Source organism: Lentzea albidocapillata subsp. violacea (assembly GCF_900100275.1).
Lineage (GTDB): Bacteria > Actinomycetota > Actinomycetes > Mycobacteriales > Pseudonocardiaceae > Lentzea > Lentzea violacea.
The window spans coordinates 113072-170742 of sequence record NZ_FNET01000006.1 but is presented as its reverse complement, the minus strand read 5'-3'; the positions used below and the strand labels follow the sequence as shown (position 1 = coordinate 170742).

Genomic DNA, 57671 nt, shown 5'->3' with positions numbered 1-57671 from the left:
CACCGGTCGTCGGCTGCGACATCAGGAACGCGAGCGGCCGGTCCCCCAACCGGAACGTCGCGTCACGCAGCGAACGGTAGGTCGCCGGGCCCACGATGCCATCGATGATCAGCCCCCGCTGCTGCTGGAACGCGCGCACTGCGTGTTCGACCTGCTGGTCGAACATCGGCGGCGCCTGTGGGTCGGCCGGCGGAAGCAGTCCGAGCCTGGTCAGGGTCGACCGGATCTCGGCAACATCACTTCCGACGTCCCCGCGGCGGAGCAGCTGCATGCACCCTCGCTCGACTAGGGCGCCGAACCTGGTCGGCGCGTCAGTTGGGAAGTCCTCATTGTGCCCTGCTGCGCTCAGTGATCGATGCAGGGCTACTCACAGTCGTACCGAGATCACGTTCCCGGCAACAAAACGAACGTGACCCACCCGTCTTATCGATAGACGGGTGGGTCACGTTGCGCGTTGCAAAGGACTTCTCGTCCTGAGCAACTTTCTGGCTCAGGCCAGGACGTCCTGCAGGTCCTTCAGCAGCGCGGCCTTCGGCTTCGCGCCGACGATCTGCTTCACCGGACGGCCGCCCTGGAACAGGATCAGCGTCGGGACGGACATGATCTGGTAGTCGCGGGCGATCGACGGGTTGGCGTCGATGTCCACCTTGGCGATGGTGATCTTCTCGCCGTGCTCGGCCGCGATCTCCTCCAGCACCGGCGCAACCATCTTGCACGGGCCGCACCAGGTCGCCCAGAAGTCGACCAGTACGGGCTTCTCGCTGGTCAGCACGTCGTCCGCGAACGACTTGTCGGTCACCGTGACGGTGGCGCCTGCCATGTTGATCTCCCTAAAAAGACTCGCAGAAGGAACTTCAGTTGCTCTTGCCGTAGCCGCCACCGACGGCCTCGGCGGCCATCTCGGCCTGCTCGGTGCCGTGCTCGGCGAGCCACCGCTCCGCGTCGATCGCGGCGCTGCACCCGGAGCCGGCGGCGGTGATCGCCTGACGGTATTCGTGGTCGACCAGGTCACCGGCGGCGAACACGCCGTCCAGGTTCGTGTACGTGGAGCTGCCCTTGGTCAGGACGTAGCCCTCCGCGTCGAGGTCGACCTGGCCCTTGACCAGCGCCGAGCGCGGGTCGTGGCCGATCGCGAGGAAGAAACCGGTGACGGGCAGCTCGGACTCGGCGCCGGTCCTGGTGTCCTTCACCTTGATCGACGACACGGTGCCGTCACCCAGCACGTCGGTGACCTGCGTGTTCAGCTGCCACCTGATCTTTTCGTTGGCGCGGGCGCGCTCCAACATGACCTTCGAGGCACGGAACTCCTCGCGGCGGTGGATGACCGTCACGGACTTGGCGAAGCGGGTGAGGAACGTCGCCTCCTCCATCGCCGTGTCGCCGCCGCCGACCACCGCGATGTCGTGGTCGCGGAAGAAGAATCCGTCGCACGTCGCACAGGCGGACACACCGCGGCCGAGCAGCTCCTGCTCACCGGGGATGTTCAGGTAACGGGCCGCGGCACCCATCGCGAGGATGACGGCCTTGGCCTGGTACTCGACGCCGTTCGCGACGACCTTCTTGATCTCCCCGGTCAGCTCGACCGACTCGACGTCCTCGGCGCGCAGCTCGGCACCGAAGCGGGTGGCCTGCTCGCGCATCTGCTCCATGAGCTCGGGGCCCATGATGCCGTCGCGGAAGCCGGGATAGTTCTCCACCTCGGTGGTCGTCATCAGGGCGCCGCCGTACTGCGAACCCTCGAAGACCAGGGGTTCCAGCTGAGCACGGGCGGCATAGACCGCCGCGGTGTAGCCCGCGGGCCCCGACCCGATGATGATCACGTTGCGTACGCTCACGGCCCCAGCAACTCCTCGATCTCGTCGTCTGACTGGCTCAACGGATCGTAGGTGCAGCTAATTCCGTGACTTGAGCGACTACCTCTGGCCCACGGTCGTGTCCGCGAGAACGCCCTCTTGCCTGTCCGGCCCGCAGGTCGCCGGGTCCAGCACGACCAGCCGGTACTTGCCCAGTCCGGCGGGCAGGATCGCCATCACCGCGGACCTGCCCTCCAGGTCGATCGGGCTGATGCCGAGCGGGGTGCCCGAGCTGGTGATGCCGCCGCCCTTCAGACAGCCGGTCAACCGGTCGGGGGTCTCCAGCGGGCCATAGTTCTGCGCTCCAAGCACCTCACCGACCGCGGAGCCCAGTTCGTCGCGCTTGAGCGCGAGCGGAGGCGCCTCACTCTGCTTGCTGGTCGGCGCGGGCGCGGCGTCGTTCGCGGGCGGCTGCTGCGCACCCGGTGACACGGCCAGCACGATGCCGAACGCGGCCGCGGCGGCGACCAGCACGCCGCCACCCATGCCGAGCCGGCGGTTGCGGCGCCTGCGGGCGTCGCTCAGCGACACGACCGGCGCTATTCCGGGACGGGCCTCCGCGGCCAGTGCGGCGTCGATCCGCGCGGCCACGTGGTCGGGCATCGGGACGGGCGGCAGCGAGTGCAGGTCCTCCAGCGTGGCGTCGAGCGCCCGCAGGACCTCGCTGGCCTCAGCGTCCGCCTCGACCCTCGGACGCAGCTGTGCGGCGACCTCAGGGGGCAGCACGCCCGCGTGCAGGTCCGCGATGAGGTCAACAGACCACGGCGGACCCATCGGCACGCGCTCCATGCCGGTCATCGGCCCTCCCACTGACGTTGCTCTTGCACATTCACACCGTCAGCTGGGACGTTCGCATCTGCGATTCGGTTCCTGAGGTGCCCGAGAACTTTGGCCAGCTTGGCGCGACCCCGCGCACACCGGCTCTTGACCGTGCCCTCCGCGATGCCCAGGAGCTGCGCCGTTTCGGCGACCGAATACCCCTCGATGTCGACGAGCACGATGGGCGCCCGCTGCTCCTCCGGCAGCTCCATCAACGCCTGCTGCACCATCAGGCTGGTCTCGCGGTCGCTCATCGCGTCACGGGGAGCGACGGGCTCGCCCGGACCGGCCTCGGGCAACGGTACTGTCGGTCTTGTTTGTCGGCGTCTCATCCGGTCGAGACACGCGTTCACCACGATCCGGTGAAGCCAGGTGGTGACCTGTGACTCCGCGCGGAACGACGACGCCGCCCGGAATGCCGAGATGAACGCCTCCTGCAGCGCGTCCGCGGCCTCTTCCGGGTCACGCAGCGTGCGCAACGCCACCGCCCACATCCGGTCGCGGTGCCGTTTGACCAGCTCCGAGAACGCGTAGGGGTCACCTGCGGCGTGGGCCGAGATGAGATCGGCGTCCGAGCTGGCTGCGGCGGTCACGGGCCGAGGATAGCGAGGGTGATCACAGTGTCTTCGGCCGCTCCTCCGGAGACGGCGGCGAGGTCGTCGAGAAGTCGGCCGTCCGGCCGAATCGCTCGCACCGAAATGGGCTTCGCCGATTTCGGCACGAGCGGTTGACCGGACGACCGACACGACCTCGCGACACCCGGACAGGGCTACCCAGAGTGCGGCGGCCCTTCTACCTGGGGTTCTACTGCGCGCGGGTGTAGAGGATCTCGCGGACTTCGGACTGGTTCTTGCCGCCGCCGGAGCTCGTGAGCTGCGTGATCCAGATCAGGACGTGACCGGTCGGCTCGTGCTCGTTCAACTGGATCTGCGTCTGCCCGTCGGACAGGTCGGCGACCCCGATGACCTTGGTCTCCTCGAGTGGCGCGTCGAGCGCCGACGCGGACCTGATCTCGACGTGCGTGCCCTTGCTGGGCGAGGTGATGGTGACCGAGGCCAGCTTCACCGGCTCCGCGAACGAGGCCATCAACCCGATGCCCGGCTTCAGTGTCGGGAACGGCTGGAAGTAGTTGTCGGTCCGCCAGAACGTGCCCGCGTTGTTGTCGGCCGCCCGGCTCGCCTGGTTGGGGTTGTCGGGCTGGTTCGTCACGTCGTAGACGCCGATGGCCGCCGGCTGCACCGGTCCGGCGGGGGCGGGCGGAGGCGCGCTCTGGCCGTTCGACCCCGGCTGGTTGATCACCACGGTCGGGCCGCCGCCCTTGGTCGGCTCGTCGCTGAAGAACCCGACGATCTGCACGCTCAGCCACACGATCACGGTCAGCGTGGCCACGGCGAGCACCCCGACGCTGATCCACAGCTTCTTCTTCTGCTGCTTGTCCTGCCGTGGGCGCTGGGTCGTCCACACGACCTGGTCGTCGTCATCGCGTGACGCCGCCACGGCCGGGATGAGCGAGGTCTGGGCTTCCTCGGCCGCGATCTGGTCGAGGACCTGCAGGATCGCCGCGGACGTGCGGATGCCGCCCACCGAGGTGTCTTCGAGTGACCGCACCGCGACGGACGACAGGTCGTGCGGCAGGTACGGGTGCAACGCGCTCGGGGCGACCACGGACCCGTCCGGCCCGGTCGGTGCGACCGGCACGCCCTGAGGACCGCCAGGCAACGCCCAACGGCCGGTGAGCAGCAGGTACAGGATCGCGCCGAGGCCCTTGACGTCGTCGCGCGCGATCGCGTCCGGCCGCGGGCCGGGGAACGCGAGGCGCAGGCGGCCGTCCGAGGTGACGCGGATGCGCTGCGGGTGGTCGGCGCCCAGCACGAGACCGGCGTGGTGCGCGCCCTCGATGGCGGCGCCCAGCGGTTCGAGCAGGCGGGTCGCGGCGCCCGCGGGCAGCGGGCCCTCCGCGATGAGGTCCATCAGGTCGGTGCCCTGGGTCCACTCGGCGATGACGATGCCGAGGATGCCCTCGTCGGGGCGGATGCCGGTGCCGGGCGTGAGCACGTCGATCACCCTGGACACACCGGGGTGCGTGAACGACGCCGCGTGCATCGCCCGTTCGACCGTTCGGCGGGCACGGGCGGCTGCGTCGTTGTCCGCGAGATCGCCCAGCAGCACCGTCAGCGCCACGTCCCGGTTGAGCTGCCCGTCTCGCGCGCGCCACAGTTCCGCATTGGACCGCGCGTCCGCTCCGGACCTCGCGAGCAGCCGGTAGCGGCCGTTGCCGATGACGCCCCCGGGATTCAGGGCGGCGTGAACTCCGCTACTCACGGACACGAGGGTACGGGACGGCGCTTACGGACTGGAGTCACCTTCGCCGCACCAAACGGTTGATCTTGGCGATCGCCGGCTTCATCTCGGGTACCCGGAATGCCGCCAAAAGGCCGAACGCGAGCGGCAGGCCGATCGCCGTCACCAGAATGACCTCGGCCCAAGCGGCTACGACCGGGTTCGAGAACCCGATCGCGCCCAGGACCAGCGAGTTCGCGCCCTTGGCCACCGCGAATGCCAGCGAGGACGCCACCACCGTGAGGCAGACGGTCCAGACGGTGAAGCCGGTGCGCAGACGGCCGAGCCGGATCCGCAGCCACACCTGACCGACGACAGCGCCGAAGACGAAGCTCAGCGACATGGCGATCGACACGCCGACACCGAGCTGCTCCGGCTCGGCCACGGCGACGAAGAAGTAGATCAACCCGATCCGTACCGCCACGATCAGCGCCTGGATCAAGGTCGGCGTACGAGCGTCCTTCATCGCGTAGAAGACGCGTAGCTGAAGCAGCGTGATCGCGTACGGGACGAGGCCGAACGCCGACATGGCGAGCGCGATTCCGATGCCGGTGCCGCCATCGACACCCGACCTGCCGAACCCGAAGGCGGCGAGACCGATCGCGACGCCTGAAACGGTCATCAGGGCGCTGAACGGCATCAGCAGGATCGTCGACATCCGGTTGCCGAACAGCAGGTCACGGACGATCTGTTCGTTGTCGCCGTGCGCGGCCGCCCGGCTCATCCTCGGCATCAGCGCGGTGAGCAGCGAAACGCCGAGTACGCCGTAGGGAACCTGGGCGATGAGCCACTGGAAGTTGAACGCGGTGAGCGCTCCACCGGCCTCGGTCGCGGCGTTCGTCAGCACGGTCATGCTGGCGAAACCGAGCGCGACGTAGAGCAGCACCCAGAACGCGAGACCGCCGAACTCGGACAGCCGCGAGTCCCAGCCGAACCGCCACTTGAACCGGAAACCGGTCTTGCGCAACGCCGGGATCAGCACGGACGCCTGCACGGCCACGCCGAGCGCCGTGCCGAGGCCGAGGATCAGCAGGTGCGTGTCGGTCATCCGCACGGGGTTGATCGTGAGGTCGCCGGGCAGAAGCGCGTAGATGACGAGCACGCCGATGACGACGACGTTGTTCAGCACCGGTGCCCAGGTGGGCAGGCCGAACACGTGCCGCGCGTTCAGCACCGCGCTGATCAGCGCGGTCAGGCCGTAGAACACGATGCCGGGCAGGATCAGGTACGCGAACGCGGTGACGACCTCGGGCTTCGCGTCGCCGCCGTCGGCGATGAACAGGTCCGTCAGCAGCGGCGCGCACGCCACCGCGATGATCGTGCCGACGCCCAGGATCGCCGTGCCCATGCTGATCAGCCACTGGGCGTACGACTCGCCGCCGTCACCGTCCTCCTTCTCGGCGCGGACCAGCAGCGGGATCGCCACGCTGGTCAGAATGCCGCCGAGAAGCAGCTCGTTGATCATCGTCGGCAGCGTCGAGGCCGCCTGGTAGGAGTCGCTGAGCCAGCCGGCTCCGAGTACGGCGACCAGCAACACCTTCGACAGCAGGCCGGTGACGCGGCTGACGATCGTCGCGATCGCCATCGAGCCGCTGGCCCTGGCTACCGACGGCTCCTGCATGGACTGGCCTGGCTGGGTGGTCGTGGCTGTCTCGCTCACGCGCTCGACTTCTCCGGTGTGACGTTCTCGATGGACGGTGCGCCGCCGTTCTCACCGTTGCGGGCGCGGACCCGTTTGTAGATCCGGCGCCCGGAAAGCAGGACGAGCGCGATGCCGGCGATCACGGTGATGATCACCGTGATGGTGCCGTAGGCGGACGACGACACCTCCAGCTTGACAGTGTCACCGAGCGGGACGCCCTCGGGAGTGGTCAGCCGGACGTTGACCGGGAACCGGCCGGACCGCAGCACCTCGACGGGCACCCGCACGACGCGCTCGCCGCGGGCGGGAAGCACCTGGTCGGCGAGGTCGAGCTTGCGGATGCCGGGGGTGTCGGCGAGGTTGATCCGGACCGTCACGCGGACGTCGAGCTTGTTCGTGATCGTGACCGGGATCGGGCTGTCGCCGGAGCCGAGCAGGATCGGGCTGTTCGGCTGCGTCACGCCGACCATGCCGGTCAGCGCGTCCAGCTCGCTCTGGCTGACCTCGGCCGCGGACCGGGCGCCCTGCTCGTTGCCCCGCCACGCGCCGGACATCGCCCGCAGCAGCCCGAGCCACAGCGGGTCGGCCAGGTCGGCGGGTGCCGCGTGTGCGCTGTCTTCCTGCTGCATGGCCGCGACGAGGCCGTTGAGCTCGACGCTCTGGCTCGTCACGGAGTCCGAGATGATCGCCGAGATCTCCCGTGCACCGGCCTCCGGCGGGTAGGAGACCTTGGCGTTCGTCACCGCGGGCGTGGCGCCGGTGAGCTCGGCGAGCCCGGTCTGGGTCGCGTAGCCGCCGATCACCAGCTTCTGCGCGGTGGCGAGGAACTCGGTCATCTCCGAGAGCGGCGCGTGCCAGCGACGTGGCGGCGCGACCAGCACGTTGCGGCCCTCGCCCTGCCAGCCGGCGCGGAACACCAGCACCGCCAGCGCGTTCTGCACGGACACCGGCTGGCTCTCGACCGGCGTGGTCACACCGGACAACGTGCGCGGCCGCGACTCACTGCCCTGCAGCGCGTCCGAGACCATCGAGTCGATCTTCACCGCGGTCACCGGGTTCTTGCCGCCGATGACGACGGGCGCGGTGCCCGGCGCGTCGGCGAGGCCCGCCGGGTCGAGCAGCAGCGACTTCACCCCGGGGTAGCCCCTGTCCGGCTGCGGGGTGACCAGCTCGTCGAACGTCGACTGGTCGAGCACGCCGTCCTCCGGCCACACCAGGTCGGGCAGCGGCTGCACGGACAGGACGTCCTGGATGAGCTTGGGGCCGTCCGTCACCGCGAGCGTGCGCATGGTCGCGAGCTTCGCCCTGTTCAGCGCCACGAGGTCGGCGTCGGCGTACGGCAGCGCGACGACGCAACGGCCCGTGACGGCGAGCTTGAGGCGGTCGAGCCACAGCTTCGCCTCGATCCTGCCCTTGCCCTCGGCGCCGCCACGCAGCCGGTAGCCGGTGCTCATGGCCTGCACGGTGCGCAGCAGGTCCGGGTCGATGGCCAGGCACATGGCCGTGCTCATCGACGGAACCGCCTCCTCATAGGCCTGCAGCAGGCCGTACAGCCGGCCGTTGACCGAGAGCGACGCCGCGAGCTCGTCGTCGATCAGCTCCGACTGGCCCTCGCCGCCGAGCCGGACCAGCTTCGGGCGGTCCGCGATCGGCCACAGCACCGTCAGCTTCGAGCCCGCGCCCGGCTTGCCCTTGGTCTCGCCACCGGGCACGCCCAGCACGGGCAGCAGCGTCGACAGCGCCGCGAGACGGGCCTGGCCGCCGTAGTCCGGCCTGCCGTTGACGTTCGCGAGGATCGGGTAGATGCCCGGCCGGTCGACCTGCAGCGAGGTCGGCTCGGTACCGCGCAGCGGCACCTCCAGCGTGAAGTCCTTCTGCTGGCCGGCTTCGAGCTCGCCGGTGACAGGGGTGAACTTGGGCTGCACGGCCTCGGCCGCCGCCGGCTCCCGCAACGCCTTGCCCAGGTCGTCCTCGGAGTCGAGCGGCTCGCCGCGCTCCAGGCGCAGCACGATGTCGGACACCTTGCGGTCGCCGATGTTGACGATCTTGCCGGTGATCCTGACGGTCGCCGGGGAGTCGCTCGTGACGAACCGGGGGGTGAGCTGGTCGATGTCGAGTCGCAGGAACTGCGGCTGCGCCTGGCCCGGCTGGGCGGAGAGCGATCTGGTCGCCCACACCTGGGTGGCGGGAGCGGGCATGAACGGCAACGCGTCGATCTCGTCCGGCTGCGCCTGCTGGGCGCCGGCGGCCGGCGCTGTGATCACCACGAACGCGGCGACAGCGGCTGTGCAGACGAGCTTCTTCAGGCTCACGCCGACTCCGCCCCGTTGCGGCAGCGGCCGGAGAGCAGTTCGGCTGCTCGGCGGACCAGGCGGCGCTCGTCGGCATACGCGAGTCGCTCGTCCAGTTCGCCGAGTGGCACCCACGCCACCTCGGTGACCTCCACGTCTTCGTCGGAAAGCTCTCCCCCCGTCGCTTCGAGGAGGAAGTGGTGAACCGTCTTGTGTACCCGGCGGTCGTCAGCGACGAACCAGTAGTCGATCGACCCCAACGGGCGCAGCACCCTGCTATGAATACCGGTCTCCTCGGCGACCTCGCGCACCGCGGTCTGCTCCGCGGTCTCGCCTGCCTCGATGTGACCCTTGGGCAAAGACCACAGCAACCGGCCTCGCCGGTCAAGTCTGCCGATCACCGCGGCCCGCTGTTCTCCGTCGAGCACCAGGCCACCGGCCGACGTCTCGTCGACGGTCTCGAGCCTCCGGCCCCGGCGCCGCTTCCGGCGCCCCGGCTTGGGACTCCCGGAACGCGCGGCTGACGGGGGCATACGGCCGATCGTACTTATGAACCTTGAGTACGCTGGTTTCCCGTGTCTCGATCGCTCCAGCAGAATGCGGTGGTGGAACCACCCGCCATCACACCTGTCGTCGCCGAACTCGCCGCTCGGTTCGCAGCCGGCGGCAAACGCCTCTACCTCGTCGGTGGAAGTGTGCGCGACGCCGTGCTGGGGCGCCCGACGAACGACTTCGACTTCACCACGGACGCGCGACCTGCGGAGATCCAGAAGCTGCTGAGCGGCTGGTCCGACGCGCAGTGGGACACCGGCATCGCCTTCGGGACGGTCGGCGCGTCGAAGCAGGGCGAGATCATCGAGATCACGACCTTCCGCGCGGACGTCTACGACGGCGTGACCCGCAACCCCGAGGTGACCTTCGGCGACTCCATCGACGGCGACCTGGTCCGGCGTGACTTCACGGTCAACGCGATGGCGTTCGACATCGCCGCCGGCGAGTTCGTCGACCCGACCGGCGGCCTGCAGGCGGCGCGCGACGGCGTGCTGGACACCCCGGCGACCCCGCAGGAGTCGTTCGGCGACGACCCGCTGCGCATGCTGCGTGCCGCCCGGTTCGTCTCCCAGCTCGGCTTCACGGCCGCGCCGCGGGTGATCGAGGCGATGCGGTCGATGGCAGGCCAACTCACCCGCATCACGCCGGAGCGCGTGCAGGTGGAGCTCTCGAAGCTCCTGTGTGGCGCGCACCCGCGCCGCGGCATCGAGCTCATGGTGGAGACCGGGCTGGCCGACATCGTGCTGCCCGAGCTCACGGCCATGAAGCTGGAGATCGACGAACATCATCAGCACAAGGACGTCTTCGACCACTCGCTGGTTGTGCTGGAGCAGGCAATCGATCTTGAAGAAGTTGATCAATCACCCGATCTGGTGCTGAGGATCGCCGCGCTCCTGCACGACATCGGCAAACCGGCGACGCGGAAGTTCGAGTCCGGCGGCGGTGTCTCGTTCCACCACCACGAGGTCGTGGGCGCGAAGATGGTCCGCAAGCGCTTGCGGGCGTTGCGGTACTCGAAGGAGATCACCGAGGACGTCGCGAAGCTCGTCTACCTGCACCTCCGCTTCCACGGGTACGGCGACGGCGAGTGGACCGACTCGGCCGTGCGCCGGTATGTGACGGACGCCGGTGATCTGCTGACGCGGTTGCACAAGCTCGTCCGTGCCGACTGCACGACCCGTAACAGGCGCAAGGCGAACCTGCTGCGCAAGACCTACGACTCTCTTGAGGAACGCATCGCGCGCATCGCGGCCGAGGAAGACCTTGCGCGCGTGCGTCCAGACCTCGACGGCAACGAGATCATGAAGCTCCTCGGCCTGCCGCCGGGCCGCGAGGTCGGCGCCGCGTGGAAGTTCCTCAAGGAGCTCAGGCTCGACCGCGGGCCGCTGGACCGCGACGAAGCCGAGGCGGCGTTGCTCGACTGGGCGCGCGAACAGGGGATCACGCCACCCGCCCCGTGACACATTGTGAGCGAATGCAATCCCCGCGTTAGCGAAGCGTCAGCGCGGGGAGGCACCATGGTGATGCGCCAGGGGGGCGCATGGGGGTGGTGCAGATGTTCGCTTGGGGGCTTTCCGCAGGTCCTGCCGTACGGGACCTCGACGTTCTGACCGACGACCAACGGGCTGTGCTGAGGTGTCTCGCGCGTGGCCACGCCGACCACGAGATCGCGCGCGTGCTCGGCATCGGGCAACAGCGGGTGGCCGACGAGGTGACCGAGATCCTGCGGCGCCTGGATCTAACCGATCGAGTGGCGGCTGTCGTCTTCGCGCACGAGGCCGGGATGCTGCACCTGCCGTTTCCGCGCTGACAGGATCAGGTAGGCGCCGAGCCCGACCAGGTAGAGGCTCGCGGCGACCAGGAGGAGGCCGGGCGAACGCCCGTCCAGGGGGACCACCATCGCCGTGATCGACACCGCGGTGACCTGCGCGATGTTGAAGAGGGTGTCGTAGAGGGCGAACACGCGCCCGCGCACCTCGTCGCCGACGTCGTGCTGCACCGCGGTGTCCACGCAGAGCTTGACGATCTGACCAGCGAAGATGATCACGAAGCTGGCCAGCAGGATGGACGGCAGCGTCATCGGCAGCCCGAGCCCGACCTGGGCCGCGGCCGTGAGCAGCAACGCGCCGCAGATCGTGCGCTTGACCCCGAACCTGTCGACGATGCGGTCCGTCAGAATCCCGGCGAGCAGCACACCCGCGCCGCCGGCGACCGCGACCTCGCCGAGCCCGCCGATGCCCGCCTTGAGGATGCCGACGTCCTCCAGGCTGTACCGCATCAGCAGCAGCGTGATCATCAGGCTCATGCCGAACGCGGCCCGGTGCGCGAGCAACGCGGCCAGCCCGGCCGTGACGCTCGGCGTGCGCCAGGTGGCCTTCGCTCCGTCCAGCAGACCGCGGGCGACGGCCGTCATGGCGTTGTGCGGCTCGTCGACCTCGTCCGGTCCGAGCACACCCGCCTTGAACCGGCTGGCGATGAACGCGCTGAGCAGCAGTCCGACCACGGCGATGCTGGTGGTCCACGCCGAGCCGCCGTCCCCGGCGCCGAGCAGCGTGCGGAACCCGATCGCACTGGCCGCGCCGATCACGGCCATGACCGCGCCGGCCGTCGTGGCCAGCGCGTTCGCCTCGACCAGGTGATCTTCGTCGACGACGTGCGGCAGTGACGCGCTCAGGCCGGACCCGACGAACCGGCCGATGCCCATCACGATGAGCGCGGAGACGTAGAGAGGCAGCCCGCTCAGCCCCGCACCCACGGCCAGTGCCGTGAGCAGGACGAACGCGGCCCGCGTGACGTTCGCGACGAGGATGACCTTCTTGCGGTCCCACCGGTCGAGCAACGCACCCGTGAACGGTCCGATCAGCGAGTACGGCAGCAGCAACACCGCGAACCCCGCCGCGATCGCCGCGGGATCGGCCTGGCGCTCGGGGTTGAACAACACGGCACCGGCGAGCCCGGCCTGGAAGAGCCCGTCACCCCACTGGGAGGCGAGGCGGGTGGCGAGAAGTCTGCGGTAGGCGGGGATGCCGAGGAACCGGCGTGATCCCCAGTGGTGTTTCTCCACCGCAAGCGTTGTCACCATTGCACTCTAGGCGCGTCGTGGTGAAAACCACGAAAGCCGGACCTCGCGGTCCGGCTCCCCTGGTGCCGGATGCCAGGTCGCCTCACGGCGCGGCGCACTACGCGGCTCCAGCCGAACGGTATTCCGCGAAGGCGGTTGTCTGTTGAGCCCGGGGGACACAAAGACATCCGACACCCCAGTCTAACGGGGTGCGGGCCTGAGTTGTTCCGGCGATCACGGGTGATTTCATGGTGACGTGCGTCCCGATGACGAAGTCGAAGTCGAGCCAGGCTCCCTGTTGGTTGCCGCTCCGAGCCTGAACGACCCGAACTTCATACGCACCGTCGTCTACATCATCGACCAACGTCCAGAGGGGACCCTCGGCGTCGTGCTGAACCGCCCCTCCGACGTGGCGGTGCACGACGTACTGCCACCGTGGGGTTCACAGGTCACGAAGCCGCAGTGCATCTACATAGGCGGCCCGGTCGAGCAGAAGACGGCGCTGTGCCTGGCGGCGTTGAAGGCGGGCACCGACCCCGATGCCGTGGAGGGCCTGGTCAGCGTGCAGGGCCCGGTCGCACTGGTCGACCTCGACGCCGAACCGGACGACCTGATGCCGCTCGTGCGCGGCCTGCGGGTGTTCGCGGGCTACGCGGGCTGGGGCGAGAGCCAGTTGCAGAGCGAGATCGACCGCGGCGACTGGATCGTCGTGACCGGACTGGCCGACGACGTGCTGGCCGGCGCGAAGGTCGACCTGTGGGGCAGGGTGCTGCGCCGGCAGGGCATGCCGCTGGCGTTGCTGTCGACCTACCCGAAGGACGTCCGCGACAACTGATTCACGTGAAACGTCGGGTTACAGCCCCGCAAGCGGAGAGCAACCGCCACCACCGCAGGCGCAGCCACCACAGCCCTTGGGCTTGACCGGCTCCGGCACCAGCGCCGCCGCCCGGCTGCCCATCACACCACCGGCGAGCGCGATCGTCAGCGCACCGATCAGTCCGATGATCCCAGCGGTCACCGCCAGGTCGGCCATCACGAACGCCATCGCGCCGGACACGACGGCGACGACACCGGCCGCGACGTTCGGCACGCCCGCGACCCGGTTGGCCAGCGCGAACGTCTCCTCGTCGCGCAGGGCGGCGGCCGTGCGCACGCCGACGAAGCGGTTGCGGCGCAGCCTGCCCTGCAGACCGAGCAGACCGACCGCGCCGAGAGCGACGCCGAGCACACCCAGGACGACCGACAGCACGATGTTCACCTCATGAGGGTAAGACGGGACCGCCGTTGACCTCGCAGTCACCCCGGCCAGATGTGCTCGGCGCCACCGCCCGGTTCATCGTGCTTGCGCTGCGCTGATACCGTTGAGGACATGAGCACGGCCCGCCTGCTCCTTATCTAGCCGCGACGACCTGTTCGAGAGACGGTCGGCGCGGCCACCCTCCATGCCCGTCTGGGCTGGGGGGTTTCGTCATGTCAGGGGCAGGAACAGACGTGAGAGGGACCTTGAAATGAGCACGGACGCGGCGGAGATTCCCGCCTACCGCTACACCGCCGAGCTGGCGAACCAGATCGAGGAGCGGTGGCAGCGGTACTGGGAGAACCACGGCACCTACCACGCGCCCAACCCCGTTGGCGCGCTCAAGGGTGACGTGCCCGCCGACAAGCTGTTCGTGCAGGACATGTTCCCGTACCCGAGCGGCGCCGGGCTGCATGTCGGTCACCCGCTGGGCTTCATCGGCACGGACGTCTTCGCGCGGTACCACCGCATGAACGGCCGCAACGTGCTGCACACCATGGGGTTCGACGCGTTCGGCCTGCCCGCGGAGCAGTACGCGGTGCAGACGGGTCAGCACCCCCGCAAGACCACCGAGGACAACATCAACACCTACCTGCGTCAGATCCGCAGGCTGGGGCTGGGCCACGACGAGCGTCGCCGCATCTCGACTATCGATCCCGAGTACTACAAGTGGACTCAGTGGATCTTCCTGCAGATCTTCAACTCCTGGTACGACCCGGACGCCCGCAAGGCTCGTCCGATCGCCGAGTTGATCTCGCAGTTCGAGTCTGGCGAGCGCGACGTCGAGGGTGGCCGCACGTGGTCTGAGCTGTCTTTTGCCGACCAGCAAAGGATCTTGGGCGAATTCCGCCTGGCCTACATGTCGGAGGCGCCCGTCAACTGGTGTCCCGGACTGGGTACTGTGCTGGCGAACGAAGAGGTCACCGCGGACGGTCGCAGTGAGCGTGGCAACTTCCCCGTGTTCAGGAAAAGCCTGCGCCAGTGGATGATGCGCATCACCGCGTACTCGGACCGGCTGATCGACGACTTGGACCGGCTGGACTGGCCGGACAAGGTCAAGGCCATGCAGCGCAACTGGATCGGGCGCTCGCATGGCGCCCGAGTCCGATTCGCGGTGGGAGACGAGTGCATTGAGGTCTTCACGACCCGTCCGGACACGTTGTTCGGCGCGACCTACATGGTCCTGGCACCGGAACACGAGCTGGTGGACCAGATTGCGACGCCCGATCGCGTGGCAGACATCGCCGCGTACCGGCGCGCCGCGTCCCTGAAGTCCGAACTGGACCGTCAGGAGAACAAGGAGAAGACCGGCGTCTTCATCGGGGCGTACGCCACGAACCCGGTGAACGGCAAGGACATCCCCGTCTACATCGCCGACTACGTGCTGATGGGCTACGGCACCGGCGCGATCATGGCCGTGCCCGGCCAGGACCAGCGTGACTGGGACTTCGCGAAGAAGTTCGAGCTGCCGATCATCCGCACGGTCCAGCCGTCGGAGGGCTTCGAGGGAGAGGCCTTCACCGGCGACGGTCCGGCGGTGAACTCGGGCTTCCTGGACGGCATGGCGATCGACGACGCCAAGAAGACGATGATCGGCTGGCTGGAGGAGAACGGCCACGGTCACGGCACCGTCCAGTTCAAGCTGCGCGACTGGCTGTTCAGCCGCCAGCGCTACTGGGGCGAGCCGTTCCCGGTCGTCTACGACGAGGCCGGCACCGCCATCGCGCTGCCCGAGTCGATGCTGCCGATCGAGCTGCCCGAGGTCGACGACTACTCGCCGCGCACCTTCGAGCCGGAGGACGCGGACACCGAGCCGTCGCCGCCGCTGTCGCGCGCGACCGAGTGGACGACGGTCGAGCTGGACCTGGGCGACGGCCTGAAGACGTACCGCCGCGACACGAACACCATGCCGAACTGGGCGGGTTCGTGCTGGTACCAGCTGCGCTACGTCGACCCGGTCGAGACCGAGCGGTTCGTCAACCCGGAGAACGAGCAGTACTGGCTGGGCCCGCGCACGGCCGAGCACGGCCCGACCGACCCCGGTGGCGTCGACCTGTACATCGGCGGCGTCGAGCACGCGGTGCTGCACCTGCTGTACTCGCGCTTCTGGCAGAAGGTCCTGTTCGACCTGGGCCACCTGTCCGGCGACGAGCCGTACCGCCGCCTGTTCAACCAGGGCTACATCCAGGCGTACGCCTACCGCGACCCGCGTGGCGTGCACGTGCCCGCGGACGAGGTCGTCGAGGCCGACGGCAAGTACCTGTACAACGGCGAGGAAGTCACTCGTGAGTACGGGAAGATGGGCAAGAGCCTGAAGAACGTCGTCACGCCGGACGAGATGTGCGAACGGTACGGCGCCGACACCTTCCGGTTCTACGAGATGTCCATGGGCCCGATGGACGTGTCACGGCCGTGGGCGACCAAGGACGTCGTGGGTGCGCAACGGTTCATGCAGCGTCTGTGGCGCAACCTGGTCGACGAGACCGACGGCTCGCTGCGCGTCACGGACGAAGAGCCGTCCGTCGAGGCGTTGCGCCTGCTGCACAAGACGATCGCCGGCGTCCACGACGACTACGCGAACCTGCGCTACAACACGGCGGGCGCGAAGCTGATCGAGCTGAACAACTACGTCACCAAGCACTACTCGTCCGGTACTCCCCGCCCGCTGGCCGAGGCCCTGGTGCTGATGCTGGCCCCGCAGGCGCCGCACGTGGCCGAGGAGCTGTGGGCGAAGCTGGGCAACGAGGGCTCGCTGGCGCACGGCCCGTTCCCGAAGGCCGACGAGCAGTACCTGGTCGAGGACACGGTCGAGTACCCGATCCAGGTCAACGGCAAGGTCCGCTCGCGCGTCGTGGTCTCCGCGTCCGCGGCGCAGGAGGAGATCAAGGCCGCCGCGCTGGCCGAGGAGAAGATCGCCGAGCTGGTCGCCGGTGGCGAACCGCGCAAGGTGATCGTCGTGCCCGGCCGTCTGGTGAACATCGTGCTGTAGTCATCGCTTGAACGTGAGGGGTGCCGCGCCTGAAGGTGCGGCACCCCTCATTCGTTTTCGGCGAACCCGATGTCCGTCAGCATCTGGTCGAGCATGCTGTCGAACATCGGCTCCGGGTTGCTCACCGCGAACGGGAACCGCCCGAACACCTCCAGCGCCACGTGCCCGTACAGCCGCACCCACGACTGGACGACGTGGTAGATCTTGCCCAGGTTCAGGACGTCGTCGCCGATCGTCACGCCGTGCTCCGACACCGCGTCCACCAGCACCTGCTGGAACCTCACCAGGTCCTCGTGCAGCACCTCGGGCACGTCGTCGTCCGCGTGCGTGGCGACCAGGTTCGACGCGATCAGCTGCCCGGCGAGCTGCAGGAACACCGACCCGAACTGGTCGGCGCCGATCGGGTCGCGCGGCGAGGCGAAGACCAGCGCGAACTCCTGCGGGTGGGCCAGGGCCCAGCGGCGGAAGGCGTGGCACACCGCTCTGACCTGGCATCCCACCTCGCCCGACGTGTCCGCGGCGAGGTCCGCGTAGAGCGCTGCCGCCATGTCCGCGCAGATGTCGTCGCAGAGCTGGCGCAGGAGCGCGTCGTGCGAGTCGTAGTAGCGGTAGAGGGCCGGCGCGGTGATGCCGAGTTTACGTGCAATAGCACGCAGGGTAACCGCGTCGCGGCCGTTTTCCACCAAGAGGGCGCGGGCCGCCTGCCGAATCTCACGCTCGGTCTCGGCGCGGAGTCGTTCTCGGCGAGTGGCCTCGGTCATATGTCACTCCATCGGGTTGTAGACCCCGTCCATGGCCCCGTACGGTTTCAGTGAACGGTGTTTACAAGAGTTCACGGTATTCACAGCACGGTAACCCAGGAGGCCGTCGTCGATGTTCGCGAAGTGGGGATCCATCGCTTATCGCCGCCGGTGGGGGGTGTTGATCGCGACCGTACTGCTCGCGGTCGTCGGCGGTGTGTGGGGCATCGGCGTGTTCGACAAGCTCAGCCAGGGTGGTTACGAGGCTCCCTCCAGTGAGGCGGCGCGGGCCGACAAAGTAGCCGAGGAGGCGTTCGGGCGGCAGAACGGTGACGTGATCGTCATTTATCGCGGCGATTTCGCGAACCCGCTCGAGCTGAAGAAGGTCGCCGACCACATCAGCGGCTTCCCCAAGGACGACGTGCTCAAGGCCGTCGGGCCGGTTCCGTCGGACGACAAGAAGCAAGCTCTCGTCGCGATCACGCTGAGCAGCGGCGACTCGAACGAGCAGATCAAGCAATTTCAGGACGTCCAGCCGCAGTTGAAGATCGACGGCTTCACCGAGCAGGTCGGTGGGCTCGTGCCCACCCAGAAGGCCATCAACGACATGTCCCAGGAGGACCTGACGCGCGCGGAGATGTTCTCGCTGCCGCTGGTCCTGCTGCTGCTCGTGATCATCTTCGGTGGCCTCGTCGCGGCGTCCCTGCCGGTCGTGGTCGGCGGTCTCGCGATCATGGGCTCGCTCGGCGTGCTGCACGGCGTCGCGCTCTTCACCGACGTCAACTCCTTCGCGGTCAACGTCGCCTCGCTGCTCGGCCTGGGCATGGCGATCGACTACGGCCTGTTCATGGTCGGCCGGTTCCGCGAGGAGCTCGCGCAAGGACGAACGGTCGAACAAGCCGTCGCACGCACCGTCGCGTCCGCGGGCCGGACCGTCGTATTCAGCGCGACGCTGCTGGTCATCGCGCTGGCCGGATTGCTGCTCTTCCCGCACGGCTTCCTGAAATCCCTCGCGTACGGCGGTGTGTCGTCGGTCGCGATCGCGGCGCTGGTCTCGGTCACGCTGCTGCCCGCGTTGCTCGGCGTGCTCGGCCACCGGGTCGACAAGCTCGCGATGCCGTGGCGCCGGAAGGAGCCCAGCGAACGCGGCTGGCGCAAGCTCAGCGGCAAGGTCATGAAGCGACCCGTGCTGATCGCCGTGCCGATCGTCGGCGTGCTGCTGGCTCTCGGCTCCCCGTTCCTCGGCGTGCAGTTCGGCCAGGTCACCGAGAAGGTCCTGCCCGAGGGCAACGCCGTGCGCGTGGCCACCGAGAACATCAACCAGAACTTCTCGGCGCTCTCCGACACCGGCTTCAAGATCGTCGTCAAGGGCGGTGACGAGGCCGCGGTCCAGGCCTACCTGGGCAAGGTCGAGGACGTCCCCGGTGTCGGCGAGGTCCAGCCGACGGGTGCGGCCAAGGGCGTCACGGCCGCGATGGCCGGACTTGAGAACGACGCGCTGAGCGAGGAGTCGAAGCAGGCGCTCAAGGACGTCCGTGCGTTGCAGCCCCCGGCAGGCGCCGAGGTGCTCGTCGGCGGCAACACCGCGGTGGTCGGCGACTCGCTCGACGCCATCGCGGACGGCCTGCCGTTGATGGTCACGCTGCTGGTCGGCGCGACGCTGATCCTGATGTTCCTGGCGTTCGGTTCGGTCGTGCTGCCGATCAAGGCCGTGGTCATGAGCGCGCTGTCGCTGTCCGCGACGTTCGGCGTGCTGGTGTGGATCTTCCAGGACGGCCACGGCGCCGGCCTGCTGGGCGTCACGCCAGGCCCGCTGGAGTCCGGCATCGTCGTGCTGATGGCGGCCATCGTGTTCGGCCTGTCGACGGACTACGAGGTCTTCCTGCTCTCCCGCATGGTCGAGGCCCGCGGCCAGGGCGCGACGACGGAGGAGGCGGTGACCACCGGTCTGGCCAAGACCGGCCGGGTGATCACCTCGGCCGCGCTGCTGCTGATCGTGGTGACCGGTGCGTTCGCGTTCTCGCAGGTCGCGATGATGAGGTTCGTCGGTGTCGGCATGATCCTCGCGCTGGCGCTCGATGCCACCGTGGTCCGCATGCTGCTCGTGCCGGCCGTGCTCAAGCTGCTCGGCAACGCCGCGTGGTGGTCACCCGGTCCGCTCAAGAAGATCCAGGAACGCCTCGCGCTTCACGACGAGCCGGTGGACGACCTGGAGGACGAGGTCCGCCGGCCGGTCGGGGTTGCTTGACCGCCGGGCGGGAAGGCGATCATGGCCGCGTCGAAGAGGCGCGGCCTCGCCTCCAGTTCGCCCACCTTCATCCCGAACGTGGTGAGCACCGCGTTCGTGCTGTCCAGGACCGTCGTCGTCGCGCCGGTGGCGAGGAAGACCCTCGTGTCACCCGGCGCGATGGCGACGTTCGGCGAGTCGATGCGCAAACGTTCGCGCACCGTCATCGTCGCCGCGTCGACGACCAGGACCGACCGTTCCTTCGGCAACGTCAGATAGACCGTGGCGCCGTCCGGGGTGACGGCGATGCTGCCCGCTCCCCTGCCGACGTCGACCGTGCCGGCGACCTGGTTCGTGGTCGTGTCGATCACCGACAACGTGCCGGGCGTGGAGCTCCCGAGGCGCATGCTGCTCACGTAGAGGCGCTTGCCGTCCGGTGAGATCGCCAGGTGCTGCGGCAGTCCGCCGACCTGCACCGTCGCCGTCTGGAACGCCGTCGCCGTGTCGACCAGCCCGACCGTGCCGTCCTGGGAGTTGGCGACGTAGAGGATCTTGTTGTCCGGGTGGACGGCGAGGCCCTGCGGCTGCCCACCGGCCTTGATCACCGCGACCATCTGGAAGGTCTCCGGGTTCACCACCGCGACGCCGCCGCTGGCCGAGACGTAGAGCCGCCGGCCGTCCGGGCGCATCACCGCGTGCGACAGCTGGACCTGGGTGAAGAGCCGGTCGAGGATCGCGCCGGTGCTCGGGTCGACCACGGTGATCGCGCCGGTCCACCCGTTGACCACGTAGAGCCGCCGCCCGTCCGGCGACACCGCGACGCCCGTCGCCCGGCCCCCGGTGTCGGCCCGCACGAGAACGGCACCGTTGCGGGTGTCCACGACCTGGACGAGACCGGTCTTGCCCACCACGTACGCAAGCGGTGCCGCTGATGCGGAAGAAGTGGTTGTGTACTCGTGCCCTTGGTGAACACCCGTCGCCGCGAAGGCCGCTGAGAGCGCTAGAACCGCGGCCACGAGGCGTGGCTTTGCCATACGCCCGATGGGAACACTTCCGGGTGCTTTCGATCCACTTCAGTCACTCCGCCGAGTGAAATCTTTGCCTGGAGGTAGTACGGCTGTCGTCCGCGACGGCGGTGCGGACGACAGCCGTCCCGTCAGTAAGAGGACGGAGCCACCGGTTTGGATTCATATGACTCGGGATTCCTGGCCGATGTCACCAGTTTGGCGTAACGAGTGCCCGCGGTGAGCAGGACCAGACCGGCACCGAGGAACGCCAGCACGCGGGCGACGCCGTCGAGCGCGGAAAGGTCGAACAGCACCAGCTTCACGACCGCGGCACCGACCAGGATCAGGCCGGAGATCCGCAGCGCCTTGTTGTTGATCCCCCTGACCAGCAGGAACAACGCGGCGACCGTCCACGACACCGTGACCATCGAGTGCCCGAAGAGGAACCCGGTCTCGTCCGGCGACACCAGCAGCGCCGCGCACAGCACCGCCCCCGCCGCGCCGTAGAGCAGCACGATGCCGGAGACGATCCACGGGAACGGGTGCCTGGCCGGCTCGCGCAGCACCTGCATCTTCAGCGCGGCCCACGGCAGGATCGCGGCGAACACGCCCAGCACGACCGCCGTCACCAGGCCGGCCGCGTAGTCAGCGGGCTCGACGTTGTTGAAGAAGCGCGGCTCCTCGACCAGCCACGTGATCGGCACGGCCTGCCCGATCGTCATGAAGAACCCGAGCACGCCGAACGCCACCGACCCGGCCAGCGCGCTCTTCTTGTTCAGTCGTGCCGCGAGGAACGCCAGCAGCACCGCCTCGGCCAGCACGATTGCCGTGCGGACGTTGCCGTCGAGCGCGATCACCGTGGTCTGGAACAACGCGAGCATGCCCGTCGCACCGGCCGCCGCGGCGAACCCGCGCGGCAGGTCGGGGACCATCCAGATCGCCAGCAGCACGGCGGCGACCACACCGGCGAGGATCGAGTTGGCCGGGTCCTCCAGCAGCGTCGTCGCGAACAGGGCGGGCAGCGCCGAACCCGCGATCAACGCGACGGCGACGATGTCGTCGGGCCGCTTGCGGATCGTCAGGAACGCGACCGCGATGCCGACGACGGTCGTGGCGGCCGCGACGCCGACCACGGTCCACTCGTAGGAGCGTGGGATGGCGTTCGCGGTGGCGAGCAGCGAGGCGAGGATCGGCGGGAAGCCACCGGCGATGGCGAGGCCCGGCCAGTTCCGCTTGATCTGGACCGGCGTGCTGGCCATCTTGAGCACCAGCAGGAAGCCGACGAGCAGGACCGTGAAGCCCTCGGTGATGATCGGCGAGCACAGCGCACAGGCTGCGACGACGGTGACCGCGAGCGCTTGCGACTCCCACTTCAGCGCGAGCACGACACCGGCCGCGGCGACGGCCAGCCCGACGACGAGACCCACGCTCTCCGGCAGGTACCGGTACAGGCTCGTGGCGGCGAGAACGTCGAGGTAGAGCCCGGCGAAACCGGTGAAGGCCAGCGCCATCGCCCCGGTGCGGCCGGCGGGGTTGCGGTACAGCCACATGCCGATGCCGACAAGCGCGCCGCTGAACACCGCGCCACCGATGACGCGCGGCATCGGGCCGAGCCAGCCGCGCTGGACGGCGAGGACCAGCAGCAGCACGAAGCCGAGCACGGTGATCGCGCCACCGACCCAGGCCAGCAGCTTCGCGCCGGCGCCGTCCTTGCCGAGCTTCTCGAACAGGGTCTCGCGCGGCTGCGGCGCGGGCCACTGCTGTTGCTGGGGGTGGGGCCACTGCGCCTGGGGAGGCGGCGGGAAGTGGTGGCCGGGCGGCGGAGGCTGCTGACCGGGGAACTGCGGGCCGGGAGGCGGCGGCTGGGTCGAGGCCTGCTGCGACCACGGGTTCTGCTGCTGCGGCACGCCGACGGGCGGTGACGGCACGCCGCTGGGCTGCTGCGGCACTCCGGCCGGCGGCTGCGGGACAGTCGTGGCCGGCGGCTGCGGCACCTCGCCGGGCCGCGCCACCTCGGGTGCCTCGATCACCGCCGTCGCGGTCGAGGCGGAGCGCTCGCGCATCTCCGTGCTGATCGTCGTCAGCCGCTGCCCGATGGCAGCGAGCTCCAGCGCGAGGCGCTGCTCGTCTCCGAGGCGATCCTGTCCGTCCATGTGATCAGGGTGAGGCAGAGCACGCCCAGTTACATCCGTACACCTACTCATCCGCTTGACTAGATACATGTGTAATCGATTAACTACTGCTCCGTGACGACCATGAAGGACGTCGCGCAGCACGCCGGCGTCTCCACGGCCACCGTGTCGCGCGTGCTCAACGGGCATGCCGCACCGACCCCGGAGACCCGTGAGCGCGTGCTCGCCGCGATCGAGGAACTCGGCTACCGGCCCAACGCCCTGGCGCGATCCCTCAGGACCACCAGCACCCAGACCCTCGGTCTGGTCATCAGCGATCTGCTGAACCCGTTCTTCGCCGAGATCGCCCGAGCGGTCGAGGACGAAGCCCGGTCACACGGCTACTGCGTCGTGATCGGGAACGCCGACGAGAGTGCCGAGCAGGAAGCGACCTACGTGCGCACCCTGCTCGACCGCCGGGTGGACGGCCTCCTGCTGTGCCCCGCGACCGACGACCCGAGTCTGGTTCGCGAAGTGAGTGCAGGCGGCGTACCGCTGGTCCTGCTCGATCGGACGGTCAGGGGCGCCACATGCCCCGTCGTCCGCGCTGACGGCAGTGAGGCGTTGACCGCGCTCGCCCGGCGGCTCGTCGGCGCCGGCCACACCCGCATCGGAGTGATCGCGGGTCCGCCGAACACCTCCACTGGAAGAGAACGAACCGACGTGCTCACCGGGGCGCTCGGCGGCCTCGCGCAGGTCGTGCACGGTGACTTCCGCCAGGAGAGCGGCAGTCAGGCCGCCGCGAGGCTCATCGACGACGGCGCCACGGCGCTCGTGGCGATGGACAACCTGATGGGCCTTGGCGCGCTGGGCGAGGTCAGGGCGCGCGGCCTGCAGATCCCGCACGACATCGCGTTCGCGGTGTTCGACGACCAGCCGTGGTTCCCGCTGCTCGACCCGCCGATCACGGTCATCGCGCAGCCGACCGTCGAGATGGGCAAGGCCGCCGCTCGCAGCCTGCTCGCCCTGATCGACGGCCGGCAGCCCGACGACGTCCGCCTCACCGCGAAGCTCGTGCTGCGCGGTTCGCTCGGGGAGGCCGAGCTGTGAAGACCCTCATCACCGCCCGTGGCATCACCAAGCACTTCGGTGCCACCAAGGCGTTGGACGGCGTCGACCTCGACATCAACGCGGGCGAGGTCCACGTCCTGCTCGGCGAGAACGGTGCCGGCAAGTCCACGCTGGTCAAGGTCCTCGCGGGCATCCACGGCCAGGACGCCGGCACGATCGAGGGCCACGCCAGCCTCGCCGTCATCCACCAGGAACTGGCGCTGGTCCCCGAGCTCAGCGTCGCCGAGAACCTGTTCCTCAACCGCCTCCCGCGCAGGTTCGGCTTCGTCGACCGGGCCGAGATGCGCCGCAGGGCACCGGAACTCCTGCAGCGCGTCGGCCTGGACGTCGACCCGCACGCCAAGGTCAAGGACCTCGGCATCGCCCAGCAGCAGATGATCGAGATCGCCCGTGCGCTCGACAAGAACGCCGGCGTGCTGATCCTCGACGAACCGACCGCGGTCCTCACCGAGACCGAGACCGACCGGTTGCTGCAGATCATGGCTCAGCTGCGCCAGAACGGCGTCGGCCTCGTCTTCATCACCCACCACCTCGACGAGATCCAGCGCATCGCCGACCGCATCACGATCCTGCGCGACGGCCGGAGCGTCGGCGTCCTCGGACCGCGCGCCACCACCCAGCACATGATCGAGCTGATGGTCGGCCGCCCGATCGACGAGCAGTACCCACGCGCGCAACAACGTCCTGGCCAGCCGCTGCTCAGCATCGAGGGCCTGACCAGGCGGGGTGCCTTCGAGGACATCACCATCGAGGTCCACGCGGGCGAGGTCGTCGGTATCGCCGGCCTGGTCGGCGCCGGCCGGACGGAGGTCGCGCGGGCCGCGTTCGGCGTCGACGGCTACGACCACGGCACGGTCAAGGTCGACGGGAAGCCGTTGCGCCGCAACGACGTGCAGGCCGCCATCAAGGCAGGTCTCGGCCTGGTGCCCGAGGACCGCAAGGGCCAGGGCCTCGTCCTCACCGCGACCGTCGGCCAGAACCTCGAACTCGTCACGCTCGGCGACCGCGACCAGAAGCGCCTGCACGACATCGCGGGCAAGCTCCGGATCAAGGGCCGCGTCGAGCAGCCGGTGAAGGAACTCTCCGGCGGCAACCAGCAGAAGGTCGTCATCGGCAAATGGCTGCTGGCGGACCCGAAGGTGCTGATCCTCGACGAACCGACCAGGGGCGTCGACGTCGGCGCCAAGGTCGAGATCTACGAGCTCATCAACCGCATGACCGCGCAGGGCCGGGCCGTGCTGCTCGTGTCCAGCGACCTGCCCGAGGTGATCGGGATGAGCGACCGCGTCGTCGTGATGGCACACGGCCGGGTGGCCGGTGAGCTGCCTGGGGGCGCGACCCAAGACCAGGTGATGGCACTCGCCGTGCAGGAGATCTCAGCGTGAGCACGATCAGCATTCGGAAGTACGCACCCAAGAAGTATTTGGCAGAAAACGGGGCTCTCGCAGGGCTTCTCGTCCTCGCCCTGGTCATCGCGATCATGCAGCCCGCGTTCCTCAACGCGCAGAACCTGCTCAACGTCGGCGTGCAGGCCGCGGTCATCGCGATCATGGCGTTCGGCATGACGTTCGTGGTGGTCGCGGGCGGCATCGACCTGTCGGTGGGCAGCATCGCCGCGCTGGCAGCGATGGTCGGCGCACTCACCGCCGGACCGATCGGGCTTCTGGTCGGCGCCCTGTGCGGTCTCGTGAACGGCGCGCTGGTCAGCTACGGCAAGCTGCCGCCGTTCATCGCGACGCTGGCCATGCTCAGCGTCGCCCGTGGTCTGACGCTGGTGTTCTCCGAGGGCCAGCCGCACGAGACCGACGCGCTGGTCACGTTCCTCGGCTCGAACCTCGCGCCGATGGTTCCGTTGCCGCTGCTGCTGATGCTGGCGTTCTTCGGCATCACCGGCCTGATCCTCACGCGCACCAACCTCGGCCGCCGCATGTACGCGATCGGCGGCAACGAGGAAGCAGCCAAGCTCAGCGGCATCGACGTCCGGAGGCAGAAGCTCTGGATCTACGCGCTGAGCGGCCTCTTCGCCGCCGCCGCGGGCCTCGTGCTCGCGGGACGGCTCGGCTCCGCCGGTCCGCAGGCAGCGGTCGGTTACGAGCTCGACGCCATCGCCGCGGTCGTCATCGGCGGTGCGTCGCTGTCCGGTGGCGTCGGCCGTGCCACCGGAACGCTGGTCGGCGCACTTGTGCTCGCCGTCCTGCGCAACGGCCTCAACCTGCTGCAGGTGCCGCCGTTCTGGCAGCAGGTCGTCATCGGCGCGGTGATCGCTCTCGCCGCACTGCTCGACTCACTTCGCCGTCGCTGAGAAAACCCGCAACAGGTAAGGAAGACACCAATGAAGGTGACCCGACGGATCGCGCTGACGCTCGGCGCCGCTGCTCTGCTGGCGACCGGATGCAGTGGTACAGGGGCGTCCGGGGGCCAGCTCACCATCGGCCTCGCGGTGTCCACTTTGAACAACCCGTTCTTCGTGGAACTGCAGCAGGGTGCACAGGAGATGGCGGACCGGCTCGGCGCCAAGCTGACCGTGGTCGACGCGCAGAACGACGCGACGAACCAGGTCAACCAGGTGCAGACGCTGGTGACGCAGGGCGTCAAGGCGATCATCCTCAACCCGGTCGACTCCAAGCAGTCCGCGCCCGCCGCGAAGGCCGCCGAGACCGCGAACATCCCGCTGATCTCGGTCGACCGCGCCGTCGAGGGCAAGGTCGCCGCCGAGGTCGCGTCGAACAACGTCTCGGGCGGCAGCCTCGCGGCCATCGAGCTCGGCCGCGCCACCTCCGGCGAGGTCGCGCACCTCAAGGGCATCCCGGGCGCCTCGGCGTCGCGCGACCGCGGCCAGGGCTTCGAACAGGGTCTGAACAGCGGCAACATCAAGGTCGTCGCCTCGGCCGTCGCCGACTTCGACCGCGCCAAGGGCCTCAACGAGACCACGAACCTGCTGCAGGGCCACCCCGGTCTCAAGGGCCTCTTCGCCGAGAACGACGAGATGGCGCTCGGCGCGATCAAGGCCCTCGGCGCCCGCGCGGGCAAGGACGTGCAGGTCGTCGGCTTCGACGGCACGCCGGACGGCCTGAAGGCGATCCAGGACGGCACGCTCGCCGCGACCATCGCGCAGCAGCCGAAGCTCCTGGGCTCCAAGGCCGTCGAGCAGGCCGTGCACGCCGCGAAGGGCGAGCCCGTTCAGCAGGTCGTGGACGTCGAGGTCAAGGTCATCACGGCGAAGAACGTGGCAGAGTTCGTCAAGTGACGCAGACTTTGCTCGTTCTCGGGTCCGCCAACGCCGACCTCGTGGTCGAGGTCGGCAGGCGGCCCGCCGGCGGTGAGACCGTGCTGGGCGGTGACACCGTCGTGCTGCCCGGCGGCAAAGGTGCGAACACCGCCGTTGCCGCCGCACGCGTCGGTGCCTCCGTCGCGTTGGTCGGTGCCGTCGGTGGCGACGGGTACGGCTCGCTGCTGCGCGAGTCGCTGGAGTCGTCCGGCGTCGACACCGCGCTGGTGAAGACTTCCTCCCGTCCCACCGGGATCGCGTACATCACCGTGACGCCGGACGGCGAGAACTCCATCGTGGTGTCACCCGGCGCCAATGCCGACGTGTCACTGTCCGATGTGGACGCTTTGTCGTTCGGCGGCGTTCAGGTGCTGACGTGCTCGCTGGAAGTGCCGCTGGAGACGGTGGTCCACGCGATCGGCGCCGCTTCCCGTGCCGGCGTCCGGACCGTGCTCAACCTGTCGCCGGTCGCGCAACTGCCCGCGGAGACGTTGCGGCAGCTCACCGTGCTGATCGTGAACGAGCACGAGGCCGCGCAGCTCGCCTCGGACTGGCGTTCCCTGCTCGAACTCGGCCCGAGCTCGGCCATCGTGACGCTGGGCTCGCGCGGAGCCGCCGTGGTGCAGGAGTCCGGCGTCGTCGAGGTGCCGGCGATCGAGGTCGACGAGGTGGTCGACACGACCGGCGCCGGTGACGCGTTCGCCGGCGCGCTGTCCGCGCGGCTGGCCGAGGGCGACGACCTGGTGCAGGCCGCCCGCTACGCCGCGAAGGTCGCCGCGCTGTCCGTCACGAAGGCGGGCGCACAGCCGTCCTACCCGACCGCCGCCGAGGTCGGCTAGGCCCGCACCGCCGCACGGTCGTCGAACAGGTCCTCGCTCGGCAGCGCGTACCTGTCGACGTCCGGTGCCCTGTCCGGCAACGGATCCGCAGGCATCTCCGGTTGCAGCGGCGGGGCGGCGACCTGGTTGAACGGGATTCCGCGCGGCGCCCTGACCTTCTTGCGCGGCGTGTCGGCGTCGTACCGCACGTCCTGGCCGTTGCCGACGATCACGTTGCTCCCCAGGTCCACCGGGTCCTGGCTGCGGCTCAGCGCCAGCCCGGTACCGGGGTTGCCGGTGATCAGGTTGCGGGACACCAGGTTCTTCGTGCTGGCCAGGAGGCTCATGCCGAGGCCGAACGCGCCGTCGGCGTGCGCGGGCGAGAGGGCCTCGTCGTTGCCGGAGACGAGGTTGCCGACGAGCACGACGTCCTCCTGGCGTTCGGCGGCCGAGGTCATGCCGACCCGGTTGCCGCTGAACCTGTTGCCCAGCACGAACATCCGGCCGGACGCGTTCACGCCCTGGTAGCCGACGGCGTTGCGTTCGGCGACGTTGCCGCGCACGACGACATCGCACGGCTTGCACCGGCCGACGGAGAACCCGGCGTCCGCGCTGCCGCTCGCGTAGCTCTGCTCGATCACGCCGTTCTGGGCGTTGGCGGCGTGGACGCCGAACCGCGCGTTGTTGCTGGCGGTCACGTAGGAGACGCGGAAGCCGCGCTGCTCGGAGATCAGCACACCGTCTGAGGTGTGGTTGCGGACCGTCAGGTTCTGCACGGACACGTCCGGTGCGGCGACCACGATCCCGTTGGCGCGCTCGGCCTCGCCGTCGATGATCACGCTGCCGCGCTTGGCTCCCCTGATCGTGAGGCCCTTGGTCCTGACCTGCACCGACTCCTCGTAGACGCCCGGCGACACGACGATGGTCGCACCCTCCTGCGCCATGTCGACGGCGCCCTGGATGGTGCTCAGCTGCGCGGGAACGTTGATCTCGGGGCCGAGGCCCGGTTGCGCCGACGAGCACCCGGCGACCAGGAGGACTGCGGCGAAACCGCACGGAAGGCGCACGGCTGGCACCGTACTGGGCCGAATGGCCTAGGGTCACATCGCGGTCGGCTGTGCGTGTTAAGCCATGATGACGAACTGTGCATCGCTGCGCGTTCCGCCGCTTGATTGGTCACACTGAGCTGTCCTGGGTTTCCGGTCGGAGGGTATGGTCTAGACCATGTCGAGCGCGCGGCTGAGCGGTGTCGGTGTCAGCAGCGGTCGGGCAACCGGCCCCGTGGTAAGGATCGCCGAGGCCCTGCCGGAACCTCCTGCGGGCCAGCGAACAGCGGATACGAAGATGGAAGCCTCCCTCATCCGTCCCGCGACGGAGGTCGTGGCGCAACGCCTGATGGAGCGCGCGAAGACGGTCGAGGGCGACGCCCGCGCCGTGCTGGAGACGACGGCGGCGATGGCCGGCGACCCGTCCCTGATCAAGGCCGCCGAGAACCTCGTCGTCGACCAGTCGCTGACCGCCGCCCGTGCCGTGCACGAGGCCGCCCAGAAGTTCATCTCCGCACTGCAGGCCGCCGGTGGCTACATGGCCGAACGGGCCCGCGACGTCCAGGACGTCCGCGACCGGGTGGTGGCCGAACTCCTCGGCCTGCCCGCGCCCGGAGTCCCCGACCTGGCCTCGCCGTCCGTGCTGGTGGCGCGCGACCTCGCGCCCGCCGACACCGCGGGCCTCGACCCGGCGAAGGTCCTCGCCCTGGTCACGGAAGAGGGCGGCCCGACCTCCCACACGGCGATCCTCGCCCGTTCGCTGGGCATCCCGGCAGTAGTCGCGTGCCGCGGCATCCTGGCGTTCGAGGGCACCTCTCTCGACGTCGACGGTGACACGGGCCAGGTCCGCGAGTCGGACGGCAAGGTCCGTGCGGCCGGCACGGGCAAGAAGGCCGAGTGGAACGGCGTCGGTGTGCTCAAGGACGGCCTCCGCGTGAAGGTCCTGGGCAACGTCGGCTCACCCGCCGACGCCCTGGCCGCTGCTCAGGCCGGCGCGGAGGGCGTGGGACTCTTCCGCACGGAGTTCTGCTTCCTGGACGCAGCAGAGGAACCGACCATTGCTGAGCAGACTGCTGCTTATGAGGCTGTGCTGGCGCCGTTCAAGGGCAAACCGGTTGTGGTGCGCACCCTCGACGCGGGCGCGGACAAGCCGCTGGCGTTTCTGAACCCGGACCCCGAGCCCAACCCGGCCATGGGCGTCCGCGGCCTGCGCGTCGCCTTCGACCGTCCCGAGATCCTCGACCGCCAGCTCGAAGCCATCGCTCTGGCCGCGGCGTCGTCCGGCGCCGAGGTCTCGGTCATGGCCCCGATGGTCGCCACCGCCGCCGAAGCCGCCTGGTTCGTCGAACGCGCCCGCAAGGCCGGCATCGCCCGCGCCGGCGTGATGGTCGAGGTCCCGTCCGCGGCACTGTCGGCCCGCGAGATCCTGCAGGTCGTCGACTTCATCTCCATCGGCACCAACGACCTGGCCCAGTACGTCTTCGCCGCCGACCGCCAACTCGGCGGCGTGGCAGCGCTGAACGACCCGTGGCAGCCCGCGCTGCTGCGCCTGATCGCCCTGGTCGGCGAGGCGGCGACCGCGACCGGCAAGCCCGTCGGCGTCTGCGGCGAGGCGGCGGCCGACCCGCTGCTCGCGTGCGTGCTGATCGGCCTCGGCGTGACGTCGCTGTCGATGAACCACACGGCGCTCGCCGGCGTCGGCGCGAAGCTCGCGACGTCCAGCATGGACATCTGCCAGCTCGCGGCCCGTGGCGCACTGGCCGCGGGCGACCCGGCCTCGGCCAAGCTGGCGGCGCGCGCCCCGCACTAGGGTCTCGCCCGTCAATCGCGCTCGACCACGAGTTTGCCCCCCGTCCTGCCGTTCTTGCTGTAATCCAGGGCAGCGATGACGATCGACATCGAAGGCGAACGAGCGGTCGATGTGGACCTGGACCTGTCCTGCTGCCACCATGCGGTCGACCCTGTCGAGGATGGCGTGGGATGCGTCCAGGAACACCGGGACGTAGGCGATCCTGCGGCCGAAGCGTGACCTGGTCTGACGCGTCAGAATCGTCACGGCCATCCTCAACCCGGATGCGACCGTGATTCGGTCGTCCTCGTCACGGGCGATGGTGACGAATCTGCCGTGTGGCTTGAGCACGTTTCGGGCCGCGTCCCACTTGTCCTGTCCGCCGACGTAGTCGATCACCACATCGGCCGAGTCCGGGCCGAGAAGATCGTCGAGAGGGCCGGCGGAGCCGAGGCGATCGGTTGCGCCTTCCGGCTCGTCAACCCGGTTCCTACTACGGTCAAGGGCTCGACGGGTCCCGCAGTTCGTCGAGCACTGCCTGAATCAGTGGGTGGTCCTCGGACCCACGGCGCACCGCCGCCACCACTCGCCGCAACGGCGCCACCCCGGCCACCGGCACCCCGCGCACGGCGTTGCGCGGCGCCAGCGCCACCCCTCCGCCAGCCGCGACCAGGGCTTGGATCGCGCGGAAGTCATCAGACGTGTGCCTGATACGCGGCGTGAACCCGGCCTGCGCGCACGCCATCTCCACGACGTCACGCAACGGGTTGCCGGGCAGCGTCACCACCCAGTCCTCGTCCGCGAGCGCCGCCAGGTCCACCGGCCCGGTGGCCGGATGCCCCGGCGGCAGCACCACGTCGAAAGGCTCGGTGTAGAGCGGAAACCGCGTGAAACGGTCCGTCGTGCGGTGTTCCTCGGTGATCGCCACGTCGATCTCGCCGTCCAGCAACAGCCGCACGCTTTCGTGCCCCTCGGCGTCGCGCACCGACAGTTCGATCGACCGTTCCTTCAACGCGGCCAGCGCGGGCGCCACCACCTGCGTGATCGCCGAAGCGAACGCCGCCACCCCCACCCGACCGGCCGAGCCGGAGGCCAGAGCGTCCAAAGTGGCCTGTGCGCGTTCCAGTTCGGCGGCGACGACGTGGGCGTGCGTGACGAGCAGGTCGCCCGCCGGTGTCAGCGACACCCGTCGTCCTTTGCGCAGCAGCAACGGATGTCCTGCCTCGGACTCCAGCGCCGCGAGCTGCTGCGACACCGCCGACGGCGTGAGGTGCAATGCGGCGGCTGCGGCCGTCACGGTGCCGTGGTCAGCGAGTGCGCGCAGCACGCGGAGCCGTCGTGGGTCGATCACCGCTCAATGATGGGGGATTCCACTTCGCCGTTCACGGGGACGTCCTGAGGCACGATCGGCTCGATTGCCACCTGCTCCAGCAGGAGGTACTCCACCTGCGAGATGGCCGTCTTCGCGGCCAGGCCGTGCTGAGGCGTGGTGATCACGTCCCGCTTGATGATCGGCAGGCCGGTCTCCGGGTTGATCACCAGCTGCGTCTCGACGTCGGTGAACTGGAACGTCGGCGGCGCGGCCATCGCCACACCGATCCCCCGCCGCTCGCTGAGCACGGTCAGCTCACCGAGGAACCGGGCCCCGTCGAGCGTCTTGATCAGTTCGAACGCCGCCCGCCGCTGGTCGTCCCGCACGTTCGAGCTGATCAGCTCCATCGCAAGTGACCCGATCCGGTAGGCGTCGTTCCCCACGATGGTCTCCAGCGCCTTCCTCAACTCCTGCGGCTCGGCGGGCAGCGACTCGAGCGAGTCGAGACGCGCCTGGCTGTGGAGGGACATCTGGAAACCGGACACCGCGGTCTTCTGCACGGCCGGCTTCATCGGACCGATGCGCACCAGGTGGTTCCCGCCGACCTGGGGCACCGTCTCCGGCTTGCCCGCGGCCTCCCACTCGTTGCCGCCGCGCTGGAGGGAGAAGGGCGTCACGTCGCCGTCCTTCTGGACGACCGTGACCTGCTGGTTCGCGGCCAGCCACCGGTCCGTCTTGGAGTCGAGGTACACGGCGTACGGGTCCGCCGGGTCGCCGACGATCATCAACGACGTCTGCCGCGTCAGCTCATGCCACCACTTCGGAGGCGCGGCGGGCTGCACGGACTGAGGAGGCGCGGGCAGCAGCACGACCGCAAGCACGATCACCGCGCCGATGACCAGCAAGGGAGCGAACCGCCGGACGAGCTGCTTCCGGACCGGCCTCTCCTGCGGCAACGTGACGATGCGCGCGAGATCGCGTTCCATCCGGTCGCGGTCGACCTCGGGCACGGGCGGCCTGGCCTGCGCCAGGTCCTTCATGAGGTCTTCCATGACTCCCTCGCACTGTCGAATTTCGGCGTCCAGAGAGCAGCCTGCAAACGACGTCGAGCCCGATGCAGCCGCACGAAGAACGTCGCCGTCGTGCACCCCAGCACCTGCGCGGCCTCGGCCGCGGCCAGCCCGTGCCACGCGATCAGCGTGAGAACTTCCTGGTCGGCCTCGGACAGACTCGACAACGCCGCCCGCAGCTCGATCACCGCGAAGTCGTCGTCGGCCGGGAAGTCGGTGAGCTCGTAGGTCGTCGTCTGGCGGTGGGCGGCGCGCACGAGGTTGCGCGCGATGCCGAGCAGCCACGGCAGCGCGTTCGACGGCATCTGGCCGGACTTGCGCCAGGCGATCGTGAAGGTCTCGCTGGTGATGTCCTCGGCGAGCCGGCTGCCCGCGTGGCTCGCCGCATAGGCGAGCACTCGCGGGTAGCACTCGCGGTAGACGACCGAGAATTCCTCCACGTGAGGTAGTGCGCTGACCTGGTCGATTCTTACTGCGGGGTGACGCGGGTCACATCACGGAGGAACGCGGACCACGCTTCGCCTGACACCGGCAGGTGCGTGGTCGGCGCCTTACTGTCGCGGATGCCGATGCCGCGGCCGATCTCGACGCAGTCGCTCGCATCGGGGCTGTAGGAGCTCTTGCGCCAGACCGGCATGCGGAACATCTCCTCAGGTCAGGATGCTTTTGATCAGCTCCTTCGATTCTTGCTCATCCAGCGCCTGGGCGTCGAGCAGCTTCAGCACGCTGGAGTAGATGTCCAGAGAGGACTTGTCTTCGAGGAAGAGGCAACAGGTCTTGCTCTCGATGAAGATCACCGGCTCGAACTTCTCGTAGCGTAGCTGGAGGAATGACCCGGAGGCGCCGGCATGTGCACCGAGGGCGCTTGGAATGATCCGCACAGTGACGTACGAACGATCCGCCACCCCCAGGAGGTGGATGAGCTGGTCCTTCATGACTGCCGGACCGCCCACTGGCAGGCGCAGTGCTGATTCAGCGATGTAGAAGACGAACTTGCGGCTGTGGTGAAAGAGTCGGCGGCGCTCGATTCTCGCCTTGATGACTTCCTCGTAGTCGACTGCGTCGTTCGTCGTACCCCCTTCGACGAGCGCTCGCATGTAGTCAACGGTTTGGAGGTGGCCCGGGATGAGGAGCGAGGCCCAGACCGTGATGGCGTTGGCGAGGACTTCCTGCTCGATCAAGATCCGCACCTGGTCAGGGATCCCGTCGTCGGGGATCTGCAGGTAGCCGTTCATGCGTGTCTCGCGGTACAACTCGATCATGCTGCTGAACTCGGCGGGCGTGACGCGGCAGTAGGCGAGCAGTTGCACAACTTCGAGCTCGGTCACGCCGCCCTTGCCACGAACCATGTCGGACATTTTGGATTGGTCCCAGCCCACTTTTTCAGCGAGCTTGCTGTGGGGCATGTTCATCTGATCGATGATGGCGCGGACGCGCTTGCCGAACTCGCGCCCCAACAGGGTGGACTTTCTTCTAGGCATGCCGACAAGCTAGAAGAAATGTTCGTACCGGCTCCAGTTTTTCCTCGAAAGAAGTAGTTTTATGGAGCCGGTACAAGTCCTACCTTTACATCTTTGCGCGTGCGGCGATAAACGCGTCCACGGCGCGGTTAACGTCCTCGGTGGTGTGTGAAGCAGACATCTGCGTACGGATGCGCGCCTTGCCGTGCGGCACGACCGGGTACGAGAAGCCGATGACGTAGACGCCCTGCTCCAGCAGCAGGTCCGCCAGCCTGCCCGCCTCGGCGGCGTCGCCGATCATCACCGGGATGATCGGGTGCTCGCCGGGCAGCAGGTCGAAGCCCGCCTCGGTCATCCGCCGGCGGAAGAGCTCGGTGTTCGACCTCAGCTGGGAGAGCAGCTCCGTGGAACTGGAAAGCATCTCCAGCGTGGCGATCGCGGCGGCGGTGATCGACGGCGCGAGGGAGTTCGAGAACAGGTACGGGCGCGAGCGCTGGCGCAGCAGTTCGACGATCTCCTTGCGGCCCGACGTGTAGCCGCCGGACGCGCCGCCCAGCGCCTTGCCGAGCGTTCCCGTGACGATGTCGACGCGGTCCTGCACGCCGAACAGTTCCGGGGTGCCGCGGCCGGTCGGACCGGTGAAGCCGACGGCGTGCGAGTCGTCGACCATGACCAGCGCGTTGTAGCGCTCGGCCAGGTCGCAGATCTCGTCCAGCGGCGCGAGGTAGCCGTCCATCGAGAACACGCCGTCGGTCGCGATCAGCCGGTAGCGGGCGTCGGCCGCGTCCTTGAGCTGGCGCTCGAGGTCGTCCATGTCGCGGTTCTTGTAGCGGAAGCGACGCGCCTTCGACAGGCGGACGCCGTCGATGATCGACGCGTGGTTCAGCTCGTCGGAGATGATCGCGTCCTCGGCGCCGAGCAGCGTCTCGAACAGGCCGCCGTTCGCGTCGAAGCACGAGCTGTAGAGGATCGTGTCCTCGGTGCCGAGGAACTCGCTGAGCTTGCGCTCCAGTTCCTTGTGCGGCTCCTGGGTGCCGCAGATGAACCGCACCGAGGCCATGCCGAAGCCCCAGTCGTCCAGCGCCTTCTTCGCGGCCTCGATCAGCTGCGGGTGGTCGGCGAGACCGAGGTAGTTGTTGGCGCAGAAGTTCAGGACCTCGTCACCGGAACCCACGCGCACGGTTGCGTTCTGCGGGGTGCCGATCACGCGTTCGGACTTGTAGAGACCGGCCTCCCTGATCTCCTCGATCGTCTTGAGGAGGTCGTTCTTCAGTTCGCCGTACATCAGGCTCCCGTCCAGTCGAGGATGACCTTGCCGCACTTGCCTTCGCGCGCGGTGGCGAACGCCTCCGCGTGCTGCGTGTGGTCGTACCGGTGCGTGATGACCGGCGTGAGGTCGAGGCCGCGCTGCAGCAGCACGGTCATCGAGTACCAGGTCTCGAACATCTCGCGGCCGTAGATCCCCTTGATGTGCAGCATCTTCAGCACGACGCTGCTCCAGTCGACGGAGAACTCGTCCGCGGGCAGCCCCAGCATCGCGATGCGACCGCCGTGCGCCATGTTCGCGATCATGTCCCGCATCGCCATCGGCTTGCCGGACATCTCCATGCCGACGTCGAAGCCCTCGGCCATGCCGAGTTCGGCCTGGGCGTCCGCGATCGTCTTCTCGGCGACGTTCACCGCGAGGTCGACGCCGACCTTGCGGGCGAGGTCGAGGCGGTGCTCGGAGATGTCGGTGATCACGACGTTGCGCGCGCCCGCGTGCTTGGCGACGGCGGCGGCCATGATGCCGATCGGGCCGGCACCGGTGATGATCACGTCCTCGCCGATGACGGGGAAGCTCAGCGCGGTGTGCACGGCATTGCCGAACGGGTCGAAGATCGCGGCCACGTCCAGGTCGACGGCCGTGCGGTGCACCCACGCGTTCTGCTCGGGCAGTACGACGTACTGCGCGAACGCGCCGTTGGAGTGCACGCCGAGACCGCGCGTGTTGGCGCAGAGGTGGCGGCGGCCGGCCTTGCAGTTGCGGCAGGTTCCGCAGACGAGGTGGCCCTCGCCGCTGACCAGGTCGCCGACCTTGACGCCGGTGACGCTGCCGCCGATCTCGACGACCTCGCCGACGAACTCGTGGCCGAGGACGAGCGGCGCCTTGATGTTCTGCGCGGCCCAGTCGTCCCACGAGTCGATGTGCAGATCGGTGCCGCAGATGCCGGTGCGCAACACTCTGACCAGCACGTCCGTCGGTCCGGGGGTGGGGTCCGGGACGTCGGTCAGTTCGAGGCCAGGCCCTGCGGCGACCTTGACGAGAGCCTTCATGCGGGAAGTTTCACCCTTGCTGCTTGTGTAGTCCATCAGGACTTTCTGAAGTTCTTGTGCAGCTCAGCTTCATTGGCGATGTTGCGCACCATGCCGCCGAACACGATGCCGTGAAACGGCCAGACGATCCCCCAGTAGAGGTGCCCGGCGAGCCCTTTGGGCACGAACACGGCGCGTTGGCGGTAAGTGGACCCGTGTCCCTCGTTGCCCGCCACTCGAAGCTCCAGCCACGCCTTCCCCGGCACCTTCATCTCGGCTCGCAGCCTCAGCAACTGCCCGCGTTCGATCTCCTCGACCCGCCAGAAGTCGAGCGCCTCGCCCGCGTACAGCCGCTGCGGATCACGCCGCCCGCGCCGCAGCCCGACGCCGCCCACCAGCCGGTCCAGCCAGCCCCTGATCGCCCAGGCCAGCGGGAACGAGTACCAGCCGCGTTCGCCGCCGATGCCTTCGACGACCTCCCACAACCGTTCGGGCGTGGCGGTTGTGCGTCGCTCGCGTTCGTCGGTGTAGACCGAACCGCCGGACCAGCCGGGGTCGGTCGGCAGCGGCTCGCTCGGCGAGCCCGGCAGCGTCGCCCCCGACCACCGGGTCTCCACGTCGGCGTCGCGGACCTTGGTCAGCGCCAGTTCGACGGCCTTGTCGTAGCCGGTGTTCTCGCCCGGCAGCACCTCGCGGATGTCGTTCTCGCGGCACACCACCTCGTGCACCAGCGACTCGATCAGCGGCTTCGCGATCGACCGCGGCACCGGCGTGACGGCGTTGACCCAGTGCGAGGACAGGCCCGGCGTCAGCAGCGGCACGGGCAGCACGCGGCGTTTGGGCAGCCCGGCGACCTCGGCGTACCGGAGCATCATCCGCAGGTACGTCAGCACGTCCGGCCCGCCGATGTCGAACGTCCGGTTCTCGTTCTCGAGCGTCGTGGCCTCGACCAGGTAGCGCAGCACGTCCCGCACGGCGATCGGCTGGATCCGGTTGTGCACCCAGCGCGGTGTGATCATGACCGGCAGCCGTTCGGTCAGGTAGCGCAGCATCTCGAAGCTCGCCGACCCGGAGCCGATGATCACGGCGGCCTGCAGCACCACGGCCTGGACGTTCGAGCGCAGGAAGACCTCGCCGACCTCCCTGCGCGAAGCCAGGTGCGGCGACAGCTCGACACCGGCCGGGTGCAGCCCGCCCAGGTAGACGATCCTCCGCACACCGGCCTGTTCGGCGGCACTCGCCGTGTTCTCCGCGGCCTTGCGGTCGGCGTCGGCGAAGTCCTTCGAGTGCAGCGAGTGCACGAGGTAGTGGACGACCTCGACGTCCCGCATCGCCTCGTCGAGATCACCGAGCACGTCTCCGCGCACGATCTCGACGTCAGCGGCCCACGGAACGTCGCGCAACTTCTCCGGCGAACGCACCAGGCAGCGGACCTCGTGCCCTTCGGCCAGCAGCCTGGGCACGAGTCGTCCGCCGAGGTACCCGGTCGCGCCGGTCACGAGACACCGCATGCCTTGATCCTGCGGCTTCGCGCCGGCGACCGCCGAACAGGTGCTTGGCTGTGCGTGTGCTGTATCAGGAAGAGCTGATCGAGCGTGTTCGCGAAGTGTGCGCAGCCGACGACGGGCTGGACGCCGCGCTGATGTACGGCTCCTTCGCCGCAGGGGAGGCGGACGAGCACAGCGACATCGAGTTCTGGCTGTTCTTCACCACGCGGAGACGCGCCGAGATCGAGCCGCGGTCCTGGTGCGCCGGCATCGCGCCGACCAGCTACGGCCTGCTCAACGAGTTCGGCACCTATGTGGCGTTCTTCCCCGGCCTCGTGCGTGGCGAGTTCCATTTCGCGACCGTGGACGAGATCGCCACGGTGGCGGAGTGGCCGGCGCGCGGCGCCGAGGTCGAGCGGATGCTGATGGTGGATCGCCGTGGAGCGTTGGCTCCGATGCTGCGCGGCCTGCCCCAGCGGTACGTGCCGCCGGTCGACAGCCCCGAGGTCATCACCAAGTACTGCGACCCGTTCGTCAACTGGCTGGTGCTGGCGCACCATCTGGCGGCGCGCGGCGAGGATCTGCGTGCGTGGGACGCGCTCGGGCACGCCCAGCGGCATCTCCTGTGGATGGCACGCCTCGCCGAGGAGTCCACCGCGCACTGGTTGACTCCGTCGCGAGGTGCCGAGCGCGAGTTGTCCGCGGAGACGGCGGCGGAGCTGAGGGCAGCTACGTCCGCCGCGTCGCCGCAGGAGGCACTGCGTGCCGCCTTGGAGCTGGGTCGCCGGCTGTGGCCCGTGATCGCCACCCGCTACGGGCTAAGCGCTCCGACCGCGCTGTTCGCCGAACTTGACGCTGCCCTCAGGAACCCGCGCGTCTGACCAGGTCAGCGCTTGCTTCGCTTGATCACCACGGTCCCGCCGCGCACCGAGCCCTTGAGCTGGAAGTGCGGGTTGCCCATGGTGGTGTTCTGGACCTTGTCCTTCAGTTCGCCCGCGGTGATCTCGACGGCGTCGGCGTTGACCGACGACCCCGCCGGCAGCAGGAGCTTCACCGTGCCCAGCGACACGTCCAGGTCGACGTTGACGACCGGCGGCACCTCGGCGGCGGTGAAGTCGAGGTTCGTGGTGCCGAGGGTGTTGCGGATGACGAGCTCGTTCGGCACGACCCAGTGACCCTTGCGGGTCGTGGTGCTCATCGTGTTCTTCAGCTCGGTCCGTTCGCGGGCCAGTTCGTTGTTGACCATGCCGGGCAGGTCGAGCAGCACCACGTTCAGATCGGCCCTGGTCTTCGCGCCGAGTGCGGTGTCCGTGCGCACGGTGAACTCGTCGAGCGTGATCATGCCGCGGCCCACCGCCTTGTTCAGCAGGGTGACGACGTGCTCACGTTCCGCATCGGACACGCGTAACTCTCTGGGGTCTGTCATTTCTCTGCCTCCGGTTCGGCGTCGAGACCGTGCTCGATGGCATAACGCGCCAACTCCACCCGGTTGTGCAGTTGGAGTTTGCGCAATGTCGATTGAACGTGGTTTTCGACCGTGCGGTGGGAGATCACCAGGCGGTTCGCGATCTGTCGTGCGGTCAGGCCCTTGGCAACGAGCCGCAGCACCTCGGTCTCCCGATCGGTGAGCTGGGGCTTCTCCTCCGAGCCGTCGGGCGCGGCGGCCATCCGCCGGTACTCGCCCAGCACCAGGCCCGCGAGCCCGGCCGTGAACACGGCGTCGCCCGCGGCCGTCCGGGACACGGCCTCGACCAGTTCCTCGGAGGACGCGGACTTCACCAGGTAGCCGGACGCGCCCGCCTTCACGGCCTGCAGCACGTCGTCGTGCTCACCGGACGCGGACAGCACGAGCACGCGCGTGTCCGGCAGCTCACTGGTGATCATCGCGGTGGCGTCGACCCCGGAGAGTTCGCCGAGGTTGAGGTCCATCAGGACCACGTTGGGCCGCACGGCCTTCGCGATCCGCACGGCCGAGGGCGCGTCACCCGCGGTCGCCACGACCTCGAAGCCGCGTTCCTGGAGATCGCGCGCCACGCCTTCGCGCCACATCGGGTGGTCGTCCACGACCATCACCGAGACCGTCATCCTGCCGCCCCCTTCCTGAACACCCGAACCTCCCATTCCGTGCCCTCCCCCGGCCCGGTCTGGAGCTCCAGCGTTCCGCCGAGCGACTCCACCCGGCCTTTGATCGACTTCTCGATCCCCATCCTGCCTTCCGCGGCGGCCGACGCGATCCGGCCTTCTGGGATGCCAGGCCCATCGTCCCTGACGCTCAGCACGATCTCCTCCCCGAGATCTTCCAGCAACACCCAGGCCCGCGCGTCCTCGCCGCAGTGTTTGTCCACGTTGGACAGCGCCTCACGCACCAACGACGTGAGCTCGCCCGCCGCCGGGGCCTCGAACATCACCTGGGTCGCGGGTGTCGACACCTGGATCCTCGGCGTGGCGAGCATCTGCAGGCCGGGACGAAGGTCGATGTCTCCATCCACAGTGGAGTCCGTCGGCGCGGCGGCCACCAGGTTCCGCAGCGCCACCTCCTGCTCGCCCGCCATCCTGGCCAGCTCGGCGGCCTCGCCACCGACCTCCAGGCCGCGCTTGCGCACGCGGGCGAGGACCTGCAGCACGCTGTCGTGAATCGAACGGGCCAGACGTTCGCGTTCCGCCGTGGCCGCCTCGGCTCTCAGGGCCTGGGCGAGCAGCACCGCCGAACGCCGTGCCGTGGCCGACGCCATGCCGACGACCATGCCCGCACCGGACAGCAGCACGACGTCGCGTAGCAGGTCGAGGCTCGGCGAACGGTGGGACAGATAGGTGAACAGGCCAACGGTCAGCCCGCCGCCGAAGCCCGCGGCCGCCCCGCCGAGCGCGCCCAGCGCGACCGCCGGCACGCACGCCCAGATCGTCGTGATCAGCGGGACGTGCAGGACCAGCAACTGGTGGTCGGACATGATCAACGGTGACAGCGACATGAGACCGCAGGTCAGGGCCAGGTCGACCAAGACGAGCGGCCACCGCCTGCCCCACGTCGTGCTGTAGGCGCGGCTCGTGAAGACGGACCACAGCGCCATCACCCCGAGCGTGGTCCACGCAAGCCACGGCCGTACGTAACCGGATTGGTTCGCGATGACGTTGGCCGCCGCGAAGAGGAATGTGACTATGCGTAGCGCAATCGTCCCGCGCCACAGGGGCGTGGCCGGGTCGTCGATCACCTTTGTCACACGTTCGGCAGGCTCTTTGGGCACGCTGTGCTCCTTTCGGACACCATCCTGCCGCGTGAACGTGTGCTGGCTAACCCCCAGGTGGCCGTCTTCTGCCGAACGGAGGAATGTGCGACGCTCTCCGGGTTCGGGGGAGGGCGATGCAGGTGCGGGACTGGCCGGTGTGGACTTTGCGGCGGCCTGCGCTCTACTACTGGTTGTTCATCGACATGGCAGCCCTCGCCACCGTCACCTACGCGATCGTTTCCTCCGAAACACCATCACCCTCCGAAATCGCCAGATTCGCCGCGATCGCGGGCACAGCGGGTGCGGTGATCATCGGTACGACCATCTACAGCCACCGCCTCGGCGAGACGGAACGCAACCCGTGGGCCGCCCACCTCTGCTACCTGACGGCAGGCATCCTCGCCCTCCCGCCGAACCTCATGGTGCTGCTCCTCTTCGGCCCGGCCCTGCACTGCCTGCTGGCCCAGCGCCCGGAGACCCACCGCTGGCTCTTCACGCTGAGCGCCACCACACTGGCCGTCTTCGCCACCCGCTACGTCCTCGGCTGGGCCGACCCGCACACCAACCTCGTGATCCTCACCCTGGCCGCAGCGCTGCTGCTGGTCCTGCGAGCGGGCCTGATCGCGCTGGGCCTGAAGCTGCGCCGTCCGTCCGCCACCTTCGAGGAGAACGTCGGCGAACCCATCGACGCCATCCTCGGCATAGTCGCCGTGTCGATCGGCGGCCTCATGGGCTGCGTGGCGGAGTCGAACGCCGTCCACGTCCTCATCGCCGGCCCGTCCCTGGCCCTGCTGGAACGAGCGGCCCAACTCCCCCAATGGCGCCGCTCAGCCCAGCGTGACGCCAAAACCGGCCTGGCCAACGCGGTGCACTGGGACGCCCGAGCCCGCTACGAACTGAACAAGGGCGCGAGCCGCACCCGCCCGATGGCCGTCATGCTCCTCGACCTGGACCACTTCAAGAGGGTCAACGACGAGGTCGGCCACCTCGCGGGCGACGCCGCCCTGGCCGCGATCTCGTTGCTGCTGCGCGGCACCGTCCGCCGAGGAGACCTGGTCGGCCGGTTCGGCGGCGAGGAGTTCGTGGTGCTGCTGCCCGAGGCGACGTCCGACGAGGCCGAGTACGTCGCCGAACGCGTGCGCAAGGCCGTGGAGGCACTTCGCGTGCCCACGATGGCCACGGACGGCAAGCCGCACGAGCTGCACGGGCTGACTGTGTCCATAGGGGTGTCGACGACGACTCGGTTCGGGTACGAGCTGCCGGACCTCTTGGTGGCGGCCGACGCGGCGTTGCTGGCGGCCAAGGCTTATGGCCGAAACCTCGTGTCGATGGCCTAGAGCTCTTTGACCCGTTCGCTCGTGTCGTCCTTCGGCGCCGTGTCCTGAGGATTCAGCACGTCCACCTTCTCCGGCTTCTGCGCAGCGTCCGAATCGGACACCAGCGACCGGATCCCCGAGTTCAGCACCGCCAGCAGCGGCACCGCCAGCAACGCTCCGGCGATGCCGCCGGTCACCAACCCGCCGGCGATCGCGAGCACCACGGCCAACGGGTGCAACTTGACCGCACGGCCCAGCAGCAACGGCTGCAGAACGTGCGACTCCAGCTGCATCACACCGATGAGCACGGCCAGCACGATCAAAGCAGCGATAGGCCCGTTGGTGACCAGCGCGACCAACACCGCCACGGCACCGGTGAACACCGCACCGATGATGGGAATGAACGCGCCGAGGAACACCAACGCGGACAGCGGCACCACGAGCGGCACACCGATGATCGCCAGACCGACACCAACGCCAACGGCGTCCACGATCGCGACCACGGCCGTAGCGCGCACATAGGAAACGAGAGAGCTGAACCCGCGCCGTCCCGCCACGTCGACGCGCTGACGCACGTCCCGAGGCACCGCGCGAGTCACGAAACGCCAGATGCCGTCACCGTCGTGCAGGAAGAAGATCAGCGTGAACAGCGCCAGCAGCAGCCCGGTGAGCAACTCGCCGAGGGTCGCGGCGGTCGTCAGGGCACCGGACGTGATCTCCGCCTGGTTCTCCTTGATCGTCTTCACGATCTCGTCGAGGTAGGTCTGCAGTTGCTGGTCCGACAGGTGCGCTGGCCCGTCCTTCAGCCACTTCTGGATCGTGTCGAGCGACGCCGCCACCTGCGTCTGCAGCTCGGGCAGGCCCCGGGAGAACTCACTGATCACGAACGTCAGCACGCCGCCGAGGACCCCGACGCCGATGATCATCATCACGGTCACCGCCACGCCCCGCGGCACCCGCCACTCGACGAGCTTCGAGACGCCGGGCGACAGCAGTGCGGCGAGCAGCAGCGCGATAGCGACGGGGATCACTATCGACGCGAGGAAGCCGAACACGTAGGCCACCACGTACAACGCGGCCACCACGACCACGAACCGCCAGCTCAGCGCGGCACTCACGCGCAGCAGCGTCGGAACGCGGCCGCTGATCTCCGACTCCGGCGTGCTCATGGCCTCACGTTAACTGTTCATTCCCTCGCCAAGGTGCAACCTCAGCAGGGATGATCCGATTCGTCAGGGGAGGACGAACGTGATCAAGCCCGAAGACTTGACCGAGCTCGAACGCCAGGTCGCCGGGGCCTACGCGGGTGGCACCGAGATCGACCTGACCGGGCAGAGCGTGCGCGGCGAGGTGCTCACCGGTCTGCTGACCGGCCTGTACCGGGTGCCGCGCAAGGGACTACCCGCTCTGCGCCTGCGCAACGCGCGGATCACCGGCAGGTTCGCACTGGAGGGCACCCGCGTCACGCGGGTCATCGACCTCACCCACTGCACGTTCGAGGAGTCGGTCGACCTCCGCATGGCCCGCCTCATCGGCCTGCGGTTGCGCGGCACCCGCCTTCCCGGCCTCCAGGGCCGCAACCTGAGGATCTTCAGCGACCTGGTCCTCGAAGCCGGCTTCACCTGCACCGGCACCGTCGACCTCACCGACGCCGCGGTGGACGGAACGCTCCGCCTCGCCGGCGCGGTGCTGCGTTCGAACACCGACCACGCACTGCTCGGCGCCCGGCTCAGGGTCAGCGGCTCGATCCAGGCCATCGCGATGCGCGCGAACGGCGAGGTGCGGCTCCGCGGCGCGACGATCGGCGGCAGCGTCCACCTCGGCGGCGCGCGGCTGCTCAACACCGGCAAGGACGCGCTCGACGCGTCCGGGATCGTCGTCGCGGGCAACGTCTTCTGCAACGCCGAGGGCGGCCGCTTCACCGCCGACGGCCGTGTGCTGTTCGACGGTGCGCGCGTCCACGGGAACGTCGAGTTCACCGGCGCCCGCCTCAACTCCGCCCACCGCGTCGACAACCAGGTGCTGGTGCTGCCGCACGGATCGGCCGACGAGGCCGCGACGCTCGTGGCCGACCGCATCCGGGTCGAGGGCAACGTCGAACTCGACGACGGCTTCATCAGCGAGGGCACGGTCCGGCTGCCGAACGCGAGCATCGGCGGCTACCTCCGGCTGTCCGGCGCGGTGATCGGGCCGCGGGAGATCGCCGAGGAGCTCGCCGGGGACGTCACGAACCGCATCCCGGTCGCCTTGCACGCCGACGGCATGCAGGTCCGCGGCGACGTCGAGGCGCGCAGTGCCGTCAACGGCGCGGGCGTCCGGTCGAAGGCACTGCACACCTACGGCCAGGTCCGGCTGTCCAACGCGACCATCCACGGCAGCGCCAGCATGTCCGGCGTCTCGCTGCACGGGCCGGGCATCGACGTCCTGTTCGCCGACCGCCTCCAGGTCGGCGGCACGCTCTTCCTGCGCGAGCTGAAGGCCAGGGGCTCGGTTCGCCTGCAGAACGCGAACATCGGCTCCACACTCGACCTCTCCGGCGCCGAGCTCACCCTCCCGAGGCTCCGCGGGAACGGCACCCAGAAGCCGTCACTGGACGCCCGCGCCATCACGATCGGCAAGGACCTCCTGTGCAGCCGCGGGTTCACCGCGGTCGGCGGCGTGCGGATCCGGCTGGGCGAGGTCGGCAAGATGGCGACGTTCAGCGACTCGCACCTCGGTTCGACCGCCGCGGACATCGCGCTCAACGCCTACGGCCTCACCGTCCACCAGTTCCGCCTGCACATTCCCGAGGGCCAGCAGCCCAAGGGGAAAATAGTGCTGAGCCGCCTGAAAGCGGTGTCGGTGACCGACGGGCCGGGGCTGTGGGACGCCGAGGGCGGCGTCGCCGTGGACGACTTCGAGTTCGCCGGCATCACCGCCGATCCGGACGTGCCGGTGCAGACACGGCTGAAGTGGTTGCTCAAGGTGCAGCCGGACTTCGCGCCCGGACCGTACGAACAGCTCGCCGCCGTCTACCAGCAGGGCGGCGAGGAGGAACTCGCGCAGAAGGTCCAGCTGGAGAAGCAACGCCGCCGCTACTCCGAACTCGGCCGCGCCGGCCGGGTCTGGGGCGTCGTGCAGCGGTGGACGGTCGGCTACGGCTACCGGCCGTGGCTCGCGATCTGCTGGCTCGCCGTGTTCTGGCTGTTCGGCGCGCTGTGGTTCAACTGGCACCCGATGGTCAAGCTCAACTCCGACGAGGACCCGGTGTGGAACGCCGCGCTGCTCGCCCTCGACCTCCTGATCCCGATCATCGACTTCGGCCACGACGGCAAGTGGCAGTTCACCGGTGCGTCGCAATGGATATCTTCGCTGCTCGTGGCGGTGGGCTGGGTGCTCGCGTCGACCGCGGCCGCGGGTGCGGCCCGCGTGCTGAAACGGGTGTGAGCCAAGGGAAGCCGTTCACACGATGTAGTTAACCGAGTGCTCAGAGCGTGCATTTGGGGTGGATGGACTGGCAGAGTCGCCGACGTCGACTTGATCACGTTGATCGTCGGCGATTCCCTTGAGTGCCACCGAGTAGCGAGGTTTCCTGCGTTGTTCTCCACTGAGCTGCGAGCGAAGACGGGAGCGAACGGCATCCGCCGGTTCGCCACCCGAGCGCTGCTCGCCGTCGGTGGAGCGATCGCGGGAACGGCCGTTGCCTGGGCACTCGCCACGACGTCGGCCAACGCGGCCGACACCGTGCCCGCTGCCGACGCGCACCAGTTCGACGCCATCAGCAAGCTCGTCTCCAACACGGACGAGAAGCTGCCGGTCGTCGTTCCCGCTGCCAAGGCAGTGCACAAGATCGACGAGACCTTGCGCGCCGAGCAGGAGAAGGCTCGCGCCGCTCTGCCGGACGTGCAGGTCTCCCAGGCGGTCGAGCAGATCTCCGCTCGATTCCTGCCGCAGGCCACCAGGATCGGTCAGTCCAGCAGCCCCGCCAGTGAGCGGGCGATGGACGTGACGTTCCCGGAGATCCCGGCACCCACCACCGATGCCGGACAGTCGCCGGCACCGGTGGTCTCGCAGTTCACCGGCCCGTCCGGTGGCAGCTGGACGGATCTGTTGGAGCACAACGACTTCGTCGTGCCTTCCGAGCAGCATCCGTCCCTGCCCAGCACCCCGCTCCCGAAGCTGCCCGTCCCGGCCCCCGCGCCGGTGCAGTGCGCTTCGTGCAACGACGGTTCTGGTTCTGCCAAGGGCAGCATGATGGCTGCTCTCGCTGCACCCGGTGACGCTCACGGCATCTCGTCGACGCGCGCTCTCGCGCCGTCCACCGACGAGGTCACCGTGACGCCGGGCAAGCAGCCCGGTATCAACCCCGACTGATTCCAGCGCGCGGTCCGCGGCAGCCCACTCCCCTGGCTGTCCGGAAGTCGACCGTCGCGCTTTTTTCTTGCGCTCACACAGGTCGATCACCGCGTGCGACTCCCCCGGTGATGACGCGCCTTCCCCTGCGCGTTCGGCCCCACCCCCTTGAGCCCCCGTCGCTTTCTCGACGGGAACCCGATGAAGGAGATCCAATGCAGACCTGGGCAAAGCGCGGACTTCAGACCGCGTTTGTCACTGGTGGTTTGCTGATGCTCGGTACGGGCATCGCTTCTGCCCAGGAGAACGTCGACCCGGACGCTGCGCCTCCGGCTGTCGACGTTGCGGCCTCGGTTCCGATCAAGGCCGACCAGAACAAGCTGGCCACGCCGCTCCGGGAAGTCACGGTCCCCAAGGTCGACCGGACCATCAGCACGGACCGCGTCACCAGCGTGGTGCCGACCCGCACGGCAGCGCCCGTCGCGAACCCGCTGGTCCGTCAGACCGGCGAGCGCCTGCAGGGCACCCCGCTCCAGAACGTGGTGCGCGGTAACACGATCCAGGGACACCTCGACGTCCCGATCAACATCTGCGGCAACGCGATCGCCGTCCTCGCGAACACCGAGGCGTCCGGCGACTGCGTGCAGCACACCCACCGCGACGGCACGATCGTCACGGATGGCGAGGGCCAGGCTCTCGCCGGCAACGTCGTCGCCGTCAACCACATCCTCCCGGTCCAGATCACGGGCAACGCGATCGCGGCCGGCGGCAACGCCGAGACCAACACCTCCGCCGAGCAGGTCTCCACGACCGGTGGCCCCATCACCACCAGTGGTGACAAGGGCTCCATCTCCGGCAACGTCGTCTCCGAGCAGGGTGCGACCCCGGTTCAGATCACCGGCAACGGTGTGGGCGCGGCGGGTATCGCCAACGCCAACTCCACCGCTGACACGTTCGCCTCCTCCGAGGGCGACATCGTCACCAGCGGCAAGAACAGCTCGATCTCCGGCAACGCCGTGCCGATCCCGCTGTCCCCGCTGTTCGAGGTCAACGGCAACTCGGCCGCCGGTGCGGGCAACTCCGCCACCGACTCGACCCAGACCGGTGCCGCGTACACCGGTGGCGAGGTCTTCACCAACGGTGACCCGGCCACGCTCGCCGGCAACATCGTGGAGCCCGCTCTCGCCGGCCCGGTCACGGTCGACGACAACGCCGCCGCCGTCGGTGGCAACGCCGCCGCGGTCAGCGACACGGTCAACGACTCGCGCGCCGGAGACTCGAAGCACACCACCGGCCACGGCTCGACGGCGTCCGGCAACGTCGCCGGCGCACCCATCTCGCTGCCCGCAGCGGTGGGTGGCAACGGTGCGTCCCTGGTCGGCAACGCGCTGACCGACCACTCGAACGAGGCGAACTCCACCGCCGGTGGCAACGTCTTCACCGTCGGCGACAAGTCCGTGCTCTCCGGCAACATCGCGGACGTTCCCCCGGCCACGGCCGTGGACGCGTGCGGCAACGGTGCCACGCTCGCCGGTCAGGCCACTGGTACCTGCGAGAACGACGTCAAGTCGGTCACCTCGGGCTACCAGGGCACGACGGGCAACGACTCGGTCGGCTCGGGCAACATCGCCTCGACCCCGCTCGCCGCGCCCGCCGAGGTCTACGGTCTCGCCGCCGCTCTCGGTGGCCAGGCCGCAGGCTCGGCCGACGAGGTCAAGCTGGTCCAGTCCGGTGGCACCCCGAACACCGAGGACGACCGCGGCACGGTCTCCAGCAACATCGTGACCGCGCCGACCGCGGTGGCCCCGCAGGTCTTCGCCGTCACCGCCGGCCTCGTGGGCAACACCACGTCGGACTCGGCGAACGACACCACGGTCACCGCGGGCGACGCGCCCCACGCGACCGGCAAGAAGAGCTCGGCGTCCGGCAACATCGTCCAGGTCCCGACCTCGACGCCGGCCCAGGTCTTCGCTGACGGCGTCACGCTGGTGGGCAACAACGACACCACGGGTGTCAACGCCACCGACATGACGGCCGGCGGCGACGCCATCACCACCGGCGAGGCCGGCTCCATCGCGGGCAACGTCGTCTCGGCTCCGGTCGCGACCGGCACCCAGGTGCTCGGCTGGTCGGTCGGCGGCGGCAGCAACGTCAACTCCACCGCCACCAACGACCTCAGCTCGGTCGCCGGCGGCGACGTCAACAGCAACGGTGACCGTGGCGCGGTCGCGGGCAACCTGATCGGCGCGCAGCCGGCAGTGCTCCCGGCGGTTCCGGGCAACACGGTCGCCGCGGCCGGCATCACCAACTCCGACGTGGTGTCCGCCACCAACGTCGTGTCCGGTGACGACAGCTACTCCTCGGCCGAGGACGCCTCGGTGTCCGGCAACCTGATCAACGTTCCCGCCAACGCCTTCGCCGGCGTGTACGCGAACGCAGTGGCCGCGGCCGGCAACGCGACGACGGTCACCGACAAGGCCTCGTACACCCAGGCCGGCGGCGAGACCCTCACCGAGGGCAGCGGCCCGCTGACCGCCCGCGACATGCACGTTCCGGTCGAGGCGGCTGCCAAGCTCGCGCGCATCCCCGTCGAGGTCGTCGGCCAGGCGACCACGCTGGGCACGAGCGACGACACGCAGCTCACCGGCGAGGACACCGACGGCACGCTGCGCGCCACGCAGCTCAAGGGCCTGGAGCTCCCCAAGGGCGTCGACAGCCTGATGAAGGCCAACGAGGTTCCGGCGTTCCACGGTCTCGACAGCAAGCTGCCGATCAACCAGCTGCCGAACCCGGCTGACCTGGCGTCCCTCACCGGCCAGCTGCCCACCCCGGCTCTGCCCGGTGTGGCGCAGGAGCGCTCCTCCCTGCCGCTGAACGGCGGCACCGGCAGCATCACGCCGAACGTCCAGGGCCTGCCCCTGGGCCAGCTGCTCGACGTCACGAAGGGCCTGGTTCCGGCCGGCGCCACCGGGCGTTCGCTGCCGTCCCTCCCGGTGACCGCTCCGGCCCTGCCGCTGCCCGTGCAGCTGCCCGCGCTGCCCACCGAGCGTTCGCTGCCCGCACTGCCCGTCGACGGCCCGGCCTCCCTCTCGGGTCTCAGCCTGAACCCGACCCAGGGCCTGGCCCCGAAGGCCGACGAGCGCGCGCTGCCGCAGCTGCCGTTCGACGCCCCGGCGCTCGCCATGATCGACCCGGCCAACCTGTTCCAGACGGTGACCGGCTCGCTGTAACACCCCGCACCACGTAACACCCTCCCTCCGGTAAGAAGCTGAGCCCCAGCGACACGACAGTGTCGCTGGGGCTCAGTGCCGTCCGGGGGGAATTCGTGCTGTGGCGAGCATTTCCTGCGGCGCGGCATCGCCGTCACTCGTCACCCAGTGGACCTGCGGACGCTCCCCGACCAGCCCCCTGATCAGCTCGGCGATCGGCGACCCGTCCCCGAAGTCGTGCTCCGCCAGCACCGCCAGCACCGCATCGCCATACCGCGCGACCGTGAAATCGGGCCGGAGGTTCCGCCGCAGGGTTCGCGCCGCGTCCAGCACATCGTCCGGTCCGGTGATCAGCACCAGCGTCACGAGCGTGCCGCGGGTGCGGGCGCGGATGAGCGACTGCTCCAGGCGGTCGAGCAGCAGCGCGTGTCCGGGCAGCCCCGTCAGCGGGTCGTGCAGCACCCTCCGGTTCTAGTCGAGCCCAGGCCCGTTGACCAGCACCGCGACCCGCATGGGTGAGTCATCCGAGCAGCGCGCTCGCCGCCCGTAGCTGATCAGGGCGCGGCACTGCCTTCTCCGCCCGCCGCCGTGCCGTTGCGAGGCCGTTGAGTCCAACGTGGCTTACGTCTGGGCCAGGTCGGTGAAGCGGCTGTAGTGCAGCTGGTGTGCCACGACGATGGTCGCGGTCGGCCCCGCGCGGTGCTTGGCGATGATCAGGTCGGCCTCACCGGCGCGCGGGTCGTCGCGTTCCCAGGCGTCCGGGCGGTTGACCAGGATGACCATGTCGGCGTCCTGCTCGAGGGAGCCCGACTCACGGAGGTCGGAGAGCATCGGGCGCTTGTCGGTTCGCTGTTCCGGGCCACGGTTCAGCTGGGAGATCGCGATGACCGGGACGTGGAGTTCCTTGGCGATCAGCTTGAGGTTTCGGGAGAACTCCGAGACTTCCTGCTGGCGCGACTCCGTCTTCTTGCCCGATGACATCAGCTGGAGGTAGTCGACGACCACGAGCCTGAGGTCGTGGCGTTGCTTGAGGCGGCGGGCCTTGGCCCTGATCTCCATCATCGTGAGGTTCGGGCTGTCGTCCACGAAGAGCGGCGCCTCGCTGATCTCGCTCATGCGGCGGGCCAGGCGGGTCCAGTCGTCGTCGCTCATCGTGCCGCCTCGCATGTCGCTGAGGCGGATGCGCGCCTCGGCGGAGAGCATGCGCATGACGATCTCGGTGCGGCTCATCTCCAGGCTGAAGATGGCGCTGGTCATGCCGTGCTTGACCGAGCACGACCTGGCGAAGTCGAGGCCCAGCGTCGAGTTGTGCGTCGGGATCATCGTCTCGCCCGCGAGGTACAGGTGGTCGTGGTTGTCGACCTCCACGCACCTCACCGGGACGGAGGCGACCGGGCGGACCGCGACGACCTCCACCTGGTCGTGCTTGCCGAGGCCTGCGAGCAGTTCGTCGGCGTCGCGGCGCAGGCGGGCGAAGCGGCCGTCGATCTGCAACGCGGCCAGCAGCTCCGCGCGCTGCTTGTGGGACGCGCGCAGGTACGCGGCGGGGATGTGCGGATCGTCGGCCAGGTCGAGTTCCTTGGCGACGCGCAGTTCGTCGTCGGTCAGTTCCAGGTCGCCCAGGCCGGACAGGAACAGGCCGAGCGCGCGCGGGGACAGCGGCAACGACGCGGTGGGCAGCTCCCAAGCTGCGGACATGCGGACGAACATGCGGCACAGGCCGACTCGCTCGAACAGCTGCGCGGTGGTGCGGATCGCCCAGAAGCCGCCGGTCTCGCTGCACGACTCCGTCAGCCACTGGTGTTCGGCGTCGGCCACGATCACGGTGCCGTCGGAGAACTCGACCTCGAAGCACGGGCGGCCCGTCATCACCTCGGTCGCGGCGACCACGCGGGTCGGGCGGCCGTCGGCGCCGATCAGGAACGAGCCCACCGACACGGCGCCCATCGTCGTCCAGCCGGACGGGGTGGGCAGCGGCGTGTCCAGGGCGAGCGCCTTGCCGACGCCGGGGCGGGCCGCGACGATGATCATCTGGCCGCCGTGCAGGCCGTTGGTCAGGGCGTCGAGGTCGGCGAAGCCCGTCGGGATGCCCTGCGACATGCCGCCGCGGGACGCGATCGCGTCGATCTCGTCCATCGTCGGCTGGAGCAGGTCCTCGAGGGCGACGTAGTCCTCGGTGGTGCGGCGGTCGGTGACCTCGTAGATCGCGGCCTGCGCCCGGTCGACCACCTCGTCGACGTCCGCGCCCTCGGCACCGTTGTAACCCAGCTGCACGATGCGCGTGCCGGCCTCGACCAGACGGCGCAGCACCGCCTTCTCGGCCACGATCTCGGCGTAGTAGCCGGCGTTCGCGGCCGTGGGGACCGTCGCGATCAACGTGTGCAGGTACGGCGCGCCACCCACGCGCAGCAGTTCGCCGCGGCGTTCGAGCTCGGCCGAGATGGTGATCGGGTCGGCGGGCTCGCCGCGGCCGTACAGGTCGAGGATGCAGTCGTAGATCGCCTGGTGTGCCGGGCGGTAGAAGTCGTTCGGCGCGAGTGCCTCGATGACGTCCGCGATCGCGTCCTTGGACAGCAGCATGCCGCCGAGAACGGACTGCTCCGCCGCGAGGTCCTGGGGCGGCTGACGCTCGAATGCGGGCTCCGCCATGCCCCGGTCGTCCACGAGCGCCACTGCCGAATCACCCCTGCGAGAAGTCGAGAGCCGGTGCCTGAATCACCTAGTTGTACCGCGCGGCACCGACAATTTCGGGCGGCCACGCTGTGCGATGGCCTTGCCCTGGCAGCGACGCTAGAGGGACCCGTCCGGAGCAAGCAAACCAGCGTGTGGATCGCCCTGTGGACAACTGGGGGACAACCTGTGGATGGTTGCTCGCAGGGGTCACGGCGCTGGGGACAACCTGTTGACAACCAGTGGAGTGACAGAAATAACTGCAGCTCAAGGGCTGTGTACAAGTTGTGGAAGAAGTTGTGCGCCACACCCTCGGCGTGTCGCAAAAAACACCTTCCTCGGCGTGTCGCCGCCGCGCTGAACGCGTCGTTTATCCACAGGAAGTGGACAGGGCGACACTGGTCCGAACGAGCGAAAGCGCCACCCACCCGGAGCATTCCGGGTAGGCAGCGCTTCAGCAAACCGAACCGTAGGCGAACCCCACCAAAGAGTGCTGGGCTCGCCTGACGAGATCCCTGCGGGGTCTGCGGGGTCGCCCCCGCAACAGACACGCGGAGACGAGCCCTGCGAAGCCGCGCAGCGGCGAGTAGGGCTGGCTACTGGGCGGAGCCGGTCACCTCGACCGGCAGGGCCACGGTGACCTCGGGGTGGAGGCGAACCGTGACCGAGTGCTTGCCGGTCGTCTTGATGTGACCCGGCAGCTCGATGGCGCGCTTGTCCAGGACCGGACCACCGGCGGACTTGACGGCAGCCGCCACGTCCGACGCGGTGACCGAGCCGAACAGCTTGCTGCTGCCGGCGGCGGCCTTGGCCTTGAGCGTCACGGAGAGACCCTCGAGCGCGGTCTTGATCTCCTTGGCGTGGTCCAGGTCGCGCACGCGGCGGGTGTCCTGCGCGCGGGTGATGACCTGGATCTGCTTCTGCGCGCCACGGGTCGCGACGATCGCGAGACCACGCGGGAGCAGGTAGTTGCGGCCGTAGCCGTCCTTGACCTCGACGATGTCGCCGGGAGCGCCAAGGCCGGAAACGTCAGCGGTGAGGATGAGCTTCATCGCAGTGTCTCCTTCTCTTAGCGAGCGGTCGAGGTGTAGGGCAGCAGGGCCATCTCACGGGCGTTCTTCACGGCAACAGCGACGTCGCGCTGGTGCTGCGAGCAGTTGCCGGTGACGCGGCGGGCACGGATCTTGCCGCGGTCGGAGATGAACTTGCGGAGCAGCGTCGTGTCCTTGTAGTCGATCAGCGACGCGCTCTTGTCCTTGCAGAAGGCGCAGACCTTCTTCTTGGGCTTGCGCACAGGCGGCTTGGCCATGTGTCTCTAACTCCTGAATACGCGATGAGTGAAGTACTGGATGACCGGTGCTGTCGGTCTAGAAGGGGGGCTCGTCGGCGAAACCACCGCTGGAACCGGCCTGCGGGGCAGAACCCCACGGGTCGTCCGCGGGCGCGCCGCCGCCACCGCCGCGAGACTGCTGACCGCCGCCGCCGCCGAAGCCGCCGCCACCGCCGCCGTCTCCACGGCTGACCTTGTTGACCTTCGCGGTCGCGTAGCGCAGCGAGGGGCCGATCTCGTCGACCTCCAGCTCCACGACAGTGCGCTTCTCGCCTTCCTTCGTGTCGAAGGAACGCTGGCGCAGCCGTCCGGAGACGAGCACTCGCGAACCGCGGGTGAGCGACTCGGCCACGTTCTCGGCGACCTGCCGCCACACGTTGCACCGCAGGAACAGCGCTTCGCCGTCCTTCCACTCGCCCGAATTCTTGTCGAACGTGCGGGGTGTGGAGGCGACCGTGAAGCTGGCCACCGCCGCACCGGACTGGGTAAAGCGCAGTTCGGGGTCGGCAGTCAGGTTTCCGACTACCGTGATCGTCGTCTCACCAGCCATGTCTTGGGAGCTCCCCTAGTCGAGGTTCGTCAGGCCCTGGCAGCGGCCCTGGCCGCCGACTTGGCCGACTTGGCGTCCGACTTGGCCGCGGCCTTGGCGGCCAACTTGGCAGCCTTGGCGGGCTCGCGGCGCAGGACCTTCGTCCGGAGCACCGTCTCCTGCAGACCGAGCTGGCGGTCCAGTTCCTTCACCGCGTCGGGCGTCGAGGTCAGGTCGAGCACCGCGTAGATGCCCTCGCTGCTCTTGTTGATCTCGAAGCTCAACCGGCGCTTGCCCCACACCTCGACCTTCTCGACGTTTCCGCCCGTGGTGCGGATGACGTTGAGGAACGTGTCGAGCGACGGTGCGACAGTGCGCTCGTCGAGACTGGGGTCAAGGATGACCATCACTTCGTAATGACGCATGAGGACCACTCACCTCCTGTGGACTCGCGGCCACGGGCTTTCCGTGGCAGGAGGGTCGTCGCGTCAGCAACTGACAAAGGTTAACAGAGCGCGTCCGGCGACTACGCAGGGGTGCGGCGCAGGGCCCAGGTCCGCACCAGCGCACCCGTGACCAGGGCGAGCATCAACACCGCGACCAGCACCGGAGCGCCGACCCCGCCGGGACCGCTCAGCCTGGGCAACGCCGTGGCGCGACCGGCGGCCTGCACCGAGTCGCCCTCGACGCCGGTGCCGCTGGACGCGCGGGGCACCTGCGAGCCGTACCGCACACCGGGCGACGGCGAGTAGAGGCCGGGCATCGCGAACGGCAGCGAGCCGTAGCTGAACAGCGGCACGCGGCCGAAGTTCGAGCCGATCGGATAGAGCGAGAAGTCGCGGTTGCTGGGGGCACCGGCGCCCACGCCGGGAACGCCAGGCTGGGTGCCCGGCTGCGTGCCGGGGTTGGTCCCGGGCTGCGGCTGGGGCTGCTGACCAGGCGGTTTCGGTGCACCGGGAATCGCGCCGACGGCCTGCTGTGAGGCGTCCGCGACGGCCTTGGCGCCGTCCTGGACGGGTGCGACGACCTTGTTGACGCCGACCACCGTCACCTGGCAGCCCTGCGTCAGCGTCGTGCGCACGGTCTTGTCGAGCGTGCCGAGGATCGGCCCGAGCAGCGGGATCTTGTTGACCTCGGCCATCACGGCGTTGGCGATCGTGCCGCCACTGATGGTCGTCGTGCCGACCTGCACCGCGCCGATCGGCATGGGCTTGACCTGCGCGAACGCCTGCCTGAACGGTTCGGCGAGCGGCGGCCCGAGCAACGGGACGGCGCGCACTAGATCCGTGATCGGCTGCGTCACGGCGGCTGGACTCAGAGAGACGGGGGTGCCGGGCGCGCCCTGCACGGTGGTGGCACAACTGCCGGCCACGATGGGATCTGCCGCGTGCGCGACCCCGCCCACCGAAGCGGACGCCAGGGCCAGCAGCGCCGTGGCGGCAGCGCTCAACAGCCTCATGCGAACCCCTTTCCTACTCTCAAGTAACGACCGTAGGTCCTGGTGGTGACGTAGACCATCCCCAGTTTTTCCAATTACTCCTATCGGCGGCGGCTGCGATGGCGTTATGGACGCCGACTACCCTCGTGCGTATGCGCATCGGGGCCCATGTACGCGACGACGACCCGGTCGGCGCCGCGGCCGAACGCGGGGCCGAGGTCGTCCAGTTCTTCCTGGCGGATCCCCAGGGGTGGAAGAAGCCCAAGCCCCACCCGCAGACGGAGGCCCTGCTCGCCTCCGACCTGGAAGTGTTCATCCACGCGCCGTACATGATCAACGTCGCGTCACTGAACAACAGGATCCGGATTCCGTCCAGGAAGAACGTGATCCAGCACGCGGAGGCAGCCGCGACCGTGGGCGCGCAGGGCCTGATCGTGCACGGCGGCCACGTCACCAAGGGCGAGGACCCGGCGGAGGGGTTCGCGAACTGGCGCAAGTTCTTCGAGCGCCAGGTCGCCGACGGCGGCTTCGCGGTCCCGGTCCTGATCGAGAACACCGCGGGCGGCGACGGCGCCATGGCCCGCACGTTCGACTCCCTCAAACTGCTCTGGGACGCGGTCGGCGAGTTCGGCGCGGGCTTCTGCCTCGACACCTGCCACGCGTTCGCCGCCGGTGAGGACCTGGTCGGCATCGTCGACCGGGTGAAAGCGATCACCGGCCGGATCGACCTCGTGCACCTCAACAGCTCGCGCGACGAGTTCGGTTCCTCGCGCGATCGGCACGACAACATCAGGACTGGCACCATCGACGCCGACCAGCTGGCAGCCGTGGTCGCCACCGCCGGATGCCCCGTCGTGGTGGAGACTCCCGACGAGGGCCAGGCCGACGACATCGCCTTCCTGCGCGACCGCGCCGGCCGGTGAACACCGTGCACGAGGTGGTGAGCGTGACGCCCGAGCGAGGCGACGCCGGGCGTTTCGTGAACCGCTTCGGCAGCGCTGCCGCCGCCGTGCTCGTG

Annotated in this window: 53 protein-coding genes and 1 pseudogene (2 of these 54 running past the window's edge); 19 read left to right on the top strand and 35 right to left on the bottom strand. The window is 69.0% G+C overall.

Annotation, left to right across the window (positions count from 1 at the left end):
* The 9 genes from BLR21_RS16015 to BLR21_RS15975 all read right to left on the bottom strand — a co-directional run.
* Positions 1 to 271: the 5' portion of an N-acetylmuramoyl-L-alanine amidase gene (locus tag BLR21_RS16015; protein WP_090006626.1), read on the bottom strand. The gene continues 869 nt to the left of window position 1, outside the view; only the first 271 of its 1140 coding nucleotides appear in the window; its start codon is at positions 269 to 271; its stop codon lies beyond the left edge, outside the window.
* Between the two features lie 219 nt (positions 272 to 490).
* The gene (gene trxA, locus BLR21_RS16010) at positions 491 to 820 is read right to left on the bottom strand and encodes a thioredoxin (RefSeq protein WP_030480212.1); all 330 of its coding nucleotides are present in this window, start codon (positions 818 to 820) and stop codon (positions 491 to 493) included.
* A gap of 34 nt (positions 821 to 854) precedes the next feature.
* Entirely contained in the window at positions 855 to 1835 is a 981-nt protein-coding gene (gene trxB / locus BLR21_RS16005) for a thioredoxin-disulfide reductase (RefSeq protein WP_090006625.1), read from the bottom strand.
* Between the two features lie 78 nt (positions 1836 to 1913).
* On the bottom strand, positions 1914 to 2651 hold the full coding sequence (locus BLR21_RS16000) for a hypothetical protein (RefSeq protein ID WP_090006624.1): 738 nt from the start codon (positions 2649 to 2651) through the stop codon (positions 1914 to 1916).
* Entirely contained in the window at positions 2648 to 3265 is a 618-nt protein-coding gene (gene sigM, locus BLR21_RS15995; RefSeq protein WP_030480209.1) for an RNA polymerase sigma factor SigM, read from the bottom strand. Before sigM ends, BLR21_RS16000 begins: the two co-directional genes overlap by 4 nt.
* A 211-nt stretch (positions 3266 to 3476) precedes the next feature.
* Entirely contained in the window at positions 3477 to 5000 is a 1524-nt protein-coding gene (locus BLR21_RS15990) for a protein kinase family protein (protein WP_420843885.1), read from the bottom strand.
* Positions 5001 to 5031: 31 nt separating this feature from the next.
* Positions 5032 to 6672 carry a murein biosynthesis integral membrane protein MurJ gene (gene murJ, locus BLR21_RS15985; RefSeq protein WP_256334712.1) on the bottom strand — a complete coding sequence of 547 codons (1641 nt, stop codon included), beginning with the start codon at positions 6670 to 6672 and terminating at the stop codon, positions 5032 to 5034.
* Positions 6669 to 8966 carry a DUF6049 family protein gene (locus tag BLR21_RS15980; RefSeq protein WP_090006623.1) on the bottom strand — a complete coding sequence of 766 codons (2298 nt, stop codon included), beginning with the start codon at positions 8964 to 8966 and terminating at the stop codon, positions 6669 to 6671. The genes murJ and BLR21_RS15980 overlap by 4 nt, the downstream gene beginning before the upstream one ends.
* Entirely contained in the window at positions 8963 to 9478 is a 516-nt protein-coding gene (locus BLR21_RS15975; RefSeq protein WP_090006622.1) for an NUDIX hydrolase, read from the bottom strand. Before BLR21_RS15975 ends, BLR21_RS15980 begins: the two co-directional genes overlap by 4 nt.
* A 42-nt stretch (positions 9479 to 9520) precedes the next feature.
* Between BLR21_RS15975 and BLR21_RS15970 the strand changes: the two genes are divergently transcribed.
* Both BLR21_RS15970 and BLR21_RS15965 read left to right on the top strand, forming a co-directional pair.
* Positions 9521 to 10957, top strand: coding sequence for a CCA tRNA nucleotidyltransferase (locus BLR21_RS15970; RefSeq protein WP_090006621.1), 1437 nt, complete (start codon positions 9521 to 9523; stop codon positions 10955 to 10957).
* A gap of 80 nt (positions 10958 to 11037) precedes the next feature.
* Positions 11038 to 11307, top strand: coding sequence for a response regulator transcription factor (locus BLR21_RS15965; protein ID WP_090006620.1), 270 nt, complete (start codon positions 11038 to 11040; stop codon positions 11305 to 11307).
* On the opposite strand, the gene BLR21_RS15960 is transcribed toward BLR21_RS15965, so the two are convergent.
* Positions 11236 to 12579: an MFS transporter gene (locus tag BLR21_RS15960; RefSeq protein ID WP_090006619.1), complete on the bottom strand. Its 1344-nt coding sequence runs from the start codon at positions 12577 to 12579 to the stop codon at positions 11236 to 11238. The two genes, BLR21_RS15965 and BLR21_RS15960, sit on opposite strands and share 72 nt — an antisense overlap.
* 235 nt (positions 12580 to 12814) lie before the next feature.
* Here BLR21_RS15960 and BLR21_RS15955 point away from each other — a divergent pair, with 235 nt between their 5' ends.
* Positions 12815 to 13393, top strand: a complete 579-nt coding sequence (locus BLR21_RS15955) for a YqgE/AlgH family protein (protein ID WP_090006618.1) — start codon at positions 12815 to 12817, stop codon at positions 13391 to 13393.
* Positions 13394 to 13411: 18 nt separating this feature from the next.
* Here the strand turns inward: BLR21_RS15955 and BLR21_RS15950 are convergent, their stop codons facing one another.
* Positions 13412 to 13816: an SdpI family protein gene (locus BLR21_RS15950; RefSeq protein WP_256334710.1), complete on the bottom strand. Its 405-nt coding sequence runs from the start codon at positions 13814 to 13816 to the stop codon at positions 13412 to 13414.
* Positions 13817 to 14066: 250 nt separating this feature from the next.
* On the opposite strand from BLR21_RS15950, the gene leuS reads away from it, so the two are divergent.
* Complete coding sequence (leuS, locus tag BLR21_RS15945) at positions 14067 to 16844, top strand: leucine--tRNA ligase (protein ID WP_090006617.1); 2778 nt, start codon at positions 14067 to 14069, stop codon at positions 16842 to 16844.
* 47 nt (positions 16845 to 16891) lie between these two features.
* On the opposite strand, the gene BLR21_RS15940 is transcribed toward leuS, so the two are convergent.
* A complete protein-coding gene (locus BLR21_RS15940; protein ID WP_090006616.1) occupies positions 16892 to 17605 on the bottom strand; it encodes a TetR/AcrR family transcriptional regulator in 714 nt (237 codons plus the stop codon).
* Between the two features lie 112 nt (positions 17606 to 17717).
* Here BLR21_RS15940 and BLR21_RS15935 point away from each other — a divergent pair, with 112 nt between their 5' ends.
* Complete coding sequence (locus tag BLR21_RS15935; protein ID WP_090006615.1) at positions 17718 to 19832, top strand: MMPL family transporter; 2115 nt, start codon at positions 17718 to 17720, stop codon at positions 19830 to 19832.
* Here BLR21_RS15935 and BLR21_RS15930 read toward each other — a convergent pair.
* Together BLR21_RS15930 and BLR21_RS15925 are read right to left on the bottom strand one after the other, a co-directional pair.
* Positions 19772 to 20845 (bottom strand): YVTN family beta-propeller repeat protein, encoded by a 1074-nt coding sequence (locus BLR21_RS15930; protein ID WP_090006614.1) that lies wholly within the window; start codon positions 20843 to 20845, stop codon positions 19772 to 19774. The genes BLR21_RS15935 and BLR21_RS15930 overlap by 61 nt on opposite strands.
* Before the next feature lie 122 nt (positions 20846 to 20967).
* Positions 20968 to 22971, bottom strand: a complete 2004-nt coding sequence (locus BLR21_RS15925; RefSeq protein WP_143027737.1) for a DUF2339 domain-containing protein — start codon at positions 22969 to 22971, stop codon at positions 20968 to 20970.
* A 102-nt stretch (positions 22972 to 23073) separates the two neighbouring features.
* Between BLR21_RS15925 and BLR21_RS15920 the strand changes: the two genes are divergently transcribed.
* From BLR21_RS15920 to BLR21_RS15905, 5 genes are read left to right on the top strand one after another with little or no spacing between them, the layout of a single operon-like run.
* On the top strand, positions 23074 to 24039 hold the full coding sequence (locus tag BLR21_RS15920) for a LacI family DNA-binding transcriptional regulator (RefSeq protein WP_256334738.1): 966 nt from the start codon (positions 23074 to 23076) through the stop codon (positions 24037 to 24039).
* The gene (locus BLR21_RS15915; protein WP_090006611.1) at positions 24036 to 25445 is read left to right on the top strand and encodes a sugar ABC transporter ATP-binding protein; all 1410 of its coding nucleotides are present in this window, start codon (positions 24036 to 24038) and stop codon (positions 25443 to 25445) included. The genes BLR21_RS15920 and BLR21_RS15915 overlap by 4 nt, the downstream gene beginning before the upstream one ends.
* Complete coding sequence (locus BLR21_RS43200) at positions 25442 to 26362, top strand: ABC transporter permease (protein WP_256334709.1); 921 nt, start codon at positions 25442 to 25444, stop codon at positions 26360 to 26362. The genes BLR21_RS15915 and BLR21_RS43200 overlap by 4 nt, the downstream gene beginning before the upstream one ends.
* Positions 26363 to 26392: 30 nt before the next feature.
* Positions 26393 to 27307 (top strand): substrate-binding domain-containing protein, encoded by a 915-nt coding sequence (locus BLR21_RS43195; RefSeq protein WP_218130886.1) that lies wholly within the window; start codon positions 26393 to 26395, stop codon positions 27305 to 27307.
* Complete coding sequence (locus BLR21_RS15905) at positions 27304 to 28167, top strand: ribokinase (protein WP_090006610.1); 864 nt, start codon at positions 27304 to 27306, stop codon at positions 28165 to 28167. Before BLR21_RS43195 ends, BLR21_RS15905 begins: the two co-directional genes overlap by 4 nt.
* On the opposite strand, the gene BLR21_RS15900 is transcribed toward BLR21_RS15905, so the two are convergent.
* Complete coding sequence (locus BLR21_RS15900) at positions 28164 to 29213, bottom strand: right-handed parallel beta-helix repeat-containing protein (protein ID WP_090006609.1); 1050 nt, start codon at positions 29211 to 29213, stop codon at positions 28164 to 28166. The genes BLR21_RS15905 and BLR21_RS15900 overlap by 4 nt on opposite strands.
* Positions 29214 to 29370: 157 nt before the next feature.
* Here BLR21_RS15900 and ptsP point away from each other — a divergent pair, with 157 nt between their 5' ends.
* Together ptsP and BLR21_RS43785 are read left to right on the top strand one after the other, a co-directional pair.
* Positions 29371 to 31002 carry a phosphoenolpyruvate--protein phosphotransferase gene (gene ptsP / locus BLR21_RS15895; protein ID WP_090006608.1) on the top strand — a complete coding sequence of 544 codons (1632 nt, stop codon included), beginning with the start codon at positions 29371 to 29373 and terminating at the stop codon, positions 31000 to 31002.
* Positions 31003 to 31077: 75 nt separating this feature from the next.
* Entirely contained in the window at positions 31078 to 31221 is a 144-nt protein-coding gene (locus BLR21_RS43785; RefSeq protein WP_256334708.1) for a hypothetical protein, read from the top strand.
* On the opposite strand, the pseudogene BLR21_RS44675 reads toward BLR21_RS43785, so the two are convergent.
* From BLR21_RS44675 to BLR21_RS15850, 9 genes and pseudogenes are all read right to left on the bottom strand, one after another.
* Positions 31150 to 31380, bottom strand: a pseudogene (locus BLR21_RS44675) (hypothetical protein); the annotation flags it as partial. The gene BLR21_RS43785 and the pseudogene BLR21_RS44675 sit on opposite strands and share 72 nt — an antisense overlap.
* A 100-nt stretch (positions 31381 to 31480) precedes the next feature.
* Positions 31481 to 32332 carry a LysR family transcriptional regulator gene (locus BLR21_RS15885; RefSeq protein WP_090006607.1) on the bottom strand — a complete coding sequence of 284 codons (852 nt, stop codon included), beginning with the start codon at positions 32330 to 32332 and terminating at the stop codon, positions 31481 to 31483.
* A complete protein-coding gene (locus BLR21_RS15880; RefSeq protein ID WP_143027736.1) occupies positions 32329 to 33345 on the bottom strand; it encodes a hypothetical protein in 1017 nt (338 codons plus the stop codon). Before BLR21_RS15880 ends, BLR21_RS15885 begins: the two co-directional genes overlap by 4 nt.
* A complete protein-coding gene (locus tag BLR21_RS15875) occupies positions 33330 to 33803 on the bottom strand; it encodes an RNA polymerase sigma factor (RefSeq protein ID WP_051770987.1) in 474 nt (157 codons plus the stop codon). Before BLR21_RS15875 ends, BLR21_RS15880 begins: the two co-directional genes overlap by 16 nt.
* A gap of 29 nt (positions 33804 to 33832) precedes the next feature.
* Entirely contained in the window at positions 33833 to 34009 is a 177-nt protein-coding gene (locus tag BLR21_RS15870; RefSeq protein WP_090006605.1) for a DUF397 domain-containing protein, read from the bottom strand.
* 4 nt (positions 34010 to 34013) lie between these two features.
* Complete coding sequence (locus tag BLR21_RS15865; protein WP_143027735.1) at positions 34014 to 34844, bottom strand: helix-turn-helix domain-containing protein; 831 nt, start codon at positions 34842 to 34844, stop codon at positions 34014 to 34016.
* 85 nt (positions 34845 to 34929) lie between these two features.
* A complete protein-coding gene (locus BLR21_RS15860; RefSeq protein ID WP_090006603.1) occupies positions 34930 to 36108 on the bottom strand; it encodes a glycine C-acetyltransferase in 1179 nt (392 codons plus the stop codon).
* The gene (gene tdh, locus BLR21_RS15855) at positions 36108 to 37139 is read right to left on the bottom strand and encodes an L-threonine 3-dehydrogenase (RefSeq protein WP_090006602.1); all 1032 of its coding nucleotides are present in this window, start codon (positions 37137 to 37139) and stop codon (positions 36108 to 36110) included. The genes BLR21_RS15860 and tdh overlap by 1 nt, the downstream gene beginning before the upstream one ends.
* A 35-nt stretch (positions 37140 to 37174) precedes the next feature.
* Positions 37175 to 38629 carry an SDR family oxidoreductase gene (locus BLR21_RS15850; RefSeq protein ID WP_090006601.1) on the bottom strand — a complete coding sequence of 485 codons (1455 nt, stop codon included), beginning with the start codon at positions 38627 to 38629 and terminating at the stop codon, positions 37175 to 37177.
* 50 nt (positions 38630 to 38679) lie between these two features.
* Here BLR21_RS15850 and BLR21_RS15845 point away from each other — a divergent pair, with 50 nt between their 5' ends.
* Positions 38680 to 39486, top strand: a complete 807-nt coding sequence (locus BLR21_RS15845; protein ID WP_090006600.1) for a nucleotidyltransferase domain-containing protein — start codon at positions 38680 to 38682, stop codon at positions 39484 to 39486.
* A gap of 5 nt (positions 39487 to 39491) precedes the next feature.
* Here the strand turns inward: BLR21_RS15845 and BLR21_RS15840 are convergent, their stop codons facing one another.
* Genes BLR21_RS15840 through macS form a run of 3 tightly spaced genes read right to left on the bottom strand, consistent with a single transcriptional unit; the run spans position 39492 to position 41847 of the window.
* A complete protein-coding gene (locus BLR21_RS15840) occupies positions 39492 to 40031 on the bottom strand; it encodes a DUF1707 SHOCT-like domain-containing protein (RefSeq protein WP_030480176.1) in 540 nt (179 codons plus the stop codon).
* The gene (locus tag BLR21_RS15835; RefSeq protein WP_090006599.1) at positions 40028 to 40690 is read right to left on the bottom strand and encodes a response regulator; all 663 of its coding nucleotides are present in this window, start codon (positions 40688 to 40690) and stop codon (positions 40028 to 40030) included. The genes BLR21_RS15840 and BLR21_RS15835 overlap by 4 nt, the downstream gene beginning before the upstream one ends.
* Positions 40687 to 41847 (bottom strand): MacS family sensor histidine kinase, encoded by a 1161-nt coding sequence (macS, locus tag BLR21_RS15830; protein ID WP_256334707.1) that lies wholly within the window; start codon positions 41845 to 41847, stop codon positions 40687 to 40689. Before macS ends, BLR21_RS15835 begins: the two co-directional genes overlap by 4 nt.
* A 116-nt stretch (positions 41848 to 41963) precedes the next feature.
* On the opposite strand from macS, the gene BLR21_RS15825 reads away from it, so the two are divergent.
* Complete coding sequence (locus tag BLR21_RS15825; RefSeq protein WP_338061047.1) at positions 41964 to 43166, top strand: GGDEF domain-containing protein; 1203 nt, start codon at positions 41964 to 41966, stop codon at positions 43164 to 43166.
* On the opposite strand, the gene BLR21_RS15820 is transcribed toward BLR21_RS15825, so the two are convergent.
* On the bottom strand, positions 43163 to 44314 hold the full coding sequence (locus tag BLR21_RS15820) for an AI-2E family transporter (protein WP_090006597.1): 1152 nt from the start codon (positions 44312 to 44314) through the stop codon (positions 43163 to 43165). The two genes, BLR21_RS15825 and BLR21_RS15820, sit on opposite strands and share 4 nt — an antisense overlap.
* 79 nt (positions 44315 to 44393) lie before the next feature.
* Here BLR21_RS15820 and BLR21_RS15815 point away from each other — a divergent pair, with 79 nt between their 5' ends.
* The 3 genes from BLR21_RS15815 (at position 44394) to BLR21_RS15805 (ending at position 50707) form a co-directional block, all read left to right on the top strand.
* Entirely contained in the window at positions 44394 to 46571 is a 2178-nt protein-coding gene (locus BLR21_RS15815; RefSeq protein ID WP_256334706.1) for a translocation/assembly module TamB domain-containing protein, read from the top strand.
* A gap of 150 nt (positions 46572 to 46721) precedes the next feature.
* A complete protein-coding gene (locus BLR21_RS15810) occupies positions 46722 to 47498 on the top strand; it encodes a hypothetical protein (protein ID WP_090006596.1) in 777 nt (258 codons plus the stop codon).
* Between the two features lie 194 nt (positions 47499 to 47692).
* The gene (locus BLR21_RS15805; RefSeq protein WP_090006595.1) at positions 47693 to 50707 is read left to right on the top strand and encodes a beta strand repeat-containing protein; all 3015 of its coding nucleotides are present in this window, start codon (positions 47693 to 47695) and stop codon (positions 50705 to 50707) included.
* Between the two features lie 72 nt (positions 50708 to 50779).
* Here the strand turns inward: BLR21_RS15805 and BLR21_RS15800 are convergent, their stop codons facing one another.
* From BLR21_RS15800 to BLR21_RS15770, 7 genes are all read right to left on the bottom strand, one after another.
* On the bottom strand, positions 50780 to 51148 hold the full coding sequence (locus BLR21_RS15800; protein WP_090006594.1) for a nucleotidyl cyclase domain-containing protein: 369 nt from the start codon (positions 51146 to 51148) through the stop codon (positions 50780 to 50782).
* A 159-nt stretch (positions 51149 to 51307) separates the two neighbouring features.
* Positions 51308 to 53266: a replicative DNA helicase gene (gene dnaB / locus BLR21_RS15795; protein WP_420843892.1), complete on the bottom strand. Its 1959-nt coding sequence runs from the start codon at positions 53264 to 53266 to the stop codon at positions 51308 to 51310.
* Positions 53267 to 53952: 686 nt separating this feature from the next.
* Positions 53953 to 54408, bottom strand: a complete 456-nt coding sequence (gene rplI, locus BLR21_RS15790; RefSeq protein ID WP_090006592.1) for a 50S ribosomal protein L9 — start codon at positions 54406 to 54408, stop codon at positions 53953 to 53955.
* Positions 54409 to 54425: 17 nt separating this feature from the next.
* Positions 54426 to 54665, bottom strand: a complete 240-nt coding sequence (rpsR, locus tag BLR21_RS15785; RefSeq protein WP_030480165.1) for a 30S ribosomal protein S18 — start codon at positions 54663 to 54665, stop codon at positions 54426 to 54428.
* A 58-nt stretch (positions 54666 to 54723) separates the two neighbouring features.
* Positions 54724 to 55236, bottom strand: coding sequence for a single-stranded DNA-binding protein (locus BLR21_RS15780; protein WP_090006591.1), 513 nt, complete (start codon positions 55234 to 55236; stop codon positions 54724 to 54726).
* Positions 55237 to 55265: 29 nt separating this feature from the next.
* Positions 55266 to 55640: a 30S ribosomal protein S6 gene (gene rpsF / locus BLR21_RS15775; RefSeq protein ID WP_084401594.1), complete on the bottom strand. Its 375-nt coding sequence runs from the start codon at positions 55638 to 55640 to the stop codon at positions 55266 to 55268.
* A 101-nt stretch (positions 55641 to 55741) separates the two neighbouring features.
* A complete protein-coding gene (locus BLR21_RS15770) occupies positions 55742 to 56674 on the bottom strand; it encodes a hypothetical protein (RefSeq protein ID WP_090006590.1) in 933 nt (310 codons plus the stop codon).
* A 131-nt stretch (positions 56675 to 56805) separates the two neighbouring features.
* Between BLR21_RS15770 and BLR21_RS15765 the strand changes: the two genes are divergently transcribed.
* Positions 56806 to 57576, top strand: a complete 771-nt coding sequence (locus BLR21_RS15765) for a deoxyribonuclease IV (RefSeq protein WP_090006589.1) — start codon at positions 56806 to 56808, stop codon at positions 57574 to 57576.
* Between the two features lie 23 nt (positions 57577 to 57599).
* Positions 57600 to 57671, top strand: partial view of a glycosyltransferase family 87 protein gene (locus BLR21_RS15760; protein ID WP_256334705.1) — the start only. It continues 1320 nt past the right edge of the window; 72 of the gene's 1392 nt are visible here — the first part of the coding sequence; it begins with the start codon at positions 57600 to 57602; the stop codon falls past the right edge of the window.

Coding starts and splice junctions, on each gene's coding strand:
- trxA (WP_030480212.1), bottom strand. CDS start 820: ATGGCAGGCGCCACCGTCACGGTGACCGACAAGTCGTTCGCGGACGAC.
- BLR21_RS16000 (WP_090006624.1), bottom strand. CDS start 2,651: ATGACCGGCATGGAGCGCGTGCCGATGGGTCCGCCGTGGTCTGTTGAC.
- BLR21_RS15975 (WP_090006622.1), bottom strand. CDS start 9,478: ATGCCCCCGTCAGCCGCGCGTTCCGGGAGTCCCAAGCCGGGGCGCCGG.
- BLR21_RS15965 (WP_090006620.1), top strand. CDS start 11,038: ATGGGGGTGGTGCAGATGTTCGCTTGGGGGCTTTCCGCAGGTCCTGCC.
- BLR21_RS15960 (WP_090006619.1), bottom strand. CDS start 12,579: ATGGTGACAACGCTTGCGGTGGAGAAACACCACTGGGGATCACGCCGG.
- leuS (WP_090006617.1), top strand. CDS start 14,067: ATGAGCACGGACGCGGCGGAGATTCCCGCCTACCGCTACACCGCCGAG.
- BLR21_RS15940 (WP_090006616.1), bottom strand. CDS start 17,605: ATGACCGAGGCCACTCGCCGAGAACGACTCCGCGCCGAGACCGAGCGT.
- BLR21_RS15935 (WP_090006615.1), top strand. CDS start 17,718: ATGTTCGCGAAGTGGGGATCCATCGCTTATCGCCGCCGGTGGGGGGTG.
- BLR21_RS15930 (WP_090006614.1), bottom strand. CDS start 20,845: ATGGCAAAGCCACGCCTCGTGGCCGCGGTTCTAGCGCTCTCAGCGGCC.
- BLR21_RS15925 (WP_143027737.1), bottom strand. CDS start 22,971: ATGGACGGACAGGATCGCCTCGGAGACGAGCAGCGCCTCGCGCTGGAG.
- BLR21_RS15920 (WP_256334738.1), top strand. CDS start 23,074: ATGAAGGACGTCGCGCAGCACGCCGGCGTCTCCACGGCCACCGTGTCG.
- BLR21_RS43195 (WP_218130886.1), top strand. CDS start 26,393: ATGAAGGTGACCCGACGGATCGCGCTGACGCTCGGCGCCGCTGCTCTG.
- ptsP (WP_090006608.1), top strand. CDS start 29,371: ATGTCGAGCGCGCGGCTGAGCGGTGTCGGTGTCAGCAGCGGTCGGGCA.
- BLR21_RS43785 (WP_256334708.1), top strand. CDS start 31,078: ATGACGATCGACATCGAAGGCGAACGAGCGGTCGATGTGGACCTGGAC.
- BLR21_RS15880 (WP_143027736.1), bottom strand. CDS start 33,345: ATGGAAGACCTCATGAAGGACCTGGCGCAGGCCAGGCCGCCCGTGCCC.
- BLR21_RS15870 (WP_090006605.1), bottom strand. CDS start 34,009: ATGTTCCGCATGCCGGTCTGGCGCAAGAGCTCCTACAGCCCCGATGCG.
- BLR21_RS15865 (WP_143027735.1), bottom strand. CDS start 34,844: ATGCCTAGAAGAAAGTCCACCCTGTTGGGGCGCGAGTTCGGCAAGCGC.
- BLR21_RS15860 (WP_090006603.1), bottom strand. CDS start 36,108: ATGTACGGCGAACTGAAGAACGACCTCCTCAAGACGATCGAGGAGATC.
- tdh (WP_090006602.1), bottom strand. CDS start 37,139: ATGAAGGCTCTCGTCAAGGTCGCCGCAGGGCCTGGCCTCGAACTGACC.
- BLR21_RS15850 (WP_090006601.1), bottom strand. CDS start 38,629: ATGCGGTGTCTCGTGACCGGCGCGACCGGGTACCTCGGCGGACGACTC.
- BLR21_RS15840 (WP_030480176.1), bottom strand. CDS start 40,031: ATGACAGACCCCAGAGAGTTACGCGTGTCCGATGCGGAACGTGAGCAC.
- BLR21_RS15835 (WP_090006599.1), bottom strand. CDS start 40,690: ATGACGGTCTCGGTGATGGTCGTGGACGACCACCCGATGTGGCGCGAA.
- BLR21_RS15825 (WP_338061047.1), top strand. CDS start 41,964: ATGCAGGTGCGGGACTGGCCGGTGTGGACTTTGCGGCGGCCTGCGCTC.
- BLR21_RS15820 (WP_090006597.1), bottom strand. CDS start 44,314: ATGAGCACGCCGGAGTCGGAGATCAGCGGCCGCGTTCCGACGCTGCTG.
- BLR21_RS15805 (WP_090006595.1), top strand. CDS start 47,693: ATGCAGACCTGGGCAAAGCGCGGACTTCAGACCGCGTTTGTCACTGGT.
- dnaB (WP_420843892.1), bottom strand. CDS start 53,266: ATGCTGCTGTCCAAGGACGCGATCGCGGACGTCATCGAGGCACTCGCG.
- rplI (WP_090006592.1), bottom strand. CDS start 54,408: ATGAAGCTCATCCTCACCGCTGACGTTTCCGGCCTTGGCGCTCCCGGC.
- rpsR (WP_030480165.1), bottom strand. CDS start 54,665: ATGGCCAAGCCGCCTGTGCGCAAGCCCAAGAAGAAGGTCTGCGCCTTC.
- BLR21_RS15780 (WP_090006591.1), bottom strand. CDS start 55,236: ATGGCTGGTGAGACGACGATCACGGTAGTCGGAAACCTGACTGCCGAC.
- rpsF (WP_084401594.1), bottom strand. CDS start 55,640: ATGCGTCATTACGAAGTGATGGTCATCCTTGACCCCAGTCTCGACGAG.
- BLR21_RS15770 (WP_090006590.1), bottom strand. CDS start 56,674: ATGAGGCTGTTGAGCGCTGCCGCCACGGCGCTGCTGGCCCTGGCGTCC.
- BLR21_RS15765 (WP_090006589.1), top strand. CDS start 56,806: ATGCGCATCGGGGCCCATGTACGCGACGACGACCCGGTCGGCGCCGCG.